Annotated in this window: 53 protein-coding genes and 1 tRNA gene (2 of these 54 cut by a window edge); 44 read left to right on the forward strand and 10 right to left on the reverse strand. The window is 33.0% G+C overall.

Annotation, left to right across the window (positions count from 1 at the left end):
* Positions 1 to 2073 carry the 5' portion of a S8 family serine peptidase gene (locus HPY57_00225; GenBank protein ID NPV10206.1) on the reverse strand. Its footprint begins 1791 nt before the window's first position, so 2073 of the gene's 3864 nt are visible here — the first part of the coding sequence; its start codon is at positions 2071 to 2073; the stop codon falls past the left edge of the window.
* Positions 2074 to 2435: 362 nt separating this feature from the next.
* On the opposite strand from HPY57_00225, the gene HPY57_00230 reads away from it, so the two are divergent.
* Entirely contained in the window at positions 2436 to 5309 is a 2874-nt protein-coding gene (locus HPY57_00230) for a T9SS type A sorting domain-containing protein (GenBank protein ID NPV10207.1), read from the forward strand.
* Between the two features lie 117 nt (positions 5310 to 5426).
* Here HPY57_00230 and HPY57_00235 read toward each other — a convergent pair whose 3' ends face one another.
* The gene (locus tag HPY57_00235; protein NPV10208.1) at positions 5427 to 7520 is read right to left on the reverse strand and encodes a 2-oxoisovalerate dehydrogenase; all 2094 of its coding nucleotides are present in this window, start codon (positions 7518 to 7520) and stop codon (positions 5427 to 5429) included.
* 843 nt (positions 7521 to 8363) lie between these two features.
* On the opposite strand from HPY57_00235, the gene HPY57_00240 reads away from it, so the two are divergent.
* The 6 genes from HPY57_00240 to rpmA all read left to right on the forward strand — a co-directional run bounded on the left by HPY57_00240 (position 8364) and on the right by rpmA (position 13549).
* Positions 8364 to 9812, forward strand: a complete 1449-nt coding sequence (locus HPY57_00240; GenBank protein ID NPV10209.1) for an FAD-binding protein — start codon at positions 8364 to 8366, stop codon at positions 9810 to 9812.
* Positions 9809 to 10708 carry a YARHG domain-containing protein gene (locus HPY57_00245; protein ID NPV10210.1) on the forward strand — a complete coding sequence of 300 codons (900 nt, stop codon included), beginning with the start codon at positions 9809 to 9811 and terminating at the stop codon, positions 10706 to 10708. Before HPY57_00240 ends, HPY57_00245 begins: the two co-directional genes overlap by 4 nt.
* Positions 10705 to 11991 (forward strand): (Fe-S)-binding protein, encoded by a 1287-nt coding sequence (locus tag HPY57_00250; GenBank protein NPV10211.1) that lies wholly within the window; start codon positions 10705 to 10707, stop codon positions 11989 to 11991. The genes HPY57_00245 and HPY57_00250 overlap by 4 nt, the downstream gene beginning before the upstream one ends.
* A gap of 31 nt (positions 11992 to 12022) precedes the next feature.
* Positions 12023 to 12913, forward strand: a complete 891-nt coding sequence (locus HPY57_00255) for a DUF1684 domain-containing protein (protein ID NPV10212.1) — start codon at positions 12023 to 12025, stop codon at positions 12911 to 12913.
* A 63-nt stretch (positions 12914 to 12976) separates the two neighbouring features.
* Positions 12977 to 13285 (forward strand): 50S ribosomal protein L21, encoded by a 309-nt coding sequence (gene rplU, locus HPY57_00260; GenBank protein ID NPV10213.1) that lies wholly within the window; start codon positions 12977 to 12979, stop codon positions 13283 to 13285.
* Positions 13286 to 13294: 9 nt separating this feature from the next.
* Positions 13295 to 13549 (forward strand): 50S ribosomal protein L27, encoded by a 255-nt coding sequence (gene rpmA, locus HPY57_00265; protein ID NPV10214.1) that lies wholly within the window; start codon positions 13295 to 13297, stop codon positions 13547 to 13549.
* Between the two features lie 76 nt (positions 13550 to 13625).
* On the opposite strand, the gene mdh is transcribed toward rpmA, so the two are convergent.
* Genes mdh through HPY57_00285 form a run of 4 tightly spaced genes read right to left on the reverse strand, consistent with a single transcriptional unit; the run spans position 13626 to position 18371 of the window.
* Complete coding sequence (mdh, locus tag HPY57_00270; GenBank protein ID NPV10215.1) at positions 13626 to 14591, reverse strand: malate dehydrogenase; 966 nt, start codon at positions 14589 to 14591, stop codon at positions 13626 to 13628.
* A gap of 22 nt (positions 14592 to 14613) precedes the next feature.
* Positions 14614 to 15030: an ATP-binding protein gene (locus HPY57_00275; GenBank protein NPV10216.1), complete on the reverse strand. Its 417-nt coding sequence runs from the start codon at positions 15028 to 15030 to the stop codon at positions 14614 to 14616.
* A gap of 37 nt (positions 15031 to 15067) precedes the next feature.
* Positions 15068 to 16993 (reverse strand): hypothetical protein, encoded by a 1926-nt coding sequence (locus HPY57_00280; protein ID NPV10217.1) that lies wholly within the window; start codon positions 16991 to 16993, stop codon positions 15068 to 15070.
* Complete coding sequence (locus HPY57_00285) at positions 16977 to 18371, reverse strand: MBL fold metallo-hydrolase (protein ID NPV10218.1); 1395 nt, start codon at positions 18369 to 18371, stop codon at positions 16977 to 16979. The genes HPY57_00280 and HPY57_00285 overlap by 17 nt, the downstream gene beginning before the upstream one ends.
* 372 nt (positions 18372 to 18743) lie before the next feature.
* Here HPY57_00285 and HPY57_00290 point away from each other — a divergent pair, with 372 nt between their 5' ends.
* The 28 genes from HPY57_00290 (at position 18744) to HPY57_00425 (ending at position 46294) form a co-directional block, all read left to right on the forward strand.
* Positions 18744 to 19313, forward strand: coding sequence for a cytochrome c3 family protein (locus HPY57_00290; protein ID NPV10219.1), 570 nt, complete (start codon positions 18744 to 18746; stop codon positions 19311 to 19313).
* Positions 19314 to 19328: 15 nt separating this feature from the next.
* On the forward strand, positions 19329 to 19496 hold the full coding sequence (locus HPY57_00295; protein NPV10220.1) for a hypothetical protein: 168 nt from the start codon (positions 19329 to 19331) through the stop codon (positions 19494 to 19496).
* 14 nt (positions 19497 to 19510) lie between these two features.
* Positions 19511 to 22573: a TAT-variant-translocated molybdopterin oxidoreductase gene (locus HPY57_00300; protein NPV10221.1), complete on the forward strand. Its 3063-nt coding sequence runs from the start codon at positions 19511 to 19513 to the stop codon at positions 22571 to 22573.
* Positions 22573 to 23943: a polysulfide reductase NrfD gene (gene nrfD, locus HPY57_00305; GenBank protein ID NPV10222.1), complete on the forward strand. Its 1371-nt coding sequence runs from the start codon at positions 22573 to 22575 to the stop codon at positions 23941 to 23943. Before HPY57_00300 ends, nrfD begins: the two co-directional genes overlap by 1 nt.
* The gene (locus HPY57_00310) at positions 23943 to 25082 is read left to right on the forward strand and encodes a DUF3341 domain-containing protein (GenBank protein ID NPV10223.1); all 1140 of its coding nucleotides are present in this window, start codon (positions 23943 to 23945) and stop codon (positions 25080 to 25082) included. Before nrfD ends, HPY57_00310 begins: the two co-directional genes overlap by 1 nt.
* A gap of 104 nt (positions 25083 to 25186) precedes the next feature.
* Entirely contained in the window at positions 25187 to 26263 is a 1077-nt protein-coding gene (locus HPY57_00315; GenBank protein ID NPV10224.1) for a quinol:cytochrome C oxidoreductase, read from the forward strand.
* Positions 26260 to 27210, forward strand: coding sequence for a cytochrome c (locus HPY57_00320; protein NPV10225.1), 951 nt, complete (start codon positions 26260 to 26262; stop codon positions 27208 to 27210). Before HPY57_00315 ends, HPY57_00320 begins: the two co-directional genes overlap by 4 nt.
* Positions 27207 to 27998, forward strand: a complete 792-nt coding sequence (locus HPY57_00325) for an SCO family protein (GenBank protein ID NPV10226.1) — start codon at positions 27207 to 27209, stop codon at positions 27996 to 27998. Before HPY57_00320 ends, HPY57_00325 begins: the two co-directional genes overlap by 4 nt.
* Before the next feature lie 2 nt (positions 27999 to 28000).
* Positions 28001 to 29665 (forward strand): cytochrome c oxidase subunit I, encoded by a 1665-nt coding sequence (gene ctaD, locus HPY57_00330; GenBank protein ID NPV10227.1) that lies wholly within the window; start codon positions 28001 to 28003, stop codon positions 29663 to 29665.
* A 5-nt stretch (positions 29666 to 29670) separates the two neighbouring features.
* The gene (locus tag HPY57_00335) at positions 29671 to 30288 is read left to right on the forward strand and encodes a cytochrome c oxidase subunit 3 family protein (GenBank protein ID NPV10228.1); all 618 of its coding nucleotides are present in this window, start codon (positions 29671 to 29673) and stop codon (positions 30286 to 30288) included.
* A 9-nt stretch (positions 30289 to 30297) separates the two neighbouring features.
* On the forward strand, positions 30298 to 30591 hold the full coding sequence (locus HPY57_00340; GenBank protein NPV10229.1) for a cytochrome-c oxidase: 294 nt from the start codon (positions 30298 to 30300) through the stop codon (positions 30589 to 30591).
* 6 nt (positions 30592 to 30597) lie between these two features.
* Positions 30598 to 31221 (forward strand): cytochrome c oxidase subunit II, encoded by a 624-nt coding sequence (coxB, locus tag HPY57_00345; protein NPV10230.1) that lies wholly within the window; start codon positions 30598 to 30600, stop codon positions 31219 to 31221.
* Positions 31221 to 32090: a protoheme IX farnesyltransferase gene (cyoE, locus tag HPY57_00350; protein ID NPV10231.1), complete on the forward strand. Its 870-nt coding sequence runs from the start codon at positions 31221 to 31223 to the stop codon at positions 32088 to 32090. Before coxB ends, cyoE begins: the two co-directional genes overlap by 1 nt.
* Before the next feature lie 12 nt (positions 32091 to 32102).
* A complete protein-coding gene (locus HPY57_00355) occupies positions 32103 to 33437 on the forward strand; it encodes a c-type cytochrome (protein NPV10232.1) in 1335 nt (444 codons plus the stop codon).
* A 73-nt stretch (positions 33438 to 33510) separates the two neighbouring features.
* Positions 33511 to 34011: a DUF177 domain-containing protein gene (locus HPY57_00360; protein ID NPV10233.1), complete on the forward strand. Its 501-nt coding sequence runs from the start codon at positions 33511 to 33513 to the stop codon at positions 34009 to 34011.
* Between the two features lie 18 nt (positions 34012 to 34029).
* Positions 34030 to 34212: a 50S ribosomal protein L32 gene (gene rpmF, locus HPY57_00365; protein NPV10234.1), complete on the forward strand. Its 183-nt coding sequence runs from the start codon at positions 34030 to 34032 to the stop codon at positions 34210 to 34212.
* A 63-nt stretch (positions 34213 to 34275) separates the two neighbouring features.
* Entirely contained in the window at positions 34276 to 35259 is a 984-nt protein-coding gene (gene plsX, locus HPY57_00370) for a phosphate acyltransferase PlsX (GenBank protein NPV10235.1), read from the forward strand.
* Between the two features lie 15 nt (positions 35260 to 35274).
* A complete protein-coding gene (locus HPY57_00375) occupies positions 35275 to 36282 on the forward strand; it encodes a ketoacyl-ACP synthase III (GenBank protein ID NPV10236.1) in 1008 nt (335 codons plus the stop codon).
* The gene (fabD, locus tag HPY57_00380; protein ID NPV10237.1) at positions 36282 to 37208 is read left to right on the forward strand and encodes an ACP S-malonyltransferase; all 927 of its coding nucleotides are present in this window, start codon (positions 36282 to 36284) and stop codon (positions 37206 to 37208) included. The genes HPY57_00375 and fabD overlap by 1 nt, the downstream gene beginning before the upstream one ends.
* Positions 37192 to 37782, forward strand: coding sequence for a DUF3109 family protein (locus HPY57_00385; protein ID NPV10238.1), 591 nt, complete (start codon positions 37192 to 37194; stop codon positions 37780 to 37782). Before fabD ends, HPY57_00385 begins: the two co-directional genes overlap by 17 nt.
* Complete coding sequence (gene fabG, locus HPY57_00390; GenBank protein ID NPV10239.1) at positions 37766 to 38509, forward strand: 3-oxoacyl-[acyl-carrier-protein] reductase; 744 nt, start codon at positions 37766 to 37768, stop codon at positions 38507 to 38509. Before HPY57_00385 ends, fabG begins: the two co-directional genes overlap by 17 nt.
* 68 nt (positions 38510 to 38577) lie before the next feature.
* Positions 38578 to 38814, forward strand: a complete 237-nt coding sequence (locus HPY57_00395; GenBank protein ID NPV10240.1) for an acyl carrier protein — start codon at positions 38578 to 38580, stop codon at positions 38812 to 38814.
* 24 nt (positions 38815 to 38838) lie between these two features.
* Positions 38839 to 40080 carry a beta-ketoacyl-ACP synthase II gene (gene fabF / locus HPY57_00400; protein ID NPV10241.1) on the forward strand — a complete coding sequence of 414 codons (1242 nt, stop codon included), beginning with the start codon at positions 38839 to 38841 and terminating at the stop codon, positions 40078 to 40080.
* 2 nt (positions 40081 to 40082) lie between these two features.
* On the forward strand, positions 40083 to 40856 hold the full coding sequence (gene rnc, locus HPY57_00405; GenBank protein NPV10242.1) for a ribonuclease III: 774 nt from the start codon (positions 40083 to 40085) through the stop codon (positions 40854 to 40856).
* A 74-nt stretch (positions 40857 to 40930) separates the two neighbouring features.
* Positions 40931 to 43816, forward strand: coding sequence for an aminomethyl-transferring glycine dehydrogenase (gene gcvP / locus HPY57_00410; GenBank protein NPV10243.1), 2886 nt, complete (start codon positions 40931 to 40933; stop codon positions 43814 to 43816).
* A gap of 9 nt (positions 43817 to 43825) precedes the next feature.
* Positions 43826 to 44221 carry a CoA-binding protein gene (locus HPY57_00415; protein NPV10244.1) on the forward strand — a complete coding sequence of 132 codons (396 nt, stop codon included), beginning with the start codon at positions 43826 to 43828 and terminating at the stop codon, positions 44219 to 44221.
* Positions 44209 to 45576, forward strand: coding sequence for a BamA/TamA family outer membrane protein (locus HPY57_00420; protein NPV10245.1), 1368 nt, complete (start codon positions 44209 to 44211; stop codon positions 45574 to 45576). Before HPY57_00415 ends, HPY57_00420 begins: the two co-directional genes overlap by 13 nt.
* Position 45577: 1 nt before the next feature.
* Positions 45578 to 46294: a 16S rRNA (uracil(1498)-N(3))-methyltransferase gene (locus tag HPY57_00425; protein ID NPV10246.1), complete on the forward strand. Its 717-nt coding sequence runs from the start codon at positions 45578 to 45580 to the stop codon at positions 46292 to 46294.
* Here the strand turns inward: HPY57_00425 and HPY57_00430 are convergent.
* From HPY57_00430 to cdd, 4 genes are read right to left on the reverse strand one after another with little or no spacing between them, the layout of a single operon-like run.
* Positions 46291 to 47118: a purine-nucleoside phosphorylase gene (locus HPY57_00430; protein NPV10247.1), complete on the reverse strand. Its 828-nt coding sequence runs from the start codon at positions 47116 to 47118 to the stop codon at positions 46291 to 46293. The genes HPY57_00425 and HPY57_00430 overlap by 4 nt on opposite strands.
* Entirely contained in the window at positions 47118 to 48470 is a 1353-nt protein-coding gene (locus HPY57_00435; GenBank protein NPV10248.1) for a NupC/NupG family nucleoside CNT transporter, read from the reverse strand. Before HPY57_00435 ends, HPY57_00430 begins: the two co-directional genes overlap by 1 nt.
* 5 nt (positions 48471 to 48475) lie before the next feature.
* Entirely contained in the window at positions 48476 to 49039 is a 564-nt protein-coding gene (locus tag HPY57_00440) for a thymidine kinase (protein ID NPV10249.1), read from the reverse strand.
* An 8-nt stretch (positions 49040 to 49047) separates the two neighbouring features.
* On the reverse strand, positions 49048 to 49452 hold the full coding sequence (gene cdd / locus HPY57_00445) for a cytidine deaminase (protein NPV10250.1): 405 nt from the start codon (positions 49450 to 49452) through the stop codon (positions 49048 to 49050).
* A 267-nt stretch (positions 49453 to 49719) separates the two neighbouring features.
* On the opposite strand from cdd, the gene HPY57_00450 reads away from it, so the two are divergent.
* The 9 genes from HPY57_00450 to HPY57_00490 all read left to right on the forward strand — a co-directional run.
* Complete coding sequence (locus HPY57_00450) at positions 49720 to 49968, forward strand: hypothetical protein (GenBank protein NPV10251.1); 249 nt, start codon at positions 49720 to 49722, stop codon at positions 49966 to 49968.
* Positions 49965 to 50651 carry a protein-L-isoaspartate(D-aspartate) O-methyltransferase gene (locus HPY57_00455; GenBank protein ID NPV10252.1) on the forward strand — a complete coding sequence of 229 codons (687 nt, stop codon included), beginning with the start codon at positions 49965 to 49967 and terminating at the stop codon, positions 50649 to 50651. Before HPY57_00450 ends, HPY57_00455 begins: the two co-directional genes overlap by 4 nt.
* A complete protein-coding gene (locus HPY57_00460; protein ID NPV10253.1) occupies positions 50648 to 53017 on the forward strand; it encodes a hypothetical protein in 2370 nt (789 codons plus the stop codon). Before HPY57_00455 ends, HPY57_00460 begins: the two co-directional genes overlap by 4 nt.
* Before the next feature lie 222 nt (positions 53018 to 53239).
* On the forward strand, positions 53240 to 53584 hold the full coding sequence (locus HPY57_00465; GenBank protein ID NPV10254.1) for an integration host factor subunit beta: 345 nt from the start codon (positions 53240 to 53242) through the stop codon (positions 53582 to 53584).
* Positions 53581 to 54498, forward strand: a complete 918-nt coding sequence (locus HPY57_00470) for a tetratricopeptide repeat protein (GenBank protein NPV10255.1) — start codon at positions 53581 to 53583, stop codon at positions 54496 to 54498. The genes HPY57_00465 and HPY57_00470 overlap by 4 nt, the downstream gene beginning before the upstream one ends.
* 126 nt (positions 54499 to 54624) lie before the next feature.
* Positions 54625 to 54697, forward strand: a tRNA-Thr gene (locus tag HPY57_00475).
* A gap of 85 nt (positions 54698 to 54782) precedes the next feature.
* A complete protein-coding gene (gene ribD / locus HPY57_00480) occupies positions 54783 to 55850 on the forward strand; it encodes a bifunctional diaminohydroxyphosphoribosylaminopyrimidine deaminase/5-amino-6-(5-phosphoribosylamino)uracil reductase RibD (protein ID NPV10256.1) in 1068 nt (355 codons plus the stop codon).
* 5 nt (positions 55851 to 55855) lie between these two features.
* Entirely contained in the window at positions 55856 to 56482 is a 627-nt protein-coding gene (locus HPY57_00485; GenBank protein NPV10257.1) for a riboflavin synthase, read from the forward strand.
* A gap of 14 nt (positions 56483 to 56496) precedes the next feature.
* Positions 56497 to 57671, forward strand: the 5' portion of a protein-coding gene (locus tag HPY57_00490; GenBank protein NPV10258.1) for a bifunctional 3,4-dihydroxy-2-butanone-4-phosphate synthase/GTP cyclohydrolase II. Its footprint extends 25 nt past the window's final position; the window shows 1175 of its 1200 coding nt (coding positions 1-1175); its start codon is at positions 56497 to 56499; the stop codon falls past the right edge of the window.

The raw sequence follows: 57671 nt of genomic DNA on the forward strand, positions 1-57671 counted from the left end.
TGACCAGGAGAATCTTGGACCATTTGGCTCTCGACTATCTTTCCATCTATAACCAAATTGATCAGGTCCGCCGCTTCCAAGTATTGAAAAACCATTTCCAGATTTATTAATCAATTTATTTTCATTTGCTTCTTCACTTATATCTGGTTGTAAAAACATCATAAAACTTTTTGTTGGAAATGTATGATTTTGAAGACTAACATTAAATTGAAGAGTTGATGGTTGAGAAGAGTTATTAAATATTCTTACAGAATCCTGGAAAGTAATATTTGCTGGTTTAATTAAGTTTAAAGAATCTGGATTAACAGAAATCACAGGTTTAGAAAGAGTAGTGCCGCTTACGTTGTTTGATATTGGGCTCCAATTATTCCAGACATCCCTTGAGCGTATTGCGAAATAGTAAGTTGTGTTGAAAGCTAATTTATCTATTAAAATCGATTGTGGTCTTCCAGCACTATCAGGATTTGGAGTATTTAGTACTTTTACCGCATTGTTAAATGCAACAGTATCAAGTATTGGTCCAGATGTAGAATATCGAATATCGTATTCAACAACACCACCAGGCGAATTATCAAATGGTGCTGTCCAGCTTAGTTTAATGTGATTAGAACCAATTTCAGAAACTTGAAGGTTAGTGATTTGAGTTGGTGGGACAGAATCACGATTTGCCAGATACAGGAAAGCAGCGTAAACATCAATCAATCCTTTACCATAAGTGTTATCTTCACCTGGGTCACCTAAATCAACAGCAGTATTGTAAAGTGCATACTTTAATTGTGTACCTGTTAAGTCGGGAAAAACTTGTTTTAATAAAGCAATTGCACCAGCAACATGCGGAGAAGCCATTGATGTTCCTGACATTGTTGAATAACCTCCACCACGAACAGATGAACGGACGGAAGTTCCAGGTGCAACCACTTCAGGCTTAATTAATAATGAACCTGTTCCTCCGCAAGTTGAAGGTCCTCGACTCGATGAGCTTGCGATTGGATAGCCTGAAGTATTTCCATTAATATTTCCAACTGCAAATACATTAACTTCGTTTGTATTTATATTTTTTGGTTTGGTGATTGTTGAAGCACCAGGACCGTTATTTCCCGCTGAAAATACAATAGCTATTCCTGCAGCTTCAAGAGCATCGAAAGTTTGTTTGTAAATTCCAGTGCATTCATCTGTTGCGTCAGGATCATACCAGGAATTGCTGATAACATCGGGCATATCAGTTATTGTGTTTGGATTTCCGTCTGGGTTCATTGCCCATTGAAAAGCAGCAATTGATTTACTTGTATGAGGAGATGAGCAAATTGTTTTTGCTGCAATCCATTGTGCGTTTGGTGCAACTCCAATTGTATCGGTGCCGGCACGGCCTGTCATAATTCCCATTGTGTGAGTTCCATGATCATCGCAGTCAGTTGGAAATGTTGTATTTGTTTCAGGATCAAACCATGCTTGATTTGCTGGAACAAAATTTCCTCGCCATCTTGAATTAAGAGCTGGATGTGAACCTTCAACTCCAGTATCTATGTTCATTACAAGTCTGCCTTCACCTGTAATTCCCATTTTCCATAATTTGTCTGCATTAATCACCCTTAATCCAATTTCAGAACCTTCAGTATTTTCTGGAGCTGGACCTTCATTCACATAAGGATCTAATTGTAGTATTGCATCAAAGTCCATTAGTTCAATTTCTTCACTACCGGCTAGGTCCATGATCACATTCTTATTTGCTTCGACCATTATCAAGTTTGTAATCCAGAAACTCTGAAATTGTTTTACTTCTCCTGAGTTGAGTTTCGCATTCAAATAATTAATTAATCTTGATTGTGTTGAATTTGCTTTTTCCTGTAAGGTTGTAATTACTATATAAGCTCTTTGCTGAGGAGTTGCTTTTATATCATATAAAAATTTATCAAGCTCTTCTATGTCCACTCTATCTTTAAGTAAACAAAGAACTCGTAAATATTCGATGTTTGACATATTGTTTAATTTGTACTCCAACCTTGGAGTCAACTTTGCTTGTGCGAAAAGATTTATTGAAAGAATGAATGACAAAAGAAAAAAGAAATTTTTCATTAGACACCTCACTTGGTTTAAAATTTGATTTTTTTAATGATACAAATTTAAAATATAAAAATCTACTAATTTAATTAAAAAAATTCCGAGAAATTTTATTATAAGGCATCAAATCCTATCAAAGTAAAAAAGGAAACAAAAACAAAAGTAAAAATATGGAAAAAATTTAACAGCTATTGAAACTAATATAGATTTTTAATACTTTTTATCAGCTATTTTAACTTTTGCATACAGGAAATCTACTAAATGTTCAGTCTTTATTTCAAACTATACATGCAAAAAAGAAATTCTATTTTTAGCCTTATATCGGGTTAAAAGCATAATGATAATTTTAGTAGAAATTAATAAAAAAGGAGGTTAACATGAAATCTTTAATTTATAGTAAAAGCAAGTTTTTAATACTTGCTTTTTTTTGTTTTTATTTTCTTATAATAACCACTTTAAATTCCCAAACATTCGATATAGTTAAATTCCAATTTTCAGATACTACAATTGTTGATGCTCAATTAGTTAATCTAGAGAATAGTATTATGTTAATTTATGTCAAAAATAACAATATATTTTCATCAAAATCAGAGAATTTTGGTCAGAATTGGTCAGAACCGATTTTAATTAAAAGTATAAGTTCGTTGAGTAGTATTAAGTTCTCTGCATTAAGAACAAATACAGGTCGATTAATTATAGTTTTTTTACAAGGAAGTAATATTAAAATGATTTATTCTGATGACAGCGGCAATTCTTGGTCTAATGAGTTAATAGTTGGTACTTACCTTTCAATAAGTGAAATAATGGTAACTCAAATACAGGATAATGTACTTTGGCTTACTTTTATAAAAGGAAGTAATTTGTATTATATAATAAGTAATGATAATGGTAATACATGGGGTAACGCAACTGTTTTTCTTTCAAATGTTAATGCTAAGTCTTTTTCCATAAAATCTACAGGTGATAATAAATTAATTGCGGTATTTCAGAAAAGTTCATCTGGCAATCAGGATATTCTTATATCATATAGCTATGATAATGGAAATAATTGGTCAACACCAATATATGTTTTAAACTCTGAGTTAAACGAAGAAAAACCAAGGCTTTTTTTAGATACACAAGGTTTTATTGGGTTAATTTATCAGGTACAAAAACCATTACCAGTTTATGGAATTTATCAGTACGATATTCATTATATTTTAAGTTCAGATGGTGGAACTACTTGGTCACCATCATTTCAATTTACAAGATATGTTGATGATGATATTTTATTGGGCGCTGAACAAATTCAAAATGAAATAATGATCTCATTTTTTACAACACGGTTTTCAGGTTTACGCAAAAAAGATTTGGCTACTGGTTTCTTAAATCTATCTCATGATTCATTTCCACCACCAGTTATATATAATGTTTTATTTTCTAATATTGATTTAGCTAAATCAACTTTATCAATAAAAGTATTTACATATGATGATAATGGGATTCAAGAAGTTAAAGTCGAAGTTCCCAATATGGGTATTTTTTATCTTTACGATGATGGTCTTCATAACGATAGTTTAGCTGGTGATTATATTTTTGGAAATAGCATTAAATATAGATTTGTAAATGCTATAACTATCAACAACATTAAAATACCAATAAGAAATAATGGAGTGATTGCTGATGATCGTTTTTCATTAAATTTAACAATTATTGTTAGGGATATTGATAATAAATCAAATTTCGTAGAAAAGCAATTAACTTTTAATGAAGGAGCTTTTTTTGAAGGGAATTCTATTTTATTCTCTAGTGGTTTTATGCTTTCAGGTTATTCAAATGATACAATGTGGGCTAATGGTGTTGCTACATCATCGAGAATTTTAGACTACCAATCTGGTCCGGTGGGTTCAAATCCAAATGATCCAAAAAACAAATTATATTTTATTAAAAAAGATGATCCACCTTTTGGTGATTCATGGCAAAATTGGAGAGATGCTGTATCATCAGGAGCTTATTTTTATGATGGAGATAATGATGGTATTTATAACCCTATCGATAAAAATGGAAATGGAAGATGGGACCCCAATGAAGATATGCCGGATATTTTAGGGGATGAAACTGCATGGTGTGTCTATAATGATGGTATAAGTGCAAATAATAGACGTTTTAGTGATGTAACCCCTAAAGGTATTGAAATAAGGCAAACTGTATTCGCGTCAAATAAAACAGGGTTCGAGAATACAATACTTGTAAGATATTCAATTTTAAATAAAGGAACTATATCATCTGTTTTGGATAGTGTCTATTTTTCTATTTGGGCTGATGCAGATATTGGTGACTATAATGATGATTTAGCTGGATGTGATACCCTATTACAATCTGGATATGCATATAACCAGGGGTCTGATTCATATTATGGATTTAATCCCCCTGCATTTTTTATTACACTTCTCCAAGGTCCAAAAAAATTTACTGGAAATTATTCTGATACAGCATATAATAATCGTGGAATGCTACTTGGTAAACAAGTTTTTGTTGGTTATAAGAACCTGCGTCCTTCTTCTTTTATGCATTATTATCAATCTCAACCGGTTGATTTAAGCGATCCACAATCTCGTTTTGAGGCTCGTAATTATATTTTAGCATTAACTAAATCTGGCAATTTAATTAATCCATGTAATTGGTCTTATGGTATTGTAGTAGGTGGAGTAATTTGTAATTCAATTAATCCGAGATATCTTTATTCAGGTGATCCGGTATTAAATTTTGGGTGGATTAATTCGTTTGCCGGTGATCAAAGAATAATGTTGAATACAGGTCCTTTTCAACTTAAAATCAACGAGCCAGTTGATTTAATAGTGAGTTATACTGTTGGAAGGGGAAATGACGATATGAATTCTATTACAATAGCTCGAGAATATGTAAATTCTGTTATTAACGAATATAATAGGAATTTTGGTACTATAACCTCGGTAGAAAATGACCAGTATGTAAATAACCGTTTAGAATTTAAGTTAGAGCAAAATTTCCCCAATCCCTTTAATTCAAGTACTGTAATAAGATGGCAATCAGCTGAAAGAGGTCGGATGTCGCTGGCTATTTACGATATTCTCGGTCGTCATCTAGCTACACTCGTAGATGAGGAAAGGAATCCCGGATCTTATTACGAAACTTTAGATGCTAATAAATATAATTTATCTTCAGGTGTCTATTTTTATACATTAACTATCAATAGACATAAAGCAACTAAAAAGCTTTTATTAATAAAATAAGTGACAAGGTAATAGATATTAAATACTGTTTAGCTCTCTATTTGGATATTAATTTCTGAAACAAAAAAAAGCCACCATGATGGTGGCTTTTTTATACAAGTTTGATTATGATTTAATTTAATACTGTGCTAATTTCAACGCTGCATTATAGATATCATCAACCTGTGGTAAAATTGCGTTTTCCAGAATTTTTGAGAAAGCAACTGGTGTATCTTTGCCACCAACTCTCATCACAGGTGCATCGAGATATTCGAATGCGTATTCAGCAATTAGAGCTGCAACTTCACCGCCAAATCCACCAGTTAATTTATCTTCGTGAACGACCAAAGCTTTTCCAGTCTTTTTAACAGTCTGGAAAATTGCTGTTTTATCAAGCGGTGCTAAGCTTCTCAAATCAAGAACTTCGACATCAATATTATGCTCTTCTTTTAATCTCTTTGCAGCTCTTAATGACCAATGAACTGTTGTACCATAAGTGATAATTGATAAGTCGTTTCCGACTCTTCTAACTCGTGCACGACCAAATGGGAAGCAATAATTTTTAGGTGGTCTTGGTGTGGCTGCAAATGGTTGATTGTATAAGAATTTTGGTTCAAGATATAAAGTAACTCCTCGATTTCGCATTGCGCATCTTAAAAGTCCAACAGCATCATCCGCAAACGAAGGAACAACCACCCTTAAACCTGGAAGGGAAGTAAAGACTGCTTCAAGATTTTGTGAGTGATAAAGTCCACCGCCAATATAACCACCTGATGCAAGTCTAATAACTACATTCGGGACAAATTTCCCATAACTTCTCCAATAGTCATGTGAGAGCTCAATTAATTGTTCCATTGCTGGCCAGAAATAATCTGCGAATTGTGCACCTTCAACAACTACAACGATATCATCACGATATCTTGAGAAACCTTCTGCTGTTCCAACGATAAAATCTTCAGCCAGTGGTGCGTTAAATACTCTTTTTTCACCAAATTCTTGAAGCATTCCTTTTGTAACATTGAACACTCCGCCCTTATCCTTAGAAGCGACATCCTGTCCCCAAAGGAAAGTGTTTGGATTGTTTCTAAATTCTTCCTTCAATGTTTCGTTAATTGCTTCTCTTAATGTGATCTTTGGAAGTGAGTCATCGTACTGAATTTGTTCCATTTCCTGCAATTCATGGACAGGGCAGAATTCGATTTCTCTAGGAACTACAAAATCAAAAATTGTTTTTGGATCTGGATCTGGTGCAGCTTCAGCTCTTTTTGCTGCTTCTTCGACTTCAATTTCATTAGCTCTTTCGATTTCGAGAATTTCTTTTTCTGTAAGAATATTATTGAGAATTAAATAATTTCTGAATCTTGGTAGGGGATCGAGTTTTTTAGCTTCTTCCAATTCTTCTTTAGAACGATATAATTCGTGACGATCTGAATTGCTATGGGCATGAATTCGAACACAATCGGCTTCAACCATTGCAGGTCCACGACCACTCTGGACGTAGTCAATTGCTTCCTGCATTCCTCTCCAGGAATCGAATGGATTGGTTCCATCAACAATAATTCGTTTAAGGTTTTTCATTCCTTCAAAATTTTCTGATACATATCTATTTGCGGTTTGAACAGTTAAAGGAACCGAAATTCCATATCTGTTATTTTGAATTACAAAGATCACAGGGACCTGTTCACGATTTGCTCCGTTGACTGCTTCATAAAAATATCCTTCACTTGTTGAAGCTTCACCAGAGCTGAAGTAAGCGATTTCGTCACCGCCATAAGTTTTTATCGCTCTTGCGACTCCGACTGCGTGAAGTGCATGGTTGGCGACGCAGCTTGATACATTTTGAATTCTAATTTCAGGTTTGGCGAAATGGTTACTCATATGTCTGCCGCCGCTTGCAACATCCGTTGCTTTTGATAATCCATTAAGAATTATTTCTTCTGGAGTAATACCTGCAGCTAAAACTGTGAGCATATCACGATAGTATGGAAAAAGAAAATCTTTGTTCTGTCTAAAGCTTAACCCTAACATTAATTGAATACCATCGTGACCTGCGAAAGGTGCATGGTAAGACCAGCCCTTGTTTTGTCTTAGGTAAACTGCTGCTTTTTCATCCAGGAGACGGCCAAGATGCATTAATTGGTACCATTTACGAAGAGTATTTGGGTGAACATTTAAATCTAGATCATCTAAACCGACTAGCTCGAGTTGTAAGCTGTTTTTTAAGTCTTTCATTTTTTAACCTTAATTTGTTTCTGTTATTCTCATCTCTAATATATTTAATTATTCCTCCCTTATTCAATGTAATTTTTGTGGGAGAATTCGCTCAAATAACAATTGCGTATTGAAAAAAGTTCTAAATTTTTACCCTAAAATCTGGAGTGAGTAATTTTTCGTTTTTATTTATAGCGATAAAGAAAAAGGCAAGGTTTAGAATTATTATGCAGAATTTATAAGAAGAATTGAGATTGGAGAATTTTAAAGATTCAACTCCTTCAGGGTTGGAATTTTTTTTGACGATATTACCCGAGTGCAACGCGGGGCTATTCAAATTCAACTCCTTCGGAGTTGAGAAAATTCTCCAAAAAAGAGTTTGATTTAATTTCCGTTAATTGAAAATCAAATCCAGAATGGATGAAATTATGATAGATAAAATTGAAGGCACAAGAAAAAACAAAATCCTGAAGGGATGATATTGTGAATAACAAATGAACAGGGCAAAATTTCAACACGCTGGAATTTTACAATTGATTTGATAATGTCACTCCTTCGGAGTTTTGATTTTTTAGTTTGTATGAATTTTATTCTATAAAAATTTCACCACTTCGTGGTTGATTCTACAAATAGGTCGCTCCGATGGAGCTTTGATTTTTTTTGTTCTTGTTTTCTCTACAAATAGGTCGCTTCTACGAAGCTTTTTTAAATTCAAAAAACACATCTTGACCATTCGAAAATCAAAAAATCTTCAATCTGTTCACTCATTTACAATAAAAAGATTTTTGATTTTGTTCAATTAACTAAATGTTCCTTCAAAATCCTTTCATCATTTCTTAAGTTTGAAAAAAATTGAGTCTAAAAATGAACAAAGAAATTGTCTTACGAAAAATTAAATCAATTGTCGGGAACGAAAACTTCTCAGATTCACAAGAACACAGAATTGTTTATTCTTACGATGCAACTCCTATTTTTTATCATTTACCTGATGCGGTTGTTTTTCCTGAATCGGTAGATCAAATAATTGAGATTTTAAAATTAGCTAACGAAGAAAAATTTGCAGTGATTCCAAGAGGTGCTGGTACAGGCTTGAGTGGTGGTAGCGTGCCTGTTGAAGATTCAATTGTTTTAGTGATGACTAAGTGGAGAAAAATTTTAGAAGTTGATGTAGATAACCAAACTATCCTTGTAGAACCCGGAGTAATTACCGAACAGATAGATCTTGAAGCAATGAAATATAATCTCTTCTATCCACCAGATCCGGGAAGTATTAAAGTCTGCACAATTGGTGGTAATGTTGCTGAAAATGCGGGCGGCTTGCGAGGATTAAAGTATGGCGTCACTAAAAATTATGTAATGGGACTTGAATTTATCTCGCCGACTGGAGAATTAATCTGGATCGGTGGAAAAAATTATAAAGACGTTGCTGGTTATAATTTGCGTGATGTAATGATTGGGAGTGAAGGCACACTCGGTATCTTTACAAAAATTCTTTTGAGGATTATTCCTAGACCAAAACTTTCGAAAACTATTCTTGCTGCATTCTCTTCTGTTATTGACAGCGGCAAAGCTGTTTCTGATATAACGGCTTCAGGTATCATTCCATCGATGCTTGAGTTTCTTGATAATACAACAATCAAATGTGTGGAAGATTATGCAAGAGTTGGTTTAGACACAACAATAGAATCACTCTTAATAATTGAGGTTGATGGAAAGACTTCTGAGGTTGAATATGATCAGAATAAAATAAAAGAAATTTGTCAGAAGAATAATGCTCTCTATGTCAAAATTGCACAAGATGAAAACGAAGCAAATAAATTAAAAGCAGCTCGAAGAAGTGCATTCTCAGCCTTAGCCCGAGTTAGTCCAACTACAATACTTGAAGATGCAACTGTTCCAAGATCTAAGTTGCCAAAAATGCTGGAAAAGATAAAACAGATTGTTAACGAAGAAGGTGTATTGCTTGGAAATTTTGGACATGCTGGAGATGGTAACTTACATCCAACCTGTTTGACAGATGAACGAGACAGCGAAAAATTACATCGTGCGGAAAGAACTTTTGAAAGAATTTTTAATGAAGCAATCAAGCTTGGTGGAACAATAACAGGGGAGCATGGAACTGGTTTATCTAAGAAAAAATTTCTTGAGCTTCAATTTGGAAGTGCGGGAATAGAGTTTATGAAAAAATTAAAGACTGTTATTGATCCCAATAATATTTTAAATCCTGGAAAAATTTTTACTCTAAAACCAAAATGCGAAGGCAGACTGCCTAATTCTATAAACGAAATCAAAAAATTTGAGGAACATTTATGAAAAGTAATTTTCGAAAAATTTTTATAGTGATATTCTTTTCGAAGTTACTTTTCGCTCAAAGTGAATTTAATGTCCGACTTTATAACTCTGATAAAATTTTACAAAAGGATGAAGTATTAAAATTTCTCCCTGTTGAAAGAGAACTAATTCAATCTGAAATTTTAGCAAATTACGGATACATATTCGATGACACTCTGCTTCAAAGATATTTTTTGAAACAAATCTGGTATGAGCCGAAGACGAAAGAATTCCCGCAATTAAAAGAAATTGACTCAATCAATTTTTCTCTTCTTTACGAATTAAATAAGAACAACGAAAGAACATGCTGGGAAAATGTAAAAAAGTTTAGACCCATTCTTGATGATATTCAAAAATCTTACTTCAGCTATTGTTTTGAAAATTCAAATTACAAATCGATTGCAAAACGAAGATTTAAATTAAAACCATTTAATTATTGCTTCAGACAGGTTTTTTATATTCCAAGATTAGAGTTGCCAGTTGGAGTTTGGGATTTTGAACGATTCTTTGCTGAAGAAGATTTTGATGTTAAGGAATATGCATTCTTCAAGTGGGCAAACGATGTTCGTGGGATTCTCTTTCGTGGTTATTTTTCTAAGGATGGTAAGTTGCTTCAACTTGATGAAGTTGGAGTTGATCCTGGACTCAATCTCGGAAAAGTTGTGACGGAAAATTATCTCGACTCACTTGGAAGGATTTTTGTTCATTATAATCTTGATTGCCGTGACAGCGATATTAAAAAGATTGCCAGAATTCTGGATTATGACGATAAGTCAATTAAAAAGGAAGTATTACTTCTCGAAGATGATGAATATCTGTATGTTCAAATTTCAACAAAGGAATATTTCATTGAAACTGGATTGAGGAAGAAAAAATGAATTCAGGTTTTTATTTTAATTTAGAACTGCCATCAGAAGAAATTTTATCAAGTTGTATTCATTGTGGAATGTGTTTACAAGCCTGTCCGACCTACAATTTGACATTTGATGAAGTTTCATCACCAAGAGGCAGAATTAGATTAATTAAATATGTAGCTGAAGGTAAATTGTCGCTGACTGAAAAGTTTGCTTATGAGATGAATTTTTGTCTTGATTGTCAGGCGTGTGAAACTGCCTGTCCAGCTGGTGTGAAATATGGTTCACTTGTAGAAGCAGCTCGGGTTCATGTTGAGCAAAGTGAATTTACATCATCAACTTCAAGTTTAATTAAGAAAGTGGCGTTTCGAAAAATCTTGCCTAATTTTAAGTTGTTAAAATTTCTTTCCAGACTTTTAAGATTTTATCAAAAATCATCTTTAAGAAAATGGATTGAAGGCGTTTTGAAAATAATTTCGAAAAAGCTTTATGAAGTTAATCGACTTTCTCCAGAAATATCTGATTTCTTTTCAGATGAAATTTTCCCGGAAATAGTCCCGGCAAAAGGTGATAAAAAATTTGTTGTATTATTTCCTGTCGGTTGTTTGATGAATGTAATGTTTTCCGATATAAACAAAGATACAGTTGAATTACTTTCAAAACTTGGTTGTGAAGTTATAATTCCCAAAAAACAAACATGTTGTGGTTCACTGCCAGCACATAATGGTGATTTAGAACAAGCACGAAAATTGGCAAAGGCAACAATAGATAGTTTTTCAAATTATCATTACGATTTTATTATTTCTAATTCGGCAGGATGCGGTGCATTTATGAAAGAGTATGGACATATCTTAAGCAATGATAAAGATTACTCAAAAAAAGCAAAAGAATTTTCTTCTAAGGTAAAAGATATTATGGAATTCATTTACCAAAATTTCGATTTAAATCAGCTTGGGGTTAAAGCAGATATAGATGTGACTTATCATGAAGCATGTCATTTAGTTCACACTCAAAAAATTTCAGAGGAACCAAAACAAGTTTTGAAACAGATCAAAGGTTTACGATTAATCCCACTCAATGAAGCAACCTGGTGTTGCGGCTCGGCTGGAATTTATAATATTGTTAATTATGATTCGTCAATGCAAATTCTTGAAAGAAAAATGAACAATATAAAATCTACCAATGCAAAAGTTGTATTGACTGGCAACCCAGGTTGTCTTGGTCAAATTCGTTATGGAACTGAGAAGTTTAATGTATCTGCGGAAGTAATTCATCCAGTTACATTGCTGAATAGAATCATTAATTAAATTAAAAACTTAAAAATTGAATGGTGTTTTTATGAAAAGAAGTTTAATAATTATTTCTATCTCAATGATTTTAATTTTTGGCTGCGAAACTTACAAAGAAAAAGGTTTACCTGAATATATTAAGGAAATTAATGACTGGCATCAAAAGAGAATTGAGAATTTAAAGAAAGAAAATGGATGGTTAAATCTTGTAGGGTTGTTTTTCTTGAAAGAAGGAGAAAATACATTTGGTTCGGGGAAAGAAAACGATTTTGTAATAGATGATAAAGAATTGCCAGAAAAGATATGCACATTCATTCTGAAAGATACATTAGTTGAAATGATTTCAAATGATAATGTTAATTTAATGGTGGATAGCGCTTCAGTTAAGCGAACATTCCTGAATCACGATTTAACTGGAAAACCGACTATTGTTTCTTACAAAAGTTATAGATGGTTCATCATAAAAAGGGGAGACAAGTTTGCATTACGAGTAAGAAACTTAGACGCTCCTTTGGTGAAAGAATTTAAAGGTATTGAACGATTTCCGGTGAACGAGGATTGGAAAGTTACTGCTGAATTTATTCCTTACAATCCACCTAAAGAAGTAATGGTTCCATCAATAATTGGAATTCCGGAAAAGGAGATATCGCCGGGAAGAGTTAGATTTCAAATTAAAGATAAAACTTATGAGCTTGAAGCACTTGATAGCGGAGATAAATTGTTTTTTGTTTTTGCCGATGAAACAAATGGTAAAGAAACTTACGGTGCTGGAAGATTTCTATATGCAGATAAACCTGATTCGAATGGAAAAGTAATTTTGGATTTTAATAAAGCATACAATCCACCTTGTGCATTTACTCATTATGCAACCTGTCCACTACCCACACCAGAAAATTTTCTCAAATTAAGAGTAACTGCTGGCGAAAAGAAATTTAAGTAATTGATTTTAGAGTATATTATTTTTATTTTTGTTTGCTAATCATTAATGAAAGGATTATATCTAATGGAAGCAGTAGTAAATATTGCTGGATTTCAATTTAAAGTAAAAGAGAACGATAAAATTTATATCCCCAAATTGGATGTCGAGGTAGGGAAGAATATTGAATTAAAAAATGTTTTAATGTTAATAAATGGCGATAAAGTCCAGATTGGTCAACCCTACATCGATGGTAAAACTATTACAGCAAAAGTTCTTGAACATACAAAAGACGATAAAGTCCTTGTTTTCAAAAAGAAAAGAAGAAAAGATTATAAAAAGTTGAGAGGACATCGTCAGCATTTAACAAGAATATTAATTGAAAAGATAAATTAGAGGTGAATTATGGCTCATAAAAAAGGACAAGGTTCTACTAAAAATGGTCGTGACTCTAATGCCCAGCGATTGGGTGTTAAGGCTTTCGGTGGTGAAATTGTTTCAGCTGGAAGCATAATAGTCAGACAGAGAGGGACAAAATTCCATCCAGGTTTAAATGTTGGAATTGGCGGTGACGATACCTTATTTGCAAAAGTTTCTGGTAGAGTTCAGTTTGTAACTAAAGCAAATAAGAAAGTTGTTAATGTAATTCCTTTAAATTAATTGTTGAATTAAAATAGGTTTAAAATAAAAAACCGAGGCTATTGCCTCGGTTTTTGTTTTTCAGTCATGAGTCAAATTAATAACCAAGTCGTTTCATATCTTCTACAAGATTTTTAACAGCATTAACTGAGTTATCGAACAAAGCTTTCTCTTCTTCATTCAAATCGATTTCAATTACTTTTTCAATTCCATTTGCACCTAAGATTACAGGTACACCCACATAATATCCATTTACGCCATATTCACCTTGTAGATAAGCACAAACTGGAAGAACTCGTTTTTCATCATAAATAATTGATTCAACCATTGCAATAGTTGAACTTGCCGGTGAATAAAAAGCTGAACCAGTTTTAAGTAATTTTACAACCTCACCACCTGCCATTTTTGTTCGTTCAATTATTGCGTTCATTACTTCGTTAGCTTTATCTTTATTGCCATATTTTTTCTCAAGCAATTCCATCACTGGAATACCATTAACATTTGCATATCGTTTAAGTGGAACCATTGTATCACCATGACCACCTAAAACTAATGCGTTGATATCTTTAACGGAAACACCAAGTTCCCATGCAATAAATGTTGCAAATCTGGATGAGTCCAGAACACCTGATTGACCCATTACACGATTTGGTTCAAATCCGCTGATATTTTTGAATAGAGTAACCATTGCATCAAGTGGATTTGATACAACAATCACAATTGCATTGGGGGAAGTGTTTTTAACATTTTCCGCAACGACTTTCATTATTTCTGCGTTTGTAGTGAGCAAGTCATCTCTGCTCATTCCAGGTTTTCTTGGCAGTCCAGCGGTGATGATAACTATGTCGGAATCTTTGGTGTCTTCATAAGAGTTTGTACCCGTTACTTTGACATCAAAGCCGTCAACTCTTGCAGCTTCAGCGATATCTAATGCTTTTCCCTGAGGCATATCCTGGACAATATCGTAAAGAACGACATCACCGAGCTGGCGTTTTGCAATTAATTGGGTAAGGACACCGCCAATTTGTCCACCGCCAATTAATGAGATTTTTTTCCTCGACATAATAATTCCTCCTCTATAATTTTTAGTTTTTGGTTAATTTAATTTTTAAGATAAGGCTGCTTCCTTCCGGTGATTTTTCGACTGAGATTTCGTCGACGAAATGTTTCATTATAAAAATACCGCGTCCATGTTCACTTAATAAATTTTCGGGAAGTGTGGGATCGGGGACTTTATCTAAGTCAAAACCTTGCCCCTCATCTGTCACTATGACTTTTAAGAATTCATCTGTTAAAATAAATTCTAAGATGATCTTTTTGTTTATATCGTTTTTATTGCCGTGGATGATTGCATTATTTACAGCTTCAGTGATGGCAAGCAAAATATTATTGTATTTATCGTGAGGAATATTTATTCCATCTAATGCTTCATCGAGATAGTTTGAGATGTTTTCAATCTCGAAAATTGATGTCTTAAGATTGTATTTTAATTGTCGAAACATTGCACTACAAAATTATAAAAAATTCAAAGAGAGACAATTAAAAAAGTAAGTATGAACTAAAACTCATATTAATATTTCTTCGTTTACTCATATTTGTCTGGGAAATGTATTCAATCCAGCTTTTCAATGTCAGATAAAAATCTTTTCGATAAAAAAGAAATATTTCAATTAAAGGTCCAATGCTCTTAATTTCATTTACGATGTTTCTCTCTTTGCCTTTGTAATTAGATTCAGTCAGCGAAGTATATCTGACTCCTGCTGAGATAAAATTTTTTTCTGATAGTAAATGACCCACTTTAAACTCACCAAACTGTTCATTCAAAAGTCTCCCAGGCAATGAGGAAAATCTTTTCCAATTTAAAGTGCCCTGTTCAGATAATCTCAAATTGAAAATTATATCAAAGAAATTTTTTGAAGAAAAGTAAAATTTTGTTGAGTCATAAAAAATGAATTGTCTAAAAGCAAAACTTTGAGAGCCTTGAAATAAATCTTCGAAATCATAAATCGTGTAATTGGCGAGAACTTCAAATTGATTTTTAGTTGAAAATTCGGGAGCTGAGTATTGAGTAAATGTAGTTAACCTTAAGACTCTATTCCAATTGTTGTTTGAACTTCTCTCTTTGTATAGATAGACCAGATGATTATTAAAAGATTCTATCGAAAAATGAGATTGAAGTCTTGTAGAGAAATACTTTAGATATTGAATTTTAATTATATAAAGCAATTCATCTCTATCATCTCTAATAATTAGAGCTGGATTAAGATAATTTTCAAGTGGAGGAGTATCGTATCGCAGTTTTGAAAAAGAACTTTCAATGAACAATGAATCTTTTCTGAAAAGATTGAGTTTGTTTTGTAAACTAAAAATAAATCTTGTTGAGAAATTATTCTTCTGAAGTTCTTCATCCAGCCTTTGATAATATAGATAATCTGGAATACTCTGAATGCGCTTAACAGAATGCTTTTCTGAACGTTCGCTGTAATTAATCTTAAGAGAATTTCTAAAACTTCCAATCAAAAAATGAGTCTCAGTCTGTAGATTTAGACGAAATTCTGCAACTTTTGAATCAAAGATATTTTTCGTGGGTTCATTTAGATTTTTATAACGAATATTTTTATCAACCGTTCTGTAATAAAAATTTCCGGTTATGTTAAGATCGAAATTTGTAATATTAATCAAGTCGAATCGTTGTGTCAGGTCAAGAATGTTATCATCCCTATTTTCAATATTAAAATCTGTGTTGAATATCCTTGCAGAGTTCGAGTCAATCGAAGTGAAATAATCTCGACTAATTCGGTTGAAATAGAGTCTCGATTGTGAAATTAAGTAATCGGAAAGAAGATTTTCGATCAAAAGTTCAGAGTTAATGTATTTGTTTTTTCTAATTGTCAGATTATCATTCTGTATTTTTAATCTGCCGTTAAATTTTGAAACAAGATATTTTTCATCGAGAGAGCTTTCAATGCCAAGTGTATTTCCGGTCTCTAACCTTTCAAATTGTTCTTCGGTTTTATAACCTAAAAAAGGGGAAATGTTTATCGAAGAATATGGATTAATATTTAGACTGCCTTTGAATGAAAAATCTTTGAAACGGCTGATTCCAATTTTCCTATTATCATTTATTCTGCGTGATTCAACAGCAAATGAAGGTTTTAGGTAATTTGTTAATGCATAACCTAATTGAGAAGTCAAATAGTTTTCATCTCTTATATTTTTAATCGAAGAAAAAATTATGGTTGAGTTGAATCTGTTCGATAATTTGAAATCGAATTTCCCGAAATTCCGATTAAAATTAATCGTTGAATTGAAACTGTGAACATTGAGCACTTTATTGTATGTGTTTAAAAAAGTCATTGCATTGGGGACATCAACTGAATCGGGATAATCAAGTCGAACTTGAGCATTTAATATGAAAACAAAAGCGAATAAGAGAAATATTAAGGAATTAAATCTCAAATTCATTTCCTCTTTCAGGAATAAAAATGTGATTGAAGCCTTTTTGTTTTAAGAGTGCTGCAAAAGTATTCAATTCATTTTCTTCACCATGAACTAAGAAAATTTTTCCCAATTTTTGTCTGTCAAAATTTTGATAAAACTCTAAAAGCTCTTTTTGATCGGCGTGGGCACTTAACGAATCTAAAACAGTAACTTTGGCTTTTACATTATATTCTTCGCCAAATATTTTAACAACTTTTTGTCCATCTGCGATTTTTCTTCCTAAGGTTTCGGCAGCGTTGTATCCAACGATTAAAATCTGGTTGTTTGGATTCTCAATATTATTGGCAAGATGATGAAGAATTCTACCATTTTCACACATTCCTGATGCTGAGATAATTATTGCAGGTTCTCGTAAATCGTTCAATGCTTTTGATTCTTCAACAGACTCGGTGAAGTGAACACATTCAAATTGAAATGGATCTTTACCTTTTTCGATGTATCTATAAGTTTCTTCATCATATTCTTCAATATGCTTTTGATAAATTCTGGTTATAGCCGTTGCAAGGGGACTATCGATGTAAATTGGAATTTTGAAATTAAAAGTATCAAAAATTTCGTGAAACAGTAAAATTAATTGTTGAGTTCTACTTTCACTGAAGGCGGGTATTATAATTTTGCCATTTCTCTTTAATGAATAAAAAATTCTATCAACCAAAATGTTTTTTGTCTCATGAATTGGTTGATGCACTCTTGCACCATAAGTTGCTTCAGAAATTAAAATATCAGGTGTTTCAATTGTATCAGGATCTTTGATTATTGGTAAATTTGGTCTGCCCAGATCACCTGTGAAAGTTAGATTTATTACTTTTCCAGTATTTTTAATTTTTAACTGAGTGATTGCTGACCCAAGAATATGACCAGCATTATAAAAGGTTAATTCAACATTATCATCGAGTTCAAAAGAATTATATAGTTTTATTCCTTTAAAGAGTGGTAATGATTTTTCAGCATCTTTTTGAGTGTATAATGGTTCGAGTGGTGGTTCGCCTTTCTTTTTCCTCTTTTTGTTTACGAATTCGATATCTTTTTCCTGAATGTGACCGCTATCCAAAAGCATTACTTTACCAAGATCACTTGTTGCATTTGTGCAGATTATTTTTCCTGAAAAACCCTGCTTGACCAGATTTGGGATATTTCCGATATGATCAATATGCGAATGTGAGACAATCAAGTAATCAATTTCTTCTGGATTGAAAAAATCAAATCTCGAGTTCAGTTCGAAGTAATCTTTTCTTTTACCTTGATACAAGCCACAATCGAGTAAGATTTTTGTTTTATTGATTTCGAGATAGTGCATTGACCCTGTTACTGTTTTGGTTGCACCGATAAATTTAATCCGCATTTTTAACCTTTTTTAATTTGAAATTACAAAAATTATTTATGATGATTTGTTTAGTGAACGCATGGTATGAAATCTTTGGATATGAATTTTACAAATTGTTTTATAAAAGTTGTACGAGAATTTAGAGCAATTTGAAATTTAGAAGTTAAAATTTTTAGTCTTTGAAATTAACTTAGTATTTCTAATAACTCGTAAAAGTTAAATGACTGCATTTAATGTTAATGCTCAATCTTGTCTTTAAAGTATTTTTTCGATACTTAAATTTTTTTTATAATTGCGAAACTTTTTAGAAAAGATGGAGAGGTAATACAGATAAGGAAAAAAATTCAATGCCTCCCATCAAAATAAATCTCAAATAAGAATAGGACACCGATGAATCATTCGAAACTTGACTATATTTTAAAAGTTCGAGTGCCGGTAACAATTTTTGTTATCATACTTTCTTTCGCTATAACTTATTATGTTTCCCGTCCAGAGAGAGATGGAATAGGATATAACCCTGAACAACCTATTCCATTTTCACATAAACTTCATGCTGGTGAAATGAAAATAGATTGTCAGTATTGCCATACTTCTGTTACTAAATCGAGATTTGCATCAATTCCATCGGTGCAAACCTGTATGAACTGTCACACAATTGCGAGAAAAAACAGACCGGCAATAATTCAACTAACAGAAATGTATCAAAAGAATATTCCATTAACATGGAAACGAGTTCATAAGTTAGCTGATTTCGCTTATTTCAATCACTCAGTCCATGTTAATCGTGGGATTGATTGCGCTGAATGTCATGGTGATGTGAAGAATATGGATGTAATAAAACAAGTCTCTTCTTTTACCATGGCAAGTTGTCTTGATTGTCATCGAAATGCTCAATTAAAATTGACTTACATTTCGAATGTTAAAAAAGGTCCTGAAAACTGCTTTGCCTGTCATAGATAAAAAGGTATAAAGAATATGACTGAGAAGAAAAAAACAAGAAAAGAATTTTTATCTAATTTATTCAAAGGCTCAATATTGGGAACTTTACTCTTTGGATTTCAATTTGGTAAGATTTTCGGCATTACCAAGAATCCAAAAATTTATTTCAAAGAAAATCCTGATTCAGTAAAACGAATTAAATAGCAAGAAGGATAAAAATGAGTCAAGATAATTTTAGAAGACACTGGAAAAGTCTTAGAGATTATTACAATCCAGAAGAATTAAAGAAAATTAAAGAAGATGAATTTTTAGAAGGTGCAATAGATAATGTTGATCTGGCAGGGATGCCTCCTATATCTCGAAGAAGATTTCTGGCTTTACTTTCGGTGTCGTCGGCTTTTGCATTTGCTGCTTGCTCAAACTTCAAAGACAAAGGCGAAATTGTTCCTTACAACAAAAAGCCCGAAGAAATTATCATAGGTAATGCTAATTTTTATGCGTCAAGTTTAAATTGCTGCCAGAATACCTGTTCAATTCTTGTAAAAACTCGAGAAGGCAGGCCAATTAAAATTGATGGAAATCCAGATCATCCAATTAATCAAGGTAAGGTTTGTATTAGAGGTCAAGCAGCAATTTTGAATTTGTATGATCCTGATAGATTAAAAAGTCCACTGCAGAAAGTTTCAAAACGACAATTTGCACCAATCAGCTGGAGAGAAGCAAATAAATCAATTACAGATGGATTAAACAAAGCAGTATTGCAGAATAAAGAAATTGCATTTATTTCAAATAAAACAAATTCTCCCACAACTCTTTCTGTATTGAAAGAATTTCAACAAAAATATCCGACCACTAAATTCTATTTTTATTCTAACTTTTCTAACAAGACAAAATTTGAAGCATGGAAAGAAATTTATGGAACAAACAGTTTACCTTCTATAAAACTTCAACAGGCAAAAATCATTGTCGCACTTGAAAGTGATTTCTTGAATACAGACGGTGATGTAATTGAGCAAGTAAGACAATTTGCAGTTACCAGAAATGTTAATGATTTGAAAAATTTTAGTCGTCTTTATGTTGTTGAAGGAAATCTCACTTTAACAGGCGCAAATTCTGACTATCGTTTGAGATTAAGACCAGACTTTCAGAAAGAATTTTTAGCAGGCTTATTAAATGAAATTCTTAACAGAGTAAATCCTAAAATTTCCTTACCGTCTGAATTAGTATCTCAGATTAAAAATTATTCATTAAGCTCTTTAGCGGCCAAATTAAATCTCTCAAAAGATGTGATCGATACATTGGTTAATGATTTGCTTAACAATCAAGGTAGATCGATCATAATTTGTGGTGATAGATTAGGCAAAGAAGAACATTTACTTACATTAATCTTAAATGAAGTATTAGGAAATTCTCAACTTTATGATTTTAATTCAGCCTATGTTAATCTGGTAGAAGAAAGTTCAATTCAAGATTTTGAAGAATTAATTTCAAAAATCAATCAAGGTCAGGTTGGTGCTGTAATAAATTTTGATTGCAATCCTGTTTATGATTTTTCTTTCTTGAGAATTTCAGATGTGTTTGAAAAAGTCGGCCTTGTTGTAACTTTATCTGAACAAAAAACTGAGACGACATCATTAAGTAATTTTATTCTTCCAATTCATAATGAACTCGAAAGCTGGAATGATTTTCAGGTAAGAAGCAACATTATAAATCTTCAGCAACCTGTGATTTCACCAATGTATGATACAAGGCAAAAAGAATCTATTTTAATTACCTGGACAACCGGTGAAGTTTATTATGATTCAATTTATCAAAGAAAATTGAAATCACGCTGGCAGAAAGAAGTCTTTCCACAATATTCTTCCATAAACAATTTCGATACATTCTGGTATGCTTGCCTTCACGATGGATTTCTAAAACTCCCAGGAAATAATGTTACCAAACCAAATTTTGCTGTAAGATCATTTAATATTTCAAATACTACTAAATCAAATGAGATACTTTTAAGCATCTATCCACATCCATATCTTTTTGATGGAAAATTTGGAAATAATGGCTGGCTGCATGAAGTTCCTCATCCAGTCACAAAAATAGTCTGGGATAATTACGCAGCAGTCTCTCCAAACACTGCGAAAAAATTAGACTTAAAGAATGGTGATTTGATTCAGGTTAGCAATGGAAAAAATAGTATAGAGCTGCCAGTCTTCGTTCAAGCAGGAGTTGCTGAAAATTTAATTTGTGTTGAAACTGGATATGGCAGAGAAGAGTGTGGTGAAATTGGAAAAGGAGTCGGGTTTAATGTTCAGTTTTTGATAAACAAAAATCAAAGCTCAATTTATAATTCGTATGTAAGCATAAAGAAGACGGGTGAGAAATACAATTTAGTAACAGCTCAGGAACATCATTCGATTGACGATACATTCGTTAAAGATTTTCATCGAAAGAGAAAAATAATTCAAGAAGGAACTATTCAGCAATATGAGAATGATCCTGATTTTATTCGTCGAGAAAGGGCAGAACTAATTAGTATTGTTCACGAAGTGAAATATGAAGGCGTTAAGTGGGCAATGGCAATTGATATGAATAAATGTATTGGTTGTAATGCTTGTGTGGTAAGTTGTGTTGCTGAAAATAATATTCCGATGGTTGGAAAAGATCAGGTTGAAAAAGGCAGAGAAATGCATTGGATGAGAATTGATACTTATTATTCAGGAAATCCAGAAGAAGTAATAGTAAGCAATCAGCCAATGTTATGTCAGCATTGTGATAATGCGCCTTGTGAAAATGTTTGTCCAGTCTCAGCTACGAATCATAGTCCAGATGGATTAAATCAAATGGCTTATAATCGTTGTGTTGGTACGAGATACTGTTCAAATAACTGTCCTTATAAAGTTCGAAGATTTAACTTTTTGGATTTCCGTTCTGAGTTCAATAATGAATATCAATATCAGGAGCCTTTGAATTTCTTAAATAATCCTGAAGTAACCGTTCGCTCTCGTGGTGTGATGGAAAAATGTACTTTCTGTGTGCAAAGAATAATGGAAGCGAGACAAAAAGCAATTGAACAAGACAAAGTGTTTAACGGCAGCGGAGTTATGACTGCCTGTCAGCAAGCATGCCCTTCAGATGCAATTGAATTCGGAAATATGCTTGATAAAAACTCAGAAGTTTCGAAGTTGAGAAATCATAAACTTGCATATTATGTTCTTGAAGAAACGAATGTAAAACCAAATGTAACTTACATTGCAAAACTCAGAAACATCAATTCGGAGAGTGTGTAGTGAGAACAATTGATTATACAATTGAACCCCCAGTTGTAGAAGGTAATCCATCGTTAAAATCAATCAATGAAAGCATTGCTCGACCGTTAGAGTCAAAACCACCGAAAGGCTGGTACATTGCAATTTCGATTAGTTTGACAATGCTTTTGATCGGCGCAGTTAGTCTTGCAATTACTTTTATAAAAGGCGTTGGTGTATGGGGTGTTAATCAACCTGTTGGTTGGGGATTTGATATTGTAAATTTCGTCTTTTGGGTTGGTATTGGTCACGCCGGAACATTAATCTCTGCAATCCTTTTTCTTTTGAGGCAAAGATGGCGAACAGCGATCGCAAGATTTGCAGAAGCAATGACAATTTTCGCTGTTATGTGTGCGGGACTTTTTCCTTTAATTCACACTGGTCGTCCATGGCTTGATGGTTATTTACTTCCTTATCCTAATCAACATGCTCTCTGGGTAAACTTCACATCTCCATTGTTGTGGGATGTCTTTGCTGTATCAACATATTTTACTGTTTCACTTGTTTTCTGGTATATTGGTTTAATTCCCGATCTTGCTACTCTTCGAGATAGAACAACTAACAAGTTCAAGAAAATTATTTATTCGATTTTAAGTCTCGGTTGGCGTCATTCTGCAAAGCATTGGAATCATTATGAAATGGCATACTTAATTCTTGCTGGATTTGCAACACCTCTTGTTTTATCAGTTCATACAATTGTTAGTTTCGATTTTGCAGTTTCAATTATGCCTGGCTGGCATACAACAATCTTCCCACCATATTTCGTTGCTGGTGCTGTTTTCTCTGGTTTTGCAATGGTTCAGAATGTTTTGATTGTTATTAGAAAGGTCTTCAAGATTGAACACATTATCACATTAGATACACTTGAAAAGATGAACAAGGTTATGCTTGCAACTGGAATGATGGTCGGTTATGCTTATGCTATGGAATTTTTCATTGCCTGGTATAGTGGTAATCCAATTGAACAATTTGTGTTTTTGAATCGTGCGCTTGGACCTTATGCTTGGGCATACTGGACAATGGTTTCTTGCAATGTTTTATTTACACAGCTTTTCTGGTTCAAAAAAATTCGAAGATCAATTCCAGTTATGTTCGTTATTGGTGTTCTTGTTAATGTTGGAATGTGGTTTGAAAGATTTGTGATTGTTGTAACGAGTCTTTCAAGAGATTATTTACCATCTAGCTGGGGAATGTATATTCCATCCATATTCGATATTGGAATTTTAATTGGAAGTTTTGGACTGTTCTTTACATTAATTTTCTTATTTATTCGAACACTGCCTGTAGTATCAATTGCTGAGGTTAAAGCTGTACTTCCAGAATCACAGCCATCTCACGGAGGAAGTCATTGATGGAAAATAAACCTTTATATTCTGTCGCTGCGATTTTTGACAATGTAAATAAAACAATTGAAGCAGTTGAGAAGATAAATCAGGCTGGTTATAAAAATTACGATGTTCACACTCCATATCCAGTTCATGGCTTACCTCAAGCGATGAAATTAAAGTCATCAAAGTTAGGATGGGTAACTCTGATTTTTGGATTATCAGGAGCAATATTCGCATTCTTATTTATGTACTGGGTGAATGTAATTGATTATCCACTAATTGTTGGTGGAAAGCCATTTTATCAATTGCCAGCTTATATTCCCGTAATGTTTGAAGTTACTGTTCTTTCAGCTGCGGTTTTTACAGTCGTATGGATGTTGTTTATTCTATTTAAGTTTCCAAATAACAGCCATCCTTTAATTGATACTGAATATATGAATAAAGTTAGTGTGGATAGATTTGGAATTTCAATTCAAGCAGATAATGAGGGATTTGATTTAGAAAAAGTTAAGGAGTTTTTCAAAAATCTTGGTGCTGAAGAAGTTTTTGAAATTTATTACAAGATTGATGAACTGAAAGATAAGCCCAAAATTTTTGATAAAAAGTTTATTTCATTTCTTGTATTGACTTCAATTATCGTTTCTGGAATAACTTACTTTGTTCTAAATCAACTTCTATTTATGGCTCCATTCAACTGGATGCACGAACAATTTCGAGTTGATCCTCAAACATCAATGACCGTTTTCAAAGATGGTTTTGGAATGAGAACTCCAGTTGAAGGCACTGTTTCAAGAGGTCATTTACCTTATCCATTTAAGGGAAATCCTGCAGAAGCTGAAAAGAATCTTATTAATCCACTTATCCCAACTGAAAAAGTTTTGAAACTTGGTAAATCAAAATATCTTACATTTTGTTCTCCCTGTCATGGTGATTATGGATTTGGTGATAGTCGATTAAGAGGGCAATTTCCCAATCCACCAACTCTACATTCAGACAGAATAAGAAATATGAAAGATGGTGGAATTTTCCACATAATAACCGAAGGTCAAAATGTTATGCCAAGTTATGCATCTCAATTAACTGAAGATGAAAGATGGGCAATAGTTCATTATATAAGAGTTCTACAAAGAGCTGTTAATCCAAAGGAGAGTGATTTAAGATGAGTCACGAAAATCAATCTTTCGAAGCAAAACCACTTCCAATAAGATTTAAGCAGATTTCGTTTGGACTATTCATACTTGGATTAGTATTGAGTGTTTTAGCTTTCATTTCAGATAGTCACAGAGCGTTAGCGAATTATAATGTGATTTTTACTTTTCTTATTAGTGTAGCCGTTGGAAATATATTTTTATTTGCAATTGAATATTTGTCAGGAGCTGTGTGGTCAACAGTAATGCGTAGAGTGAATGAAATTTTTATAAATTTTATTCCAATGGTTTTCGTAGTCGGGCTTGTCATTTTGTTCAACACACACTCAATTTTTCACTGGTCTCATGAAGAAGCTGTTAAAAGTGATAAACTTCTTCAATGGAAATCTCCTTATCTTAACCAAACATTTTTTACAATCAGATACTTTGTTTATTTCCTGCTTTGGATTGCGTTCGGTTTTTTTATGACAAGAAATTCTTTGAAACAAGATGAAAATAAAGATCAAACTTTAACTTATAAGAATTCAAAACTTTCTGCTTTCTTTCTGCCTGTTTTTGCGATTACATTGACTTTCTTTTCGATTGATTTCCTAATGAGCACTGAACCACATTGGTTCTCTACAATTTTTGGAGTTTATTATTTTTCGGGGACTGTTCTTGCTGCACTCTCTGTGGTTACAATTGCTGTTATCTTTTTATATGAGAAAGGATATTTTGGAAATATCCTGAAAAGAGATCATTTCTATAATCTAGGTGCATTGCTTTTTGCATTTGTAAATTTCTGGGCATACATAGCCTTCAGCCAGTTTTTGTTAATATGGTATGCAAATCTTCCCGAAGAAACTTTCTGGATGATTCATAGATGGCAAAAAGGTTGGGAAATATTTTCTTTCATCTTAATATTCGGACATTTTTTGATAACTTACTTTTCTCTTCTTTCTCAGCAAGCAAAAAGTAATTTGAAGAGATTAAAGTTTATGGCAATATGGATCCTAGTGATGCATTATGTCGATCTTTTCTGGTTAGTGATGCCTTCACTTTACAAAGAGGTTGTTTTTGGCTGGATTGAAATTTCATTTATAATTTTAGCAGTTGGAATTTTACTTGTTCTATTTATCTGGAGATATAATAAAATCAAAAATATTGTCCCAGCAGGTGATCCGAAGCTTAAAAGAAGTCTGGAGTTTCATTTATGAAAGAAAGAATTCGAAGATTTTTTGAAATTCAAGAAGAAATTAACTTTAAAGAAATTTTTACCAATCCTGAAAGACTTTTTGGATATACATACTTTTATTTTCTAGTAGTTATTGTTGGACTTGGAATTTATTTCGTTCAAAATCTTACCTTAATAAATAAAAACACCATTGTGCCTTTTGTTGCCGATAGTTCAAATGTACAGACTGATTTAAGTTTTGAACTTCCATCAAATTTACCTCCAGTCGATATTTTTAAATTAGCTGAAGCTACTCCTGCTTTGCTTGAAAAAGGAAAAGCATTTTATAATGCTAATTGCTCATCCTGTCATGGTGAAAATGGTAAAGGTGATGGTGTAGCTGGTGCTTCAATGAATCCAAAACCAAGGAATCTTACTTCTTCTGAAGGTTGGGTTAACGGTAGAAATTTTGCTGGAATGTATAAAACATTGCAGGTGGGTATTTTAAAAAGTGGAATGCCTGCATTTAATCATATTAATCCTGAAGAATTAATTGCTGTGATTCATTACATAAGAACATTTGCTAATGATTTTCCCTCAATTACAAAAGATGAACTTCAAAATCTCAACGATACTTACAAACTTTCTGAAGGTAAGAAAACTTCAGGGCAGATTCCTACATCAAAAGCTTTTAATGTCATTTTAATTGAGAAAAAGGATGAACAAAAACTTTATAATGAAATTTTACAAACAATTAATTCTAATTTTTCTAAATATGACGGATTGATCCTTTCAAAAGAAAAATTCGCCGGTCTTTTAACAACTACTTTTCAAAACAATTTTACTGAAACAGATTTTTGGAATATTGTCAAATCCAACCCGATTAATTATGGTCTAAGTCCCAAAATTTTACTTTTGGATGAAAATGGTAAAAAGAACTTTTATACGACTTCGATGAGTTTATTTAGCAAAAAGGATGGAAGACTATGATAAGCAAGATTTATAAAAACATTTTACTTATATCTTTTTTAATTCTAATTAGCATTTTTAATTTAAGTGCTTCGACACAGCCTCAAAAGAAAGCTGCGCTTGAGGAACAACTCGGAAAATATATTCCCCTTGATGCAGAATTTTATAATGAATTTGGGCAAAAGGTTAAATTAAGAGATGTGATTAAGAAACCTACGATACTTACTCTGGTTTTTTATGAATGCAAAGGTATATGCACACCTTTACTAACTGAATTGGCAAAAAACATAAATGAAATTGATCTTAAGTTAGGTAAGGATTATCAAATCGTTACTGTGAGTTTTGATCCTGAAGAAACATCATCTCTGGCAAGTTCAAAAAAAGCTAACTACATTAAATTACTTAATAATAAACCGCCCGATGATGCCTGGCAATTCTTAGTTGGAGATAGTTCGAATATTTATTCATTAACTAATTCAATTGGTTTTTATTTCTTTAAGGAAGAAGATCAATTTGTTCATCCTGGAGCCTTAATATTTATCTCACCGGAAGGAAAGATTACCAGATATCTACTCGGCATTGAATATCTACCATTCAATGTTAAAATGGCAATTCTTGAGGCAGGGGAAGGGAAAGTTGGTCCTACAATAGCTAAGTTGATCAAGTTCTGCTATGTTTATGATGCCGAAGGGAAAAAATACGCATTGAGTGTAACTCGAATTGCAGGAATAATAACGCTTATCGCTGCGGGGATTTTTATACTCTTTTTAATTGCAAAACCAAAGAAGAAAAATTTAGAGGTGAAGTAATTATGTCAGCTACGACTTTAAGTTATGGTGGAAATGGGAGCAATGGAAATCATTTAGATTATTTACACTCTCCAAAAAAATATAAAGGAATTTTCAATTGGATTTTTTCAACTGATCATAAGAAGATAGGGATATTATATCTCATCTCAATGCTCACATTTTTTGCTGTTGGTGTAACTCTTGGATTTTTAATGAGGTTGGAGCTTATCGCACCGGGCAAGACGATAATGGATCCGCAGACCTACAATCAAATTTTTACACTCCACGGTGTGATAATGATTTTTCTCTTTATCATTCCAGGTTTGCCAGCAGTTTTTGGTAATTTCTTTTTACCAATTATGATCGGTGCAAAAGATGTGGCGTTCCCGAGATTAAATCTTTTTTCATGGTGGTTATTTGTGACTGGTGGTTTGGTTGCTCTTATTTCCTTGTTCTTGCCTGGTGGACCAGCTGATACTGGCTGGACATTTTATATTCCTTATTCTGTGAGAACATCAACTAATGTAATACCTGCACTAATTGGTGCTTTTATTCTTGGCTTTTCATCAATTTTAACCGGTTTAAATTTCATCACCACAATTCATCGTTTAAGAGCTCCTGGAATGAGCTGGTTCAAAATGCCGCTCTTTGCTTGGTCACTTTATGCAACGGGCTGGGTACAGATTTTAGCAACTCCAATCGTTGGAATTACTTTGCTGCTTGTTGCAATTGAAAGATGGTTCGGTGTAGGAATTTTCGATCCTGCACTTGGTGGTGATCCAATCCTTTATCAACATTTGTTCTGGATTTATTCACATCCTGCGGTTTATATAATGATATTACCAGCAATGGGAGTTATTTCAGAAATTATTCCTGTTTTCTCAAGACGAACAATTTTTGGATATAAGTTCATTGCATTCTCAAGTATGGCGATTGCTCTTTTTGGTTCGCTTGTCTGGGCGCATCATATGTTTACGGTCGGTATGAGTGGAACTGCAATGTGGCTTTTTTCACTTTTAACATTTTTGGTTGCAATTCCGAGTGCGATTAAAGTCTTTAATTGGGTTGCAACACTTTACAAAGGTTCGATTGAACTTGAACCACCGATGTTATTCGCATTAAGTTTCATCTTTAATTTCACCATTGGTGGTTTTACTGGATTAATGCAAGGCGCTTTAGCTTTGAATATTCACATTCACGATACTTACTTTATTGTTGGTCATTTTCATTATGTAATGTTTGGTGGAACAGGCTTTGGAATTTTTGCTGCTCTTCACCACTGGTTTCCAAAAATGTTTGGCAAAATGTATAACAAAAAAGTTGCAAAAATCAGCTGGCTCTTTTTATTCATTGGATTTCAACTGCTTTACTTTCCAATGTTCGTAATGGGTTATCTTGGTATGCCAAGAAGATATTATGATTACCTGCCAGATTTTCATATTTATCATTTTATTTCCACGATTGGAAGCTGGATTTTAATTACGGGTCTCATTATAATGTTTACAAATTTGATCCTTGCTCTTAAAAAAGGTGAAAAAGCAGCTGCAAATCCCTGGGGTGGAGTTACTCTTGAATGGACAATACCTTCACCACCAATTCATGAGAATTTTGAAAAAATTCCGGTAGTAGAAAAAGAGCCCTATGATTATTCACATTATGAACAAGTTATTGAGGAGGCTAAAAATTGAATCAAATGGCTGAAGCATCTGTAAATACTCATCTTCATCGTGATGATGTTGGTGCAAAGATTGGAATGTGGCTTTTTCTATTTACTGAGTTGATACTATTTGGTGGAATGTTTTTGGTGTATGCTGTTTACAGATTTACTTATAGAGACTTTTTTGCCCTTGCGTCAAAGGAGCTTGATGTTTTTATCGGATTAATTAACACATTAGTCCTTTTAACGAGTAGTTTAACAATGGCTATGTCCATTACTGCATTAAGAAAGGATAATAAAAAATTATCTTTACTGTTTTTAGGTTCTACAATTTTCTTCGCTTTCCTGTTTTTGGTAAATAAATATTTTGAATGGTCAGCTAAATTTCAGCATGGTTTATTTCCTGGTTCCAATGAACTTCTTAGTTTACCCAAGGGAGAAATAATCTATTTTGGTCTGTATTATGTTATGACCGGTTTGCATGCAATACATGTGATCATTGGATTAGTAATATTATTGTTTATGTTCGTTTATATTATGAAAGGAAAAGTAAACAAAGATTATTACATAATGCTGGAGAATTCCGGATTATATTGGCATCTGGTTGATATAATCTGGATATTTCTTTTCCCGCTATTTTATTTAATTCATTAAAGGTGAGATATGGATAAAAAAGATTCACATAATCACATTGTCGGATATGGTACATATATTTTCGTCTGGTTGACGCTTATTGCGTTAACTGCGTTGACTGTTACTGCTGCAAGTTTTGACTTGGGGAATTTCTCCATAGTTGTTGCACTTGTCATCGCATCGATTAAAGGATTATTAGTGTTGCTTGTTTTTATGCATTTAAGATTTGATGATAGGATGTTTAGGATTTTTGTGTTCGTTGCATTTCTAACTTTAACAATATTTTTAGTGCTAACATTTTCAGATTATTCATTTATAAGGTAAGGAAATATGCTGTCAAATGCATCTAATTTTATTAAAGAAGTAGATGGAGTATTTTTATTTATCTTAGGAGTTTCTGTTTTACTCCTTATCTTGATTACATTTTTAATGGTTTATTTTGTTATTAAATACAATAGGAAAAAAAATCTTACTCCTAAAAATATAAAAGGTAATACTACACTTGAGATAATCTGGACAGTAATCCCAACAATTCTTGTTGTAGGAATGTTTTATTATGGATGGTATGGTTACAAGAAAATGACAGCGGCACCTAAGGATGCTTTTGAAATTAATGTAACAGGGAAAATGTGGGCGTGGGAATTTACTTATCCTAATGGTATGAAAACAGATACACTTGTTGTCCCAATTAATAAACCGATCAAACTCAATCTTCAATCTATTGATGTTAATCATTCTTTTTTTATTCCAGCTTTCAGAATAAAGCGTGATGTAATTCCCAACAAGAATAATTACTTGTGGTTTATTGCCGAAGAAGTTGGTGTTTATGATATTGCGTGTGCTGAATATTGTGGACTTAGACATTCCTATATGTATTCAAAATTGTATGCAATTCATCAAAATGAATTTGATGAGTGGTATAAGGCTAAATTAGATACAACAGTTGTAAAGTGATGAAAAAGATTTTTGATGCTTTTAAAATTTTACTCGAATTAACAAAGTTTAAGATAACTTCGTTTGTCACTGTCACAACCTTTCTTGGTTATGTTTTATACACAAAAGAATTGCGAATCGATCTTATTGGTGTGTTGATGGGAGTTTTGTTATTCTCTGGTGGTTCTGCAGTAATTAATCATTACCAGGAAAGAAATTTTGATGCGTTAATGAGAAGAACACGTAACAGACCAATTCCTTCTGGTAAAGTAAATTCAAAAATTGCTCTTGCACTTGGAATTTTATTCGCTTTAGGCGGATTTATTATTTTATACATTGGTTTTAATCTTACTTCAGCATTATTCGGATTATTAGCATTGGTTTGGTATAATTTAATTTATACACCACTTAAGAGAAAATTCGCACTTGCAGTTGTTCCTGGCTCTTTAATTGGTTCAATTCCACCCATAATTGGATGGACAGCAGCAGGGGGTTATCCATTTGACAATTCAATTTTGGTTATCGCATTTTTCCTGTTTATCTGGCAAATACCTCATTTCTGGTTACTAATGTTGTTTTTTGATGATGATTATAAAGCGGCTGGGTATCCAACTTTAACAAGCTATTTTTCTAAAGAACAAGTTTTTAGATTAACATTTATCTGGATGATTGCTCTTGGTGTTGCTTCTCTTGTAATGCCTTTGTTTAATTTAGTTAATCATCCTGTAGTTAACTACGGTTTGTTATTAACTGCAATATGGCTGATCTGGAATTCATCTAAGCTTATTAGAAAGAATGAAGAGAAATTAATATTAATTTCAGGTTTCAGGACAATTAATACATTTGTCCTTTTAATAGTTTTTCAACTTTCACTTGATAAACTTTTGTAAGAGGGAGAGAAAATGTTTTTATCATATGAAATTACATTACCTTTTAGTTATGATTACACAAGAGTCTTACAATTAGTTTCAGTGCTTGCTCATTCGTTACTATATTTTTACTTATTCTGGCTAAGCGGCTCAGCGTTATTAAGTTATTATTATGAATTTATAAAAAGGAGTGATCCTTCTACTGTTTTCGCAAAAAGACTAATTGATTTAACTTTTAGAAAATTATCATTTCCACTTGTACTTGGTATTTTACCATTTTTAGTAATTTTTTCTATCGATTTAATCTGGTTAAGAGATCCTGCATTTAAAGCACTTCACAATTGGTCAATTGTCAGTTTGGTGATTTTTCTTTGTTCAATTCCGGCTCTTTATTACTATAAATTTAGTTTCGCCTTGATCAATATTTTACCTAAGACTGTTATTGATAAAGAGTCCTCCGATTTTCTGAACTTAATGGAAAATAGCCTGAAGAACCATAAAAGAAGTGCTTTATTCGGTACATTAGGTATTTTGATTACACTATACTTAGTTTCTGTATTGAATGTAGCCAGAATCAATTACAATCCAACCGATTACAATTTTGACTTTATTGCTTACACATTACGCCTGGATGTGAACTTTAGATTTTTGTTTAATTTAATTTTATCATTTTCAGTAACCTATCTAATTAATCTATTTTTGAATTTTGTTTGGGACGATACGAAATTGAAGACTACCGAAGGTCTGTCTGAATTTATGAGAGAAAAATTGGTAAAAGGTGCATTTGTAACTGTTTTACTCCAACCTGTGTTTATATTGCTTGAAGTTTTGATTCTTCCAAGAAATAGTCTTTCATACTGGGTATTTATTTCCAGTGGGATCGTCTTGATTCTTCTTTTCTTAATCTCTAATCAATTGAAAGCATATAGAAAAGAATATTTGGATAGTTATTTGAGATATTCTTTTTATCTAATTGTTTTAGCAGTTATTTTTATTTCTGTCAAAGATGTTGTTGTGTTTGCTAATGTAATTAAACCAGAAACGGTCAAAATATCTCAGAGTTTTTTAAGTTATGAAGAAAATTTGAAGACAAAGCTAAATATTAAAACAGTTACATTTAGTGGAGAAGAAATTTTTACAGCAAAATGCTCAGCCTGTCACAGATTTGATCAAAAGCTAGTTGGACCACCATATAATGTTGTTTTACAAAAATATGAAAACAAAAAAGATCAACTTGTGAAATTTATTCTTAATCCTGTAAAAGTTGATCCAGCGTATCCGCCAATGCCCGCTCAGGGTTTAATTCCACCTGAGGCTGAGGCTGTAGCTGATTACATTATGAAAGTTTATCAGGAGAATAAGAAATAGTTAAGTTAACGCAATAAAAATTGATAAATAGTCTTTTTTTAAATAATTTTGCAACTGTTTTAGTTAGGTTAAAATGAAAATCAAGATAACCTCCCTATCAGAAGGGAGGCATTTTTATAATTTTGATGCGAGTGTAGAAGAGCTTGACCTTCCTTCAGAATTTTTTGGAAAAGCTAAGGTTCAAGTTCTTCTGGAAAAAACTAAGGAACATATTCTCATAAGAACATCATTAAGCGTTCATCGACATTGTGAATGTGATCGATGTCTGAGACAATATGATAGAGAGTTTTATAACGAATATCATATGTTTTATATACACGATATTCGAAATAAAGATTTATATGATGAGGATGTAGTTACAGTGATCAGAAATGATCAGGATTATATTGATATATCGAATGATGTTCGAGAGTATGCAATGTTAGCGATTCCGATGAAAAATCTTTGTAAAGATGATTGTAAAGGTCTTTGTCCTAGATGCGGAAAAGACTTAAACTTCGAAACCTGTACTTGCGAGCAAACAGAAATTGATCCAAGATGGTTATCATTAAAAGAATTATTAAAATCACAATGAAAGGAAAGGGATTATAAAATGCCAAATCCGAAGAGAAGACATTCAAAATCAAGAACAAGGAAAAGAAGAGCTCATTTCAAAGCAGCAGCTCCTGCACTTTCAACCTGCGCTAATTGTGGCGAACCAAAATTACAACATCGTGCCTGTCCAAATTGTGGATTTTACAAAGGCAGAACGATGTTTGTACCTAAGGCATCGTAAACTAATTTTAGGTTAATTTTGGAAAATACATCAGAAAATAAGTGTGTTATAGCCTTAGATGCAATGGGCGGTGATAATGCACCTCTGGTTACAACTAGAGGTGCTGCACTCGCCTATAAAGAGAGTGCAAAAAAGTTTGAAATCTTACTTGTTGGTAAAAAGCCCGAAATTGAAAAAATCATTCAGGAAGAAAATCTAGAATTCCCTCCAGAAAATATCATTGATGCACCTGAAGTTGTCGCTATGGATGATGTTCCAACAACTGCATTGAAGAATAAAAATACTTCAATGTCTGTTTGTATTGATTTGATTCAACAAGGTAAAGCAAATGCATTCGTAAGTGCTGGCAATACAGGTGCAGTTATGGCTCTTTCCACAATCCGACTCGGACGAATTGAAGGAATTAGCAGACCTGCTCTTGGTACAATTGTTCCAACATTAAAAAATAAATGTTTGGTTCTCGATGTAGGTGCCAATGTTGATACAAAAGCAAATAATCTCTTTGAATTTGCTGTTATGGGCAGTGTTTTTATGCAGGAAATTTTTGGAGTTCAAAATCCTAAAATTGGTTTATTAAGCATAGGCGAAGAAGACTCAAAAGGTAATGAAGTTACTCTGAACGCTAACAAATTATTAAGAGAATCGAAATTAAATTTTTATGGAAATGTTGAAGGTCGAGATATTCTAAAAGGTGAGGTAGATGTAATTGTTTGTGACGGATTTGTTGGAAATATTGTTCTAAAGTTTGCCGAAGGATTTTTACATTTTCTTATAAAAAAGCTTCGTGAGGCAGCCGAAGAAAATTTGATTAACAAATTAAAGATTGGTATTTCAAAGGGGCTCTTAAAAGATATCTTAAAAGTTTTTGATTACCAGGAATACGGTGGTGTTCCTCTTTTTGGAGTAAATGGAATCACAATTATTGGTCATGGATCAAGCTCTGAATTAGCAATAAAAAATATGATTTTCAGAGCTTATGAAACATACGAACATCGAATAGTTGAAAGAATAAGAGAGGCTATCAAGGGTTTTCACTTCAATTCATAAAAAAGGAGTGCAAAAATGACTAATCGAGAATCAAAATATAACGCACGAATAGTTGCGTTTGGTAAGTATGTCCCAGAAAAGGTTTTGGATAATAAATATTTTGAAAAGATTGTCGATACAACTGATGAATGGATTACTACAAGGACAGGAATTAAAGAGCGAAGAATATTAGAAAATGGTGCAACATCCGATATGGCTGTTAAAGCTATCGAGGATATGGTGAGAAGATTTAATGTGGATCTCAGCACAATTGATGTAATGATTGTAGCAACCGTTACCCCTGATATGTTTTTCCCATCAACTGCTTGTGTGATAATGGATAAACTTGAGATGGAAAATACCTGGGGATTTGATCTTTCTGCTGCTTGTTCCGGTTATGTGTTTGCTACTTCGACTGCACGAGCATTTATTGAAAGCGGTCTATATAAAAGAGTTCTTGTAGTTGGTGCTGATAAAATGTCTGCCATTACTGATTATACAGATCGAAATACTTGCATATTGTTCGGTGATGCTGCAGCTTGTACACTATTTGAAAGAACAGAGGATAAAAACGATGGTATTCTTGATGAACTTTTATATTGTGATGGAAGTGGCAGAAATCATCTTTATATGCTTGGAGGTGGAAGTCTAAATCCTGCTTCCCACGAAACTGTAGATAAAAGGATGCATTACATTTATCAGGATGGTAAAGCTGTTTTCAAAGTTGCTGTGATTGGTATGGCTGAGGTTGCTTATGAAATTATGGTTAGAAATAATTTGAAACCAGAAGATGTTGCTTACCTTGTACCTCATCAAGCTAATTTGAGAATTATTGAAGCAACAAGACAAAGAATGGGAATTGATCCAGAAAGGGTTATGGTAAATATCCATAAATATGGAAATACAACCGCAGCAACAATTCCTTTGTGTCTTGTTGACTATTATGATGAAGGGAAACTTAAGAAAGGAGATAACTTAATCCTTGCTTCATTTGGTGCAGGTTTTACCTGGGGTGGAATTTATCTAAAATGGAGTATTGATTAATGATCGCTTTTGTTTTCCCTGGACAAGGTTCTCAATATGTTGGAATGGGAAAAGATATCTATAAAGATTTTCCCGAATGTAGGGAAGTCTTTGACCATGCAAATGAAATACTTGGTTATGATTTAAAATCAATTTGTTTTGAAGGACCTGAAGATTTATTAAAACAAACTGAAAATACTCAACCAGCACTGTTTGTTCACAGCCTTGCAATTTTTGAATTACTTAAAGATTTTCAGATCAAAGCTGCGGCAGGTCACTCACTTGGAGAGTATTCTGCATTAACAGCTGCTGGTGTCTTTAAATTTGAAGATGGATTAAGATTGGTTCGAACTCGTGGTAAGTTAATGCAAGAATCTGGAATACGAAATCCAGGTACTATGGCAGCAATTGTTGGACTGACCATTGAAAAGGTTAATGAAATCTGTGAAAGTCTTAAAGATATTGGTATTGTTCAAGCAGCTAATTTTAATTCACCCGGTCAAATTGTTATTTCAGGAGAAGTTAACGCTGTAAAAAAAGCAATTGAACTTGCAAAACAAAATGGAGCCAAGCTTGCAAAGGAATTAGTAGTAAGTGGTGCTTTTCACTCTCCATTGATGAATTATGCGTATGAAAATATCGCTTCAGAACTTGAAAAGGTTCAGTTTTTTGAACCCAAATTCCCGGTTTATTCAAATGTAACTTCAGAAAAATTTAATAACGTTGAGGAGATAAAATCTCTCCTGGTGAAACAAATAATCAGCCCTGTGAAATGGCAGCAAATTGTAGAAAATATGACAAGAGATGGAATTAAAACATTTGTAGAGATTGGCGCTGGAAAAGTTTTAACGGGTTTAATTAAAAGGATCAATCCAGAAGCTGAAGTTATTAATGTCGGTACATCAGAGGAAATAAAAAAATTTTTGGAATATGGAAAAGTTCATTAAAGGCTTAAAAATTGATCCGTTAATTTTTACTTTTCCTTTTGTTCCAGGCTGCAATGTTGGATTGTGTTCTGGAGAGTGTTGCTGGTATGGTGTATATGTTGACTTGAAAGAAAGAGATTTTATCATTGAGAATAAAGAGATTATAAAACAATATATGGATGAAACTCAAACAAAAGATGAAACCTTATGGTTCGAAGAAGTTGAAGAAGATTCAGATTTTGAATCAGGATTTTGTGCTGGAACACAAATTTATCAACATAAATGCGTATTCCTCGATAAAAATGGTTATTGTTCACTTCAAAAGGCTGCAATTGAAAGAGGTGAACATAAATGGAAATATAAACCTCTTTATTGTGTAATTTTCCCATTAACGATTTATAATGGAACATTAACTGTAGATGATGAACATATTGCGAGATTACACTATTGCAGTAAACCACGTCATCAGACCTCAACTGTTTTTGATGCAACGAAAGATGAATTAATTTACTTACTCGGTGAAGATGGCTATCAAGAATTATTAGAATATCGAAATCAATTAATTGGAGGTAAACAACTTGAGATTACAAAATAAAGTAGCAATTGTAACTGGAGGTTCAAGAGGAATTGGTGCAGCAATTGCAAAAGAATTAGCCAGAGAAGGAGCTAAAGTTGTTTTAACATATAATTCATCTCCAGATAGAGCTCAATCAGTTCTTGAGGAAATTAAAAATTTTGGTGGGGAGGCAAGAATATTTCAAGCAAATGCAAGCAGTTTTGTTGATGCTCAAAATACAGTTGATTTTGCCTTAAAAGAATTTGGCGCACTGCACATTCTTGTCAACAATGCTGGAATTACAAAAGATAATCTTTTACTTAGAATGACTGAACAGGACTGGGACGATGTAATTAATACTAATTTGAAAAGTGTTTTTAATTACACAAAAGCAGCGATCAAACCTATGATTAGTCAACGGGAAGGTAAAATTATCAATATAAGTTCAGTCGTAGGAATTATGGGTAATATTGGACAAGCAAATTATGTTGCAGCAAAGGCCGGTGTCATAGGCTTAACCAAATCCCTTGCTAAAGAATTTGCAAGTCGAAATATAAATGTAAATGCAGTTGCACCTGGTTACATTGAAACCGATATGACCTCGAAATTAACAGATACACAAAAGCAGGCGATTCTAAATCTAATTCCACTTAAAAGAATTGGAAAACCTGAAGACATAGCTCGAGTAGTTGTATTCCTTGCATCCGAAGATGCAAACTATATTACAGGACAGGTATTCTGTGTCGATGGTGGAATGGTGATGTGAGTTTTGTTTATTTTTTCAATTAAGATGATTAATATTGTTTTAATAACTAACAAAAAAAGGAGTTAAAAATGGACGTACAAGCTAAAGTTAAAGAAATCATTATGGATAAACTTGGAGTAGAAGAATCACAAATTACTCCTGAAGCTTCTTTTATTAATGATTTAGGAGCCGACTCACTCGACATAGTAGAGTTAGTTATGGCTTTCGAGCAGGCATTCAATATCCAAATTCCCGACGAAGATTCAGAGAAAATTCAAACCGTCGGCGATGTTTACAAATATTTAGAAGAAAAATTAAATCAATAATTAACAACCAAGAAAAAAAATCTTATGAAGAAAAGGGTTGTTGTGACCGGTATTGGGGCTGTGACCCCAATCGGTCTTAATATAAACGAATTCTGGTACAATTTGATCGAAGGAAAAAGTGGTGCAGCTTACATTACTCGTTTTGACGCGAGTAATTTCGATACAAAATTTGCATGTGAAGTTAAAAATTTTGATCCCTTAAAATACTTTGATAGAAAAAGTGTTCAAAGGTTGGATCTCTTTACTCAATTTGCGCTTGTCAGCACCGAAGAAGCGCTCCAGAATTCGCAATTAAAGCTTGACAACATCGATAAAAATAGAGTCGGAGTTGTCTTCGGTTCCGGAATTGGTGGAATGTGGACCTGGCATCATCAATCGGAAATTGTCTTTAAAGGTGGCGGTCCTCAAAGAATTTCACCTTTCTTCGTTCCAATGATGATTAGCGACATAGCAGCTGGTCATATTTCGATCAAGTATGGTTTTAAGGGATTAAATTACGCTACAACATCAGCCTGTGCAACTTCTGCTCACGCAATCGCTATTGGTGCAATGCATATTGAAAGAGGTGATGCGGATGTTGTTGTAGTTGGTGGAAGTGAAGCTTCGATTTGCCCGATGGGTATCGGTGGTTTTAATGCAATGAAAGCTCTTTCAACAAGAAATGATGCACCTGAAAAAGCAAGTAGACCATTCGATAAAAATCGAGACGGCTTTGTGATGGGTGAAGGCTCAGCAACTCTAATCCTCGAAGATTATGATTTTGCAATGCGTCGAGGAGCTCCAATTTTGGCTGAATTGGTTGGAATTGGATTAACTGCAGACGCATATCATATTACAGCACCTGCACCTGGCGGAGAAGGTGCAGTTCGTTCAATGAAACTCTGTATTGAGGATGCACAAATTAAACCCGAAGAAGTAGATTATATAAATGCTCACGGTACTTCCACACCATATAATGATAAAAACGAAACAGAGGCAATCAAAACTCTTTTTGGTGAGCATGCATATAAATTAATAGTTTCTTCTACCAAGTCTATGACTGGTCACTTGCTTGGTGCAGCAGGAGCAATAGAAGCAGTTGTAACTGTTTTAACATTAATGAATGATATAATTCCACCAACTATTAATCTTGAAGAACCAGATCCGGAATGTGACTTAAATTATGCACCTAACAAAGCAATCAAACAAAAAGTTAATTATGCAATAAGCAACGCCTTTGGTTTTGGCGGACATAATGTTTCACTATTGTTCAAAAAGTATCAGTAAAATTGTTTCGAAAAATTAAATCTTCTTTACTATTAGTTGTAAAAAGAAGAAGCAAAAAGAAATTTAGTAAAGATGTTGAGAACCGACTAAGGATTATTGAAAAGCTAGTCGGTTCTCCTTTAAATAATCCTGAATTGTTTATCGAAGCTTTAACTCACCGTTCTGCAATAAACATCACTCCTTTAAAGAAAAAAATTTCAAATGAACGACTTGAATTTCTCGGTGATTCAGTCCTGAATCTTGTTGTAACTGAATACATATTTTCCAAGTTCACAAACCAAGACGAGGGTCAGTTAACAAAAATTAGATCACGATTTGTAAATAAAGAAATCTTACTAGCCGTTGCTAATAAACTAAAGATGACTAAACTTCTTTTTATAAATGAGAATGCTGCTAATGCAATCGAATCAGGTGCAAAATCAATTTTAGCTGATTCAGTTGAGGCTTTTATTGGTGCAATATATCTTGACCTGGGTTTTGAAAAAGCAAAACAATTCATCATTAAACATATTATCAAGCCAAATATTCGTCTTGTTAAACTTGGCGACGAAAATTTCAAAAGTCAATTACTGGAATATGTGCAGGCAAATAAGTTATCCATTCCAAAATATGAGGTCATAAAGGAAGAAGGACCTCAACATGCGAAAATTTTTACAGTTCAAGTTTCTTTAGATGGAAAGATTTTAGGAACAGGCAAAGGTCAAACAAAGAAATCAGCTGAACAACTCGCAGCAAAAGAAGCCATTCGTAAAATCAAGAAAATCAATTCTGAGTAAAAATTAATATCAATTCTTTATTTTAATCCTTTACTATATTTGAAAAAAATGTTTTACACTTTGAAAGGCAAACTATGGAGATCCCAAAATTTTTTGAAGACTTTTCATATCGACACATCGGTCCAAACGACAAAGAAATTGACCAGTTATTAAAAGAAATTGGAATTGATTCCCTCGATAAACTTGTTGCTGAAACTATACCGGCAAACATACGAACGACAGAAAAGCTTAATCTTTCTGAACCTTTAACTGAATATGAACTGATTCAGCATATAAAAGAATTAGCGTCAAAAAATAAAGTTTATCGTTCATATATTGGACTTGGTTATTATGGGACAATTACACCAACGGTCATAAAAAGAAATATTTTAGAAAATCCAGGTTGGTACACTCAATACACTCCTTATCAGGCTGAAATTTCTCAGGGCAGGCTCGAAGCTTTGATGAATTTTCAAACTATGATCGCTGATCTGACGAAATTGCCAATTACTAATGCTTCGCTGCTTGACGAAGGTACTGCATGTGGTGAGGCAATGGGTATGATTTACTCAATAATGCAATCATCAAAACCTAATGCTAAAGTTTTTCTTGTTGATTCAAAAGTTTTTCCGCACACGATAGATGTAGTGATAACAAGAGCAAATCCTCATGGAATAGAAGTAAAAGTAACAGACAAAATTGAAGAAGAACTTAATGAGAATGTCTTTGGAATACTTGTGCAATATCCTGATGGAGATGGTGAGATAAGAGACTATTCTAAACTTTTCGAGAAAGCAAAAGAAAAAAATATAATGATTGTAACAGCTGCTGATATAATGTCCCTTGTTCTATTGAAATCACCTGCAGAATTCGGAGCTGATGTAGTAGTTGGTTCAACGCAAAGATTTGGTGTACCGATGGGTTTTGGAGGACCGCATGCAGCGTATTTTGCAACTAAAGAAGAGTTCAAAAGATATGTTCCAGGTAGAATTATCGGCCTATCAATTGATCGTCATGGTGATCCTGCATATCGAATGGCTTTACAAACACGAGAACAACATATTAAAAGAGAGAAAGCAACTAGCAACATCTGTACAGCTCAGGTTTTGTTAGCTATAATGGCAAGCATGTATGCTGTTTATCACGGACCTGAGGGCTTAAAGAGAATTGCTAATCGTATTAATCTATTCGCAAGAATTTTAAATCAGAAATTAAAAGAATTCAGATTTGTACAAACAAATAAAACTTTCTTCGATACTTTAAAAGTTGATTTACATTCAAGTCCCGAATTAGTTATTAAAATAAAAGCAATTGCGGAACAAAAAAGAATCAACTTCAATTATTTTTCCAAATGTTGTGTCGGAATTTCACTTGATGAAACAGTTACATTAAAGGATTTAAATGATATCATTGAAATTTTTGCTGAAGCTTCAGGAAATGATTTTACATCTATTAAAGATATTAATGAAGTTGAACCAAGCATTCCAGAAAATTTGCTCCGAGGTGATGAGATCCTTCCACAAAAAGTTTTCAATAGTTATCATACCGAAACCGAGATGATGCGTTATATCAGAATGCTTGAAAGCAGAGATTTGTCATTGAATTACGGAATGATCCCGCTTGGAAGTTGTACAATGAAATTAAACGCTGCAACCGAAATGCTCGCATTGTCAATGGATGAATTTGCTAACATTCATCCATTCGTTCCATCTGAACAAGCACAAGGTTACCTCGAACTAATTGATTCGCTTGGAAAAGATTTGCTGGAGATTACTGGTTTTGATGGAATTTCATTTCAGCCAAATTCGGGAGCGCAAGGTGAGTTTACTGGATTAATGGTAATTAGAGCTTATCACCATTCAAGAGGTGAAGGTCATAGAAATGTTGTTTTAATTCCTGCATCTGCTCATGGAACTAATCCAGCAAGTGCGGTAATGGCTGGAAATCAAGTTGTTGTCGTTAAATGTGATGAATATGGAGATATTGATTTAAATGATTTGAAACAAAAAGCTGAACAATTCAAAGATAGACTTTCCGCCTTTATGGTCACTTATCCCTCTACTCACGGAGTTTTTGAAGAAGATATTAAAGAGATGTGTGAGATCATACATCATTACGGTGGTCAAGTTTATATGGATGGTGCAAATCTAAATGCTCAGGTTGGTTTGACTAAACCCAAACTAATAGGTGCAGATGTCTGCCATCTTAATCTTCATAAAACTTTTGCAATTCCTCACGGAGGCGGTGGTCCTGGAATGGGACCAATTGCTGTTGCAAAGCACTTAGTTCCATTTTTACCAAAACATTATTTTGTTTCTGTTGGCGGGGATAAAGGAATTAATGCTGTTGCTTCGGCACCCTTTGGCAGTGCAAGTATTTTAACAATTTCTTACGCCTACATTAAAATGATGGGACCAGAAGGATTAACCAAAGCTTCCAAAGTAGCTATCTTGAATGCTAACTACATTAAAGCACGATTGGAAAAATATTATAAAGTTCTTTACACTGGTAAACGAGGTAGAGTAGGACACGAATTAATTTTCGATATGAGAGAATTCAAAATGAGTGCAAATATTGAAGTGGAAGATATTGCGAAAAGATTAATGGATTATGGATTTCATGCACCAACTGTTTCATTCCCGGTTCCAGGAACATTAATGGTAGAACCTACTGAGAGCGAAAGCAAAAAAGAATTAGACAGATTCTGCGATGCAATGATTCAAATCAGAGAAGAGATACGAGAAATTGAAATGGGCCTTGCAGATAAAGAAGATAATGTTTTGAAAAATGCTCCACATACTCTTAAAGATATTGTAGGTGATGAATGGAAACATAAATACTCTAAGGAAAAAGCAGTTTTTCCGACTACTTTTACTAAAATTAATAAATTCTGGCCCTATGTTGCCCGAGTTAATAATGCGTATGGTGACAGAAACCTGGTTTGTACCTGTGATCCAATAGAACTTTATATGGAAAATTGAGGAAATAAGATGGAAAATACTTGTGAAATTTTAAAGAACGCTAAAAATATTGCTGTCGTTGGAATTTCTAACAAACCCGGCAGAGATTCAGGTTGGATTGCAAGACTCTTGCGAGATAGAGGATATAATGTTTTTGGTGTAAATCCAACTTTAAAGGAATTCGATGGAATTCCTGTCTTTAAATCATTAAAAGATATTCCAGAACCAATTGATATCGTTGATATTTTTCGTCGATCAGAATTTGTAACTGAAGTTGTTAAAGATGCAATTGAAGTGAATGCGAAAGTAATCTGGATGCAGCTTGGTGTGATTAACTATGAAGCAGAAAAAATTGCTAAAGAGGCTGGTTTAATTGTTATCATGAATAGATGCATTGCAGTTGAGTACCGAAGATGTTTTGGTTGAAAATTTTTGTAGTGATTGTCTTTCTCTCTAAAGTTTCAACAGCTCAAACTATTTTTAATTTTTTATCAGTACAGGATACATTTAGTCTCCAAAAAAATTATGATATTGCTAATAACGACGAAAAAATTTTAATTGATGAAATACGCATAATTGGCAACAACAAAACTAAACCTGATATAATCCTTCGAGAGTTAACATTCTCTACAAATTCCAGAGTAAGTTATGCAGATTTAAAGTTTAATGAGTCTCGTGTATTCAGCTTAGGAATTTTCAGTGATGTGGAGTTTGTTCTTTCTAAAGAAGAGAATAAAAATGTGCTTTTAATTTTAGTCCAGGAATCCTGGTATATCTGGCCCCTTCCTTTTATTGATATCGCTGATAGAGATTGGAAAAAGTTGACTTATGGATTACATCTCAATATTCAAAACTTAACTGGAAGAAATGAAAATCTGACAGCTGGATTTAGTCTTGGCTACGATCCGAAATTTTACCTACGTTACTTTAATCCAATTATCAACAAGCAGCATAACCTTCTTTTGCAGGTGCAAACTTTAATTCAAAGAAGACAAAATCGAAGCATTGAAGCAATAAAGGTTTTCAACAACCAAAATTATGATGAGAGATATTTTTTGTTCGATTTCCTAGTTGGAAAAAGATTTAATCAATTCAATACAGTTGCTGGTTCGTTCTCTTTTGAATATTTAGAAGCAGAAGAATATTTACCACTAAGAACAGTTTCTCCAACGGGAATTGATCGATTTCTTTCATTGCAGTTTAGTTATTCATTTGACACAAGGGACTTTACTGCATATCCTAAAAAGGGGACGAACATCAATCTTGTCTATCGTAAAGTTGGATTAACTGAATCTGATGTTGATTTTAATATTTTCAATCTTCAGCTCAAGCAAATTCAACAGGTGATTTGTCCAATAATTTATTATAGAAATTATACAAGAGTTTTGGCTGGTCCTATCTTGCCTTATTATGCTAATAGTTTTATAGGATACAGTGAAAGATTGCGAGGACATTTTAGTCAAACATATGAATCGAATTCAATTATCTTTAATACTTTTGAATTTAGATTTCCACTGCTGGAAAAATATTTCTTAAAACTTCAATTACCTGTAATTCCCGAAGAATTATTGACATATACTTTAAGTCTGGACATTCACACTTTTTATGATAATGTTTTGATGTTCAATAAAAACGATAATCTCGCAAAGAAAAAATTAATGAATGGTTTTGGTTTCGGTTTTTCTTTTCTTGTTTTGCCGTATCGTTCAATTAATCTTGAACTTGCATGGAATGAGAAGTTTCAACCTGAAATAATTTTTGATCTTAATTTTCCTTTTTAATATGGAGTTATTTTATTTTCCTGAATTGACAGAAAATCAAAACTTCATCAGACTAACTGGTGATGAGTTTCATCATCTAAGCAAAGTTCTTCGAATTAAATTAGGTGATGAAATTTTTTTTACCAATGGGAATGGCATTATTGCGAAAGCAAGATTAATAAAAATTACTCGATATGATTGTGAAAGTGAGATTTTAGAATTTAAGCGTTATAATAGAAGTAAGTTGAAATTTGTTGCATTAGTACCAATCCTTAAACAAGAAGAAAGATTTGAATTTGCGCTGGAAAAATTAACGGAACTCGGGATTGATGAAATTCAACCTTTTATTAGTCAAAGGACGATTAAAAAAAATTTCCGTTTCGAAAGAGCACAAAAAATTTTAATTACTGCAATCAAACAATCCTTTAATCCTTTTTTACCTAAATTAAGTAATCCGATAGAATTCGCTGAATTTATTGATGAATTGAATTCTGATGATCTAGTTTTTTTCGGAGAAAGGGAAGGAAGACAATTTTTATCCTTAAGTAAGAATAATTTTGATTCAGATTTGAAAAGGATAATTTTAACTGTTGGTCCCGAAGGAGCTTTTACTGATGAAGAATTAAATTTACTGAAGCAAAAGAATTCAATTCCTTTGAAACTTGGTGAGAATAGATTACGAAGCGAGACAGCAATTATATGTCTCGCCTCGCTTTTAAAATCATTTTTTAATGATTAGTTATCGATTGTTTTATTCCAGAAACGGGGGATTTCTTTAATTATTGTTTTAACCAGCTTTGAAAATTTTTCTTTTACAATATTTGCTGTTTCAGTTACTTCTTCATGACTTAATTTGTTTTCGGTTATTCCAGCAGCATAATTTGTAATGCAAGAAATTGCTATAACCGGTAACTCATTATTAGAAGCGTAAAGAATTTCGGGGATTGTTGACATACCAACTGCATCACAACCAGCTTTTCGTAAGAAACGAATTTCTGCGGGAGTTTCGTAACTTGGTCCGGATGAATAAGCATATACGCCACGCTTTAATTCAATTCCGATTTTCTTACTTAATTCAAAAATAAAATCATTTAAGTCTTTTTTTATTGCAAATTTGTTTTTGGGATACCCTGCAAGCTGCTTGAATTTTGCTTTATAATGAAGAAAGAATAAATCATCAATCAACATCAAATCGGCAGGATGTAAGTTTTCAGAAATTCCGCCAGCAGCATTTGTCACAATAAGATATTTCGCATTAAACATTTTTGAAATGACAGATGGTAGGATTACTTCATCTGTTGAGTAACCTTCATAAAGATGAATTCTGCCTTTAAAAACAATGTGATAGGAGTTGCTATATTCACACAAAAAAATTTTCCCAGAATGTCCTGGAATAGTTGAAACAGGATAACCCTCAATATCTGATGTATTTATTGATGTAACCAAATTAAGTTCATCCGCAAAATCGCCGAGTCCAGAACCAAGAATTATTGCGGTTTTGATTTTGACATCACCGAATTTTCTTTTAATTGGTTCGAAAATTTTTTGGTAATCTTTCTTCATCACAGAATAAATCCTGCAATTGTTGCCGTTAATAGATTTGCTAAGGTTCCGCCAGCTACTGCTCTCAAACCCAGAGCAGCAAGATCTTTTCTCCTTTCAGGAGCAAGAGGAGAAATTCCACCAATCTGAATTGCTATTGATGAAAAATTAGCAAATCCACACAAAGCAAATGTAGCCATTGTAATTGACTTTTCAGTTACAAACTTCCCTTGTTGAATTAATGATGACATATCAAGATATGCGACGAATTCATTAAGAACGATCTTTGTTCCAATCAAGCTTCCAAAATTAATTGCATCCTGCCATGGAATTCCAATTGCAACGGCAAGAAATTGCAAAACTAATCCAAAGATTAGTTGAAGATTTAGAGGTTGTTTAAAATGTTCCATTGTTATTGAATTTAATCCAGTGAAACCACCGATCCATTCAAGTAAATAATTTATCAATGCAATTAGTGCAATGAATGCAATTAACATTGCACCAACATTTAGAGCGAGTTTCAATCCGTCTGATGCACCACCAGCAGCTGCTTCGATTGCATTAGAAGCATTTTTTTCAATTTTAACTTTGACAGTTCCTTTTGTAACAGGATCACCTGTTTCGGGATAAATTATTTTAGAAATTGCTAGTGATGCTGGTGCTGCCATTACACTTGCACCAAGCAGGTGAGTCGCAAATTTCAAAAGAGCTTGATCAGTTGGTAGGTTATGGGCCGCAGCGTAAGCTGCACCAAGCATTTGAATATAAGCTGCCATCACACCGCCGGCAATTGTAGCCATTCCACCAACCATAATAGTAAGTAGTTCTGAGTTTGTTAGATCTTTTATAAAAGGTCTAATCATCAAAGGTGCTTCAGTTTGACCAACAAAAATGTTTGCGCTATTTGATAAAGATTCAGCGCCACTTGTTCCCATCAACTTTGCCATAATCCATGCAAATGCTTGAACAATTCTTTGCATCACACCAAGATAATAAAGAAGGGACATTAAACTCGAAAAGAAAATGATTGTCGGTAAGACCTGAAACGCAAAAAAGACACCCATACTTTCAGGATTTCCTGGTCCCAATGCGAGCTTCCCAAAAACAAATTTTGCACCTTCCGTTGTGAATTGAAGAATAATTACAAAAAAGTTTGCAAGCCAGTTAAAAAATAATTTAGGCCAGAGCAGTGGCCCGAATATTTTTCCAAGATCATCACCACGAAGAATAAAGACTGCAAATACAAATTGAATTGCAAAACCAGATATAACAAGTCGCCAGTTTATTTTTCTTTTGTTGTTTGACATCAAGAATGCTAGAAAAATAATTACGAGCATTCCAAAAATTCCGTTTAGAATAGATAGAAAATTCATTTTAATTACTCTCCGTAAATTGTATGACATTTTCTGCATCGTGCTTCATAAATATCTGAAGCACCAACAATTACTCGATCTTTTGATGGAGTTTTTCGCTGTGTTCTATTCGCTGGATTTCCGCAGACGACACAGATCGCTTGAGTTTTTGTGATATACTCTGCAATAGCCAAAAGCTGAGGCATTGGTTCAAATGGTTGTCCACGATAATCTTGATCAAGTCCTGCAATTATTACTCTTTTACCTTCATCAGCAAGTTTATTGACAACATCCACTATATTCATTTTGAAAAATTGAGCTTCATCAATTCCCACAACCTGTGCATCTTTTGCAAGCTCTAAAATTTCAGAAGCATCTTCAACAATTTCGGAAGGAAGTGACTGCTCACTATGAGAAACTATCTCACGCTCAGAATAGCGATTATCAATCTTGGGTTTGAATACAATCACTTTCTGCTTTGCAATCATTGCTCGGCGTAATCTACGAATTAATTCTTCTGTTTTACCGCTGAACATACAACCAGCAATAACTTCGATCCAACCAGTTTTGGCAGGAGTTTGGTGAGGCATAAATTCATTCATTGTGTAACTCCCTTTAAATTTTCGTCTCCAAATGGAAAAGGAAGAAAATCAGATGCTTTAAATGTTTTTGTATTTTTATTTCCATCAATTAAGATTACATCAATATCACCGCACAATTCCCATATAATCTGACGACAGGCACCGCAGGGTGGACAAAAATTCTTATCATCTGACGAAATAGCAATTGCTTTAAATCTCCTTTTGCCTTCACTGTATGCTTTGAAGATAGCTGTTCGTTCAGCACAAATTGTTAATCCATAAGATGCATTCTCAACATTGCAGCCAGTGATTATTTCGTTGTTATCAGTTAAGAGGGCGGCTCCTACTCTAAATTTCGAGTAAGGTGAATATGAAAAATTTTTTGCTTCAATAGCTTTTTCTATTAACTTATCTCTATCCATAACGCTCAAAAATTTTTGTGAATATATTTATATGCTTACGATTTAACAACTAAATGACAATAATTTGCTCCAACTCAAAAATTTTTTTTAACTTAACAACGAAGATAATACGGAAATTACTATGGGGTAAATTTTAGAATTATTGTTTTCATTCTCCTTTTCATTCTAACAGGATGTCGAGAAGATAATCAACCTTTAGAAGAACTTGTTTATTTTCCTACATTTACAAAAAATGAATTTCAAATTCTTAAACCCCGAGGTGGAGATTTGTGGGTTATTAATGAGACTTATGAAATAAAGTGGTTACCATCATCGAGAGCTAAATTTGTCGTTATCGAATTATATCGAAAAAATACTTTGAAAAAAGTAATTTCACCTAAAACAGATAATGACGGTTTGTTTTTATACAGAGTTGATTCAGATCTTCAATCATCAAATCTCTATAAGATTAAGTTGATTAATTATGACGATACAACTGAAATAGCAGAAAGTAATTATTTTTCGATTAGACAATGAAAGTAAAAGTTATCACAGCAGTTATTTTATTCTTGCTCGGAATTTTTGATGACCCATTCAAAACGAATAGAGAAAGAATGGTTAATCTTCAAATCAGAGCTCGTGGAGTTAAGAACGAAGCTGTCCTCAATGCAATGCGGAAAGTTCCCCGACATCTCTTTGTACCAAAGTCGAGAATAAGCGAAGCGTATGATGATGGTCCAGTTCCAATTGGATATGGTCAGACAATCTCTCAACCTTTTATAGTTGCTTATATGACTGAAGTAATCGAACCGGAAAAGTGCAAGAAAGTTTTAGAAATTGGAACAGGTTCGGGATATCAAGCGGCAATTCTCGCAGAAATAGTGGATTCAGTTTTTACAATTGAGATAATAACTGAACTTTATAAGGAAGCCAAAGATAGATTAGAGAAATTGGGATATAAAAACATTAAAGTGAAAAATGCAGATGGCTATTATGGATGGAAAGAACACGCTCCATTTGATGCAATTGTAGTAACGGCTGCAGCAGAATTTGTCCCTCCGCCATTGATTGAACAGTTGAAGGAAGGTGGTAAAATGGTTATTCCAGTTGGATCTCCGTTTTATACTCAAAATTTAATTTTAGTTGAGAAGAAAGATGGAAAAGTTTTTTCAAAAAATTTGATACCAGTCAGATTTGTACCTTTTGTTAGGGGAAAATGAAAACTTACCTTCAACAAATCATACTATTTGTTATCTCTGTAATCGTAATTTCTAATCAATTGGTTTTGATACAATATTTTTCATATCAACAATGGTATAATTTTGCTTCGGTTATCATTTCAATTGCATTGTTTGGATTTGGCTTTAGTGGATTAGTGATTCCAAAAATCAGGAAAGAAACTTCGGAGGAATTGAATAAAACCATTTCAAACATTTTAATTTTATCTGGTTTTTACATACCTATATCTCTTTTAATCGAAAGAAATTTAATAGGCTCTTTTGATTCATACTTAATCTTTTTCGATCTAAAGGAAACGATAAAATTTTTTTTGATCGTAATTAATTACTCAATTCCCTTTTGCATCCTCGCAACTTTAATTGGATTAATTTTTACCACATCTTCTGAAAAGATTGGAAGTTTGTATTTCATCAATTTAATTGGTTCAGGGATTGGTGGATTTCTGGTTATAAACTTACTCTGGATTTTTGAGCCTCAAAGAATTTATCTAATAAATGGACTAATGATTTCGTTGATGGTTTTTTTAGTAAATGGGAATAGTATTAATAAAAAATTTTCTTATAGATTTATTGCAAATCTTTTTGTCATTGTTTTCAATCTTGTTTTTATTTTTACATCGGTTGAGACTAATGCATCACAATTTAAAACCCTTTCAAGATTTAAAAATTTTCCTGATGCAAAAATTATTGAAAAACGAAATTCGCCTTATGGGAAAGTAGAAATTTTAAGATCTTCATTATTACGTTATTCACCAGGACTGAGCTTAAATTTTGATAAAGAAATTCCACAAGGCGAAGCAATATTCTTGAACGCTGAATTAGCTGGATTTAGAATTAATGACACAAAAAATATTGATTATCACTTTCTCAAAAATTCAACTCTTTATCTACCTTTTATTTTTAAATCTCTTAACAAAATTTTAATACTCAACTCAGCAGGTGGAGTTGAAATAAATCGAGGACTTGCAAGTAATGCGAGGAATATAGTTGTAACTGAGAAGAATCCAATTCTTCTAAAAATTGTTTCCTCACAATTCAAAATATTCGATAAATCAAAAATTCAATTAATTAATGAAGATGCCCGCATTTTCATTGAAAAATCAGATTCTAAGTTTGATCTAATTTTTCATCCAGTCATTGAACCAATCGGTTATTCTTCAGGATTGTATTCAGCTCAAGAAAAATTTTTGTTTACAAAAGAAGCATTTCAAAAAATTTATGACAGATTGAATGAAGGCGGATACCTTTCAATTTCCTGCTATATAGATAATCCTCTAAAGACTTTTCCTAAACTATTAAACGTTTTAACTGAAATTAGAGATTCAAAAGGCGATAAAATCAATAATAAAAACTTTATGGCAATCAATAACTGGAATGTTATAACAATTGTAATAAAGAAAGGATCATTTGAGGAAGACGAAATTCAGAAAGCAGAAAATTTCTGCTTCGGAAATCAATTCGATATTTTAATACATCCATTTAGAAAGAGTTCAAATTATTTTAATGCAGTTATTGATCCACAAATTTTTGATTTAATCGAAAAAGCATTAATTGGGGAAAAAGATGTTTTTAATAATTACCTTTTCAATTTGAATCCTCCAACTGACGATAAACCTTATTTTTCAAATTTTATCAATCCGCAAAAATTGAATTTTTATCTTAAACAAATCACAATGTTGAATTTAGCATATTCAGAGGTCGGATATTTCCTTATTTGGCTGGCTCTATTAGTAGTTTTTATTCTCGCTTCTATGATTACCTTCGCAGCATTAAAGACAATCAAGATTAGTTCAAAAAGATTAAAGGTAAATGTGTCGATCTATTTTTCTTTAATTGGGCTTGCATTTATGTTTATTGAAATTTCATTAATTCAAAAATTAACTCTGGTAATGTCAAACGATGTCTTTGCAATTTCCTTTGTAATCAGCCTGCTCTTGATTTCATCAGGAGCGGGTAGCTTTTGGTTTCAAAAACATTTTAATTTGGCTAAGAAGACCCAACTGTTTTTCTTCTATATTTTTCTTGCTCAGCTTTTATTTCTAATATTTTCAGATCAATTAGTGAGATTTTTAATTTGCCAGACAGATTTTCAAAAATATTTACTTGCTGGTTTAATCATTTTCTTTTTGGGTTTTTTTATGGGTATGCCTTTTCCGTATGGAATAAGAAAGTTTTCCTCTCGAGATAAAAACATCGTTCCCTTAGCCTGGGCAATAAACGGGAGTTTTTCGGTTTTTGGTAGTTCGGCAGCGGTAATTTTATTAATAACTTTTGGATTTAAGGTAACTTTTTTGGTTGCTTCTCTTATTTATTTTTCACTTGGATTTTTAAGCTCAATTAATAAATAAATTCAATACTCCAAGAATTTTTCCAGAATTTGATTATTCATCTTTCCAAAAAATTTTTGAGTTTCTAAGTTTTAATGAATTGGGCTTTTGCTGAAAAAATATAAATTATGCGGAAAATATTTTGGTTTAATTGACAAATTCAATCAACTTGTTTATTTTTGTTTCCGTAACTTATTGAAAATCAATAATTTAAAGCAATCATTTATAAAAGGTGATAAAAATATGAGCCAGAATTCCACAAAACCCAAAAATATGACTAAAGCTGACATAGTTGATCGTGTGGCTCAAGGTACAGGTTTGACTAAAATTGAAACAGAAGCAGTTATTGAAGGCTTTATAAGTACCGTAATTTCAATGCTTAAAGAAGGATACGGAATTGAAATTCGTGGATTTGGTTCATTCCGTGTTAAAAAGAAAAAACCTCGGGTTGCACGAAATCCAAAAACGGGTCAGCAAGTTTATGTCCCAGAACATTTTGTACCGACTTTCAAATTTTCTAAGGATTTCAAGCAAATTGTTGATAAAGGAATGAAATTAGGTAAACCAGCTGAGAAAAGTGTAGAATGAGAAATTGTAAAATTTGCGGAAATCAGGTAAAGGAAACGGATAAATTCTGCTCTCAATGTGGGGCAAAATTACAATCCGACGAATTTAGAGAAAAATGGTTACCTAAAGAAATAAAGTATATTAAAATTAAAGTCTGTGATTTGTGTGGAGAAGAAAATGATTTTGAAGCTGATGAATGTCAACATTGCGGAGTGGGATTTACAGGAAAAGAAAAAATTTTAGAAAGAGAAATTAAATCTCCAATCTTTAATTCTGAAGAGGTATCAGCGAAAAAAATTACTGGTGAGAAAGAGAAGAGTAAGCGAGTTCCTCAGAAAAGTAAAAGAATATCAGAGGAAAAACATTCAAGTGCGAAAAAGTTAGAACTCAAACATTTGTTCATGATTGGTCTTGTTGTAATCGGATTGGGATTAATTCTAGTCTATTATGCTTTTGAAAGTTCTAAAGCTGGAGATAATCAAAATACATTTAATCAAACTCAGATTCAGAATCAACCTTCAGTAGATTTAAATGCAATCAATGAGATAAATAGACTTGAAGATGAATTAAAAAATAATCCTGATGATCCAGAAAAATTATTAAGACTTGCACATTTGACACATGATTCGGGATTTTATGAAAAAGCAATTGGATATTATGAAAAGTATCTAAGTTTTAATCCTGATGATAATGATGCGGAAGTTGATCTAGGAGTTTGTTATTTCGAACTTAAACAATACGATAAAGCTTCAAACATTTTTGAGTCTGTTATTCAAAAAAATCCCAAGCATCAAATTGCTTATTTAAATCTTGGAATAGTTAACTTAAATCAAGGAAAAGTTGTAGAAGCAAAAGAGTATTTTCAAAAATGTATTGCTCTGGGTGAACATACAGAAGCAGGACACAGAGCAGCAGAACTTTTAAAATCACATTAAAAAAGAGAGGAGAAAAAGATGCCCTGCGGAAGAAAGAGAAAACGTCATAAAATGGCAACGCACAAAAGGAAAAAAAGATTAAGAAAGAATCGTCATAAAAAGAAATTAAGATAGTGCGTTTCTAAAGCCACCTTAGCTCAGTTGGTAGAGCAGCTCACTCGTAATGAGCAGGTCGAGGGTTCAAGTCCCTCAGGTGGCTCTAAGTTCCCTCAAAAAATATCTCGCCTTTTGTCTAATTTTGTAAAAGATTTTAAAGATTTTGATTTATGGATAAAAACAAGTTGATGAATCTAACCTTAAGTTTAGCGCAAAAAGGAGGAATAAAAACTTTCCCGAATCCTAATGTTGGTGCAATTATAGTTAAAGATGGAAAAATAATCGGCGAAGGCTATCATAGATTTTTTGGTGACTCACATGCTGAGATAAACGCATTGAATGAAGCAGGTGAAGATGCAAAAGATGCAACAATGTTTGTGACTTTAGAACCGTGCAGTCATTATGGAAAAACTCCACCTTGCGTTGATGCAATTATAAAAGCTGGGATAAAAAAAGTTTATATCGGAATGAAAGATCCTAATCCACTTGTGAGTGGAAATGGAATTAAAAAATTAAGAGAAGCCAAAATTGAAGTTGAAGTTGGAATTCTTCAATCTAAAATCAAAAAATTTTATGAAGATTACTCAAAAAGATTTCAGAAGAAAAATTCATACGTTGTTTTGAAATATGCAATGACACTTGATGGAAAAATTGCGACTTCAACAGGTGATTCAAAATGGATTTCATCAGATAAATCGAGAGAATGGGTTCATAAGTTTAGAACTAACTTTGATGGAATTTTAGTTGGCGTTAAAACAATTATTAAAGATAATCCTGAACTTTCAAGTCATGGAAAAGGGAAAAATCCTGTAAGAGTAATTTTGGATCCTGATCTTGAAATTCCATTAAATAGTAGAGTAATTCAAGATGAGTTTGCGACAGTGATCATTTACTCAAATAAAGATAAAAAACAAAAGATTGAACAAATACAGAAACACAAAAAATATTTACTTTATATTAATTCAAAGAAAGGTCTGATTGATTTCAAAAAAATCATTGAAGAGCTTAAGCGAATTTCTATTTATTCTGTTTTGATAGAAGGTGGTGGATTAACTGCGTGGACTGCTTTATCGAGCGGAGTAGTTGATGAAATCGTTTCTTTTGTTTCACCGAAGATTATTGGTGGTGTAAAGGCTATATCACCAGTTGAAGGAGAAGGGATAAACAAAATTTCGCGAGCAATTAGAACTAAAATCATTCATTTTGAAAAATCAGGCGAGGATATTTTAATTAAAAGTAAAATAATCAAAAATTAATCTATATGTTTACAGGAATAATTGAAACTTTGGGTAAAGTAAAAAAAGTCACAAGTAATGAAATTGAAATTTCAGTTCCTTTAGACGATATAAAAACAGGTGATAGTATTTCAATAAATGGAGTTTGTTTAACAGTAAAAGATTTGAAAAAAGAAAATAAAGAACTTAGATGTTCGTTTAACATTTCGCCTGAAACAATTTCAAGAACTAATTTGAAGTTTTTAAGAAGAAATGAATTTGTAAATATAGAAAGAGCTTTAAAACTATCAGCAAGATTAGATGGTCACATTGTAACTGGTCATATTGATAGTGTCTCCAGAATCTTGAGCATTAAAAAAGTTGCCGATAGTTATCTCTTTAAGTTTTCCATACCGGATGAATTGGAAAAATTTATTGCCGAAAAAGGTTCAGTATCAATTGATGGAATTAGTTTGACTGTGGCTGAAAAGAATCACAAGAGTTTTAATGTTGCAATTATCCCTTTTACTTTTAATCACACAAACTTACGTTATCGAAAGGTTGGTGATTATGTTAATCTTGAAGTTGATATACTTGCTCGATATGTTAATTCAATATTAAAGAGTGAAAGTAATGAAAAGAGTTTAAAGAATTTATTAGGAACGAAGCAGTGAAGAAAGAGAAGAAAATTTTTTCGGATATACCATCAGCAATAAAAGATATTAAAAAAGGGAAAGTAGTAATTGTCGTTGATGATCCATCACGAGAAAACGAGGGTGATTTTGTTTGTGCTGCCGAAAAAGTCACGCCCGATATCATAAACTTTATGGCAAAATATGGACGTGGATTAATCTGTCTTCCAATAATTGGTGAAAGACTTGATGAATTAAAAATCGAACAAATGGTAGAAAATCCAACTGAGGTGAAAGAAGCAAATTTCACAGTTTCAATTGATGCAAAAAAAGGTATAACCACTGGTATTTCTGCTTACGATAGAGCTTTAACAATTAAGACTGTAATTAATCCAAAGACCAAACCTGAAGATCTTATTAAACCAGGTCATATTTTCCCTTTAAGATATAAGGAAGGTGGAGTTTTGGTTCGGGCAGGACATACGGAAGCAGCTGTTGATTTAGCGAAACTCGCCGGACTATATCCTGCTGGGGTTATTTGTGAGATTATGAATGAAGATGGAACAATGGCAAGACTGCCTCAGTTAATTAAAATAGCCGAAAAGTTTAAGTTGAAAATAATCACAATTGCTGATTTAATTGAATACCGTAGAAAAAACGAAAAGCTTGTCAAAAAATTATTCTCTGTTGAATTGCCAACACGATACGGTGATTTTCAATTGCATCTTTATGAAGACACAATAACCGGTGAACATCATCTTGCTCTGGTCAAAGGTGAAGTGGCTGGTAAGAAAAATGTTTATGTAAGAGTTCATTCATCCTGTACAACAGGGGATATTTTTCATTCGTTAAGATGTGATTGTGGTGATCAGCTTGAAAAGGCTCTTCAGATGATCTCAGAAAAAGGTCGTGGAGTTCTATTATATATGCATCAAGAAGGTAGAGGCATAGGACTTAAAAATAAAATTCATGCTTATCATTTGCAGGAAAAAGGTCTTGATACTGTTGAAGCAAATTTGAAATTAGGCTTTCCAGCTGATCTAAGAGATTATGGTATTGGAGCTCAAATCTTATCTGATTTGGGTTTAAGCACGATTCAATTGCTGACAAATAATCCTAAGAAGATTATAGGTTTAAGCGGTTATGGCCTAAAAATTACAAAAAGGATTCCAATCGAAATCCCACCCAACAAAAAGAATCAAAAATATCTTAAAACCAAAAAACAAAAGCT

The organism is Ignavibacteria bacterium, from assembly GCA_013177855.1.
Taxonomy (GTDB): Bacteria; Bacteroidota; Ignavibacteria; order Ch128b; family Ch128b; genus Ch128b.

Coding starts and splice junctions, on each gene's coding strand:
- HPY57_00230 (NPV10207.1), top strand. CDS start 2,436: ATGAAATCTTTAATTTATAGTAAAAGCAAGTTTTTAATACTTGCTTTT.
- HPY57_00235 (NPV10208.1), bottom strand. CDS start 7,520: ATGAAAGACTTAAAAAACAGCTTACAACTCGAGCTAGTCGGTTTAGAT.
- HPY57_00240 (NPV10209.1), top strand. CDS start 8,364: ATGAACAAAGAAATTGTCTTACGAAAAATTAAATCAATTGTCGGGAAC.
- HPY57_00245 (NPV10210.1), top strand. CDS start 9,809: ATGAAAAGTAATTTTCGAAAAATTTTTATAGTGATATTCTTTTCGAAG.
- HPY57_00250 (NPV10211.1), top strand. CDS start 10,705: ATGAATTCAGGTTTTTATTTTAATTTAGAACTGCCATCAGAAGAAATT.
- HPY57_00255 (NPV10212.1), top strand. CDS start 12,023: ATGAAAAGAAGTTTAATAATTATTTCTATCTCAATGATTTTAATTTTT.
- rplU (NPV10213.1), top strand. CDS start 12,977: ATGGAAGCAGTAGTAAATATTGCTGGATTTCAATTTAAAGTAAAAGAG.
- rpmA (NPV10214.1), top strand. CDS start 13,295: ATGGCTCATAAAAAAGGACAAGGTTCTACTAAAAATGGTCGTGACTCT.
- mdh (NPV10215.1), bottom strand. CDS start 14,591: ATGTCGAGGAAAAAAATCTCATTAATTGGCGGTGGACAAATTGGCGGT.
- HPY57_00275 (NPV10216.1), bottom strand. CDS start 15,030: ATGTTTCGACAATTAAAATACAATCTTAAGACATCAATTTTCGAGATT.
- HPY57_00280 (NPV10217.1), bottom strand. CDS start 16,993: ATGAATTTGAGATTTAATTCCTTAATATTTCTCTTATTCGCTTTTGTT.
- HPY57_00285 (NPV10218.1), bottom strand. CDS start 18,371: ATGCGGATTAAATTTATCGGTGCAACCAAAACAGTAACAGGGTCAATG.
- HPY57_00290 (NPV10219.1), top strand. CDS start 18,744: ATGAATCATTCGAAACTTGACTATATTTTAAAAGTTCGAGTGCCGGTA.
- HPY57_00295 (NPV10220.1), top strand. CDS start 19,329: ATGACTGAGAAGAAAAAAACAAGAAAAGAATTTTTATCTAATTTATTC.
- HPY57_00300 (NPV10221.1), top strand. CDS start 19,511: ATGAGTCAAGATAATTTTAGAAGACACTGGAAAAGTCTTAGAGATTAT.
- HPY57_00310 (NPV10223.1), top strand. CDS start 23,943: ATGGAAAATAAACCTTTATATTCTGTCGCTGCGATTTTTGACAATGTA.
- HPY57_00320 (NPV10225.1), top strand. CDS start 26,260: ATGAAAGAAAGAATTCGAAGATTTTTTGAAATTCAAGAAGAAATTAAC.
- HPY57_00325 (NPV10226.1), top strand. CDS start 27,207: ATGATAAGCAAGATTTATAAAAACATTTTACTTATATCTTTTTTAATT.
- ctaD (NPV10227.1), top strand. CDS start 28,001: ATGTCAGCTACGACTTTAAGTTATGGTGGAAATGGGAGCAATGGAAAT.
- HPY57_00335 (NPV10228.1), top strand. CDS start 29,671: ATGGCTGAAGCATCTGTAAATACTCATCTTCATCGTGATGATGTTGGT.
- HPY57_00340 (NPV10229.1), top strand. CDS start 30,298: ATGGATAAAAAAGATTCACATAATCACATTGTCGGATATGGTACATAT.
- coxB (NPV10230.1), top strand. CDS start 30,598: ATGCTGTCAAATGCATCTAATTTTATTAAAGAAGTAGATGGAGTATTT.
- cyoE (NPV10231.1), top strand. CDS start 31,221: ATGAAAAAGATTTTTGATGCTTTTAAAATTTTACTCGAATTAACAAAG.
- HPY57_00355 (NPV10232.1), top strand. CDS start 32,103: ATGTTTTTATCATATGAAATTACATTACCTTTTAGTTATGATTACACA.
- HPY57_00360 (NPV10233.1), top strand. CDS start 33,511: ATGAAAATCAAGATAACCTCCCTATCAGAAGGGAGGCATTTTTATAAT.
- rpmF (NPV10234.1), top strand. CDS start 34,030: ATGCCAAATCCGAAGAGAAGACATTCAAAATCAAGAACAAGGAAAAGA.
- plsX (NPV10235.1), top strand. CDS start 34,276: ATGGGCGGTGATAATGCACCTCTGGTTACAACTAGAGGTGCTGCACTC.
- HPY57_00375 (NPV10236.1), top strand. CDS start 35,275: ATGACTAATCGAGAATCAAAATATAACGCACGAATAGTTGCGTTTGGT.
- fabD (NPV10237.1), top strand. CDS start 36,282: ATGATCGCTTTTGTTTTCCCTGGACAAGGTTCTCAATATGTTGGAATG.
- HPY57_00385 (NPV10238.1), top strand. CDS start 37,192: ATGGAAAAGTTCATTAAAGGCTTAAAAATTGATCCGTTAATTTTTACT.
- HPY57_00395 (NPV10240.1), top strand. CDS start 38,578: ATGGACGTACAAGCTAAAGTTAAAGAAATCATTATGGATAAACTTGGA.
- fabF (NPV10241.1), top strand. CDS start 38,839: ATGAAGAAAAGGGTTGTTGTGACCGGTATTGGGGCTGTGACCCCAATC.
- gcvP (NPV10243.1), top strand. CDS start 40,931: ATGGAGATCCCAAAATTTTTTGAAGACTTTTCATATCGACACATCGGT.
- HPY57_00415 (NPV10244.1), top strand. CDS start 43,826: ATGGAAAATACTTGTGAAATTTTAAAGAACGCTAAAAATATTGCTGTC.
- HPY57_00420 (NPV10245.1), top strand. CDS start 44,209: ATGTTTTGGTTGAAAATTTTTGTAGTGATTGTCTTTCTCTCTAAAGTT.
- HPY57_00425 (NPV10246.1), top strand. CDS start 45,578: ATGGAGTTATTTTATTTTCCTGAATTGACAGAAAATCAAAACTTCATC.
- HPY57_00430 (NPV10247.1), bottom strand. CDS start 47,118: ATGAAGAAAGATTACCAAAAAATTTTCGAACCAATTAAAAGAAAATTC.
- HPY57_00435 (NPV10248.1), bottom strand. CDS start 48,470: ATGAATTTTCTATCTATTCTAAACGGAATTTTTGGAATGCTCGTAATT.
- HPY57_00440 (NPV10249.1), bottom strand. CDS start 49,039: ATGCCTCACCAAACTCCTGCCAAAACTGGTTGGATCGAAGTTATTGCT.
- cdd (NPV10250.1), bottom strand. CDS start 49,452: ATGGATAGAGATAAGTTAATAGAAAAAGCTATTGAAGCAAAAAATTTT.
- HPY57_00455 (NPV10252.1), top strand. CDS start 49,965: ATGAAAGTAAAAGTTATCACAGCAGTTATTTTATTCTTGCTCGGAATT.
- HPY57_00460 (NPV10253.1), top strand. CDS start 50,648: ATGAAAACTTACCTTCAACAAATCATACTATTTGTTATCTCTGTAATC.
- HPY57_00465 (NPV10254.1), top strand. CDS start 53,240: ATGAGCCAGAATTCCACAAAACCCAAAAATATGACTAAAGCTGACATA.
- HPY57_00470 (NPV10255.1), top strand. CDS start 53,581: ATGAGAAATTGTAAAATTTGCGGAAATCAGGTAAAGGAAACGGATAAA.
- ribD (NPV10256.1), top strand. CDS start 54,783: ATGAATCTAACCTTAAGTTTAGCGCAAAAAGGAGGAATAAAAACTTTC.
- HPY57_00485 (NPV10257.1), top strand. CDS start 55,856: ATGTTTACAGGAATAATTGAAACTTTGGGTAAAGTAAAAAAAGTCACA.